This window comes from Buttiauxella sp. (assembly GCF_035271705.1).
In the GTDB taxonomy this organism is placed as follows: Bacteria; Pseudomonadota; Gammaproteobacteria; order Enterobacterales; family Enterobacteriaceae; genus Buttiauxella.
The window spans coordinates 1-57671 of sequence record NZ_DATERI010000053.1; the positions used below are offsets into that span (position 1 = coordinate 1).

Here is a 57671-nt window from a genome sequence, read left to right on the forward strand (position 1 = left end):
CCCTGATGCTTGCCTCACTTGGCCCAGTGGTGATTGCCGCCGTCTGTGCCTTGCTGATGACACACTTGTTAAACGACGAACAAACGCTGCTCTATACCGTCCGCGCACTCAACGCCCCGCAACTGGTTCAATATATTCTGATGGCGTCACTCGGGCTGGTTGCGGGTCTTACCGGGCCGTTGTTTCTCTGGTTAATGGCGCAAAGCAGTAAATTGTTCCAGCGTTTGCAGTTAACCCCGCCATTGCAGCTCGCGTTAGGTGGGTTACTGGTTGGGCTACTTTCGCTTATCACGCCGCTGGTTTGGGGAAATGGGTACAGCGTGGTGCAGTCGTTTCTTTCACAACCGCCCGCACTGTTATTCGTGGCTGGCATTCTGGTTTATAAATTGGCAGCAGTGCTGGCAAGCAGCGGCTCTGGCGCACCTGGTGGCGTATTTACCCCGACCCTGTTTGTGGGTGCCGCATTGGGAATGCTAGTCGGACAATGGTTCGGAGTATGGGCATGGAGCGGGGATAACGTGGCGATTTTGCTGGCATTAACCGGAATGGCAACGCTGTTAGCGGCCACCACACATGCACCGATAATGTCGACGCTGATGGTTTGTGAAATGACGGGGGAGTTTACATTGCTCCCCGGCTTACTGGTTTCTTGCGTGATGGCTTCCGCACTTTCGCGCTGGTTACGCCCGCAGACCGTCTACCGACAGAGCGCCGCAAAGGCGGGATAAATCAATGTAGTTTGCCAGTTCACGCTGTTCGGCACGCGGCAGATAAGGCAACTCGCCCACCAGCGGTGCAGGCAGTTTCTTACTTAATACATCAATGATTTCAGCGTAGTGCGCAAGCCCTGGATTAATACGATTCGCTACCCAGCCAATGAGTGGTAAGCCATCATTCGCAATAGCCTGAGCCGTCAGCAAGGCGTGATTAATACACCCTTCCTGAATGCCCACCACCATCAACACGGGCAATTGCTCCTGAACGACCCATTCCGATAACGGGCGTAAATCATTCATCAGGCTCCGCCAGCCGCCCGTTCCCTCAACCACAACGTGATCAACTTGCCTGGCTAAATTTTGCAGCCCGTCAGACAGCAGCGAATAGTTGATTTGGCTATTGTGGCTAACGCTGCTTTCTTCTGCGCTCAACGCGATAGGATTAATGGCTTCATAAGGCAGTTCAAGTGTGGAAACACTTTGCAGAACTAACGCATCTTTGTTGCGCAGGCCCTCTGGCGTCTCTTTACTGCCTTTGGCTACCGGCTTATAGCCGACAACACTTTTGCCACTGGCTGCAAGAGCCTGCAACAAGGCACGAGAAACTACAGTCTTCCCGACTGAGGTATCAGTACCTGTTATAAAGAAACGCGTAAGCATGACTAACTCCCAAGGCAATGCGTCAAATATCCGTCTTTCGTTATGCTGTAAGACGGATATTAGTGATTAGAAATTGAATAATTCAGGAGAGAAAGTCTAAAAGAATAGTCATTCGGTCAGATTGAGATAGCGCAATTTTTAGTGGATCAGCCTATAACATTACCCTTGCAGCAGGCGAATCAATAAAGAGCCGTTATACATTGCGTCTTTTACCAGTGCCGCACCGGCCATGGTTCCACGGTGATTATATTGCGTACTTTCGACAATCATGTGTTCGCTATACGCCGGTAACGACTGCTGACGAATACAATCAGTGATCGCCGGATGCAGTATTTCTGCGGCCCGGTTGAGTGGAGAACCAATCAGGATTTTTTGTGGATGGAACAAGTTGACCATAATCGCAAGGATTCTGCCGACATTAATGCCTACCCCAAGAATGATATCTTTCGCTAATAGGTCGCCGTTAAGTGCTGCATCACACAGCGATTCGACGGTCAGCGGCTGTTCATGCAGCATTGAACCCATCGACTGGCTCATGCGCAACTGAGCCAATTCCAGCACGCTGTCGATGCTGGCTATCGTTTCAAGGCAACCGTTATTGCCGCAATAGCAGCGCTTGCCGAATGGGTCGACCTGGGTATGACCAATTTCGACCAGGCTGCTGCTACCCGCATGGAGCAGGCGTCCATCGGTAATGACACCGGCACCGACGTTATTATCAATCACCACTTGAATCACATCACGCGCCCCTTTTGAGGCACCAAACAGCCCTTCTGACATCGTCCACGCGCTGATGTCGTGTTGAACATACACCGGCACACCGGTGTAGTTTTCGAGGACCTCGCCCAGAGGCATATCACAGACATCATAAAACGGCATCCGATGGACGATGCCGCGCTTGGTGTCGATAATCCCCGGCATGGTGATAGCAATCGCGGTAAGACGTTCAAGTTTTTGTTGATGACGAATGAAGAACTGGTCGATTTGCACGATGATCCGCTCAATGAGCGGCTGCACATCGTCAACACCGAGCGAAACGGTATCTTCCACAATCAGTTTGCTACTTAAATCATGCAGCCCGAGCGAAATTTCCCCACGGCTGATTCGCACAGACAAATAGTGCCATGCTTCAGTTTCCAGCATCAGACCCACAGCAGGACGCCCCCGGCTACCAGGATCCTGAATTTCAGTTTCCTGCACCAGATGGGCTTCAATCATTTCACGAACAATTTTCGTGATGCTGGCAGGAGCCAGTTGCGCCAGGCGAGAAAGATCGATTCGCGACACCGGTCCATTGGTATCAATCAGACGATAAACAACGCCCGCATTGGTTTGCTTAATCTGATCAATATGGCCCGGTTGGCTATCAGCAACCACTTGCGACTCCCTTTATTTTCGCGCTTCGAAATAAACTTTTGGCTATGGTTAAACACTTCAACCAACGGAGTCAAATATTTACGTAGGGATGTGATTTACCGCACATATTAAAGCACTTTAATCGTCTTTTAGTGCCGTTATTGACTCCGTTAGCAATGCTGAGATCCGCAGTGCCGCAGCGGACAACTCGTGATGTTTGGGCCAAACCAACCACATTTCTGATTGCGCTTCAGCCTCTTCGAGGGGCAACCAAACCACTTCTGACAATCGAACACGTTTAAACGATGCTGGAAGAATCGAAACGCCTAACCCCGCAGACACCAGACCGATAATCGTCATCGCTTCACCGACCTCCTGGGTGATAAACGGTGTAATTGCGTGACGTTGTAACAAACCAAGAATATCGTCGTACAGCCCGGTTCCGACGTGCGGGTCAAAAAAGACAAACGGTTCGTTGGCCAATTGTTGCAGGGAAATCACCGGGCATTGGGCTAACGGGTGGTCGCGGTGCACCATCGCCAACAGCGGTTCCCTTAACACCAGCTTCCAGTCCAGGGTGTCCGGAAGCCGCGTATTTCGCATCAACCCCAATTCAAGTTCGCCGTCGTTGAGCGGTGCAATTTGCGCGCGGGTGTTAATTTCCCGCATCTGCAGGTGCACATCAGGATAACTGCGGCGAAATGTCGACAGGCTGTCAGATACTGTTTTGATAAACGGTGCAGATGAGGTGAATCCAATACGTAATTCGCCCGTTTCCCCTTGATGCAGCCTGGCAGCCCGCCCAGCAGCCACCTCAACCTGGCTTAAAATCTGCCGCGCATCCTGTAAGAACTGGCTCCCGGCTGCGGTAAGGTTCACGCTACGGTTGGTTCTTGCCAGTAAACGTGCGCCAATTTGTTGTTCCAGGATTTGAATCTGCTGGCTAAGCGGTGGCTGTGAGATGCGCAGACGTGCAGCTGCACGGCCAAAATGCAGTTCTTCAGCAACCGCAACGAAGTAACGCAGGTGGCGCAATTCAATATTCATACTTTAAACATATCAATTGAGATTATTAATATATTAGACAGAACATTGCCAATTTTCTACTCTGAAAACAAGACTTCAAAAGCGCATTAAGGACCCATTTTGAGCCGTACAACCCTCGTCGACACCGCTCCGGCCAAAGATGTTGACGACAGACGTTCATCCCAGTCGGCCACTTATATCAAACGGGGTTCGCCCCAGTTTATGCGCGTCACCCTGGCGCTATTTTCTGCAGGACTCGCCACCTTTGCCCTGCTTTATTGTGTGCAACCGATCTTGCCCGTGCTGTCGCATGAATTTGGCGTGTCACCCGCCAGTAGTAGTATTTCCCTCTCAGTTTCTACCGTCATGCTCGCCCTTGGGTTGCTGTTTACTGGGCCACTTTCTGACGCCATTGGCCGCAAACCTGTGATGGTGACCGCGCTGTTGCTCGCCTCAAGTTGCACGCTTATCTCCACGATGATGACCAGTTGGCACGGTATATTAGTGATGCGAGCCTTGATAGGGTTATCCCTAAGCGGCGTCGCCGCCGTAGGCATGACGTATCTGAGCGAAGAGATGCATCCAAGTGTTGTGGCCTTTTCAATGGGGTTGTATATCAGTGGCAACTCGATTGGCGGCATGAGTGGCCGTCTGTTAAGCGGGGTTCTGACCGATTTCTTTAACTGGCGTATTGCCGTTGCCGCCATCGGTTGTTTTGCTCTGGCCTCAGCCTTAATGTTCTGGAAAATATTGCCTGAATCGCGACACTTCCGCCCTTCTTCGCTGCGCCCTAAAACGCTGTTTATTAACTTCCGTTTGCACTGGCGCGACCCGGGTTTACCGCTATTGTTCGCTCAGGGCTTTTTATTGATGGGCGCATTTGTCACCCTGTTTAATTACATTGGTTATCGCTTGATGCAAGGGCCGTGGTACTTGAGCCAGGCAGTGGTAGGCTTGCTGTCAGTGGCGTACTTAACCGGTACCTGGAGCTCACCTAAAGCTGGAGCGATGACCGCAAAATTTGGCCGTGGCCCTGTGATTATCGTATCCACAGCGGTGATGCTGTTCGGTTTGGTGTTAACCGTGTTCTCACCGCTGGCGATTATTTTCATCGGGATGCTGCTTTTTTCTGCCGGATTCTTCGCCGCGCACTCGGTCGCCAGTGGTTGGATTGGTCCACGTGCGAAACGCGCTAAAGGACAGGCCTCATCATTATATTTATTTAGCTATTACCTGGGTTCAAGCCTCGCCGGTACGCTTGGTGGCATTTTCTGGCACCAATTTGGATGGACCGGTGTCGCGAGTTTTATTGGCTCTCTTTTGGTCATCTCATTGTGGGTGGGCACACGTTTGCATCATCGTGCACATTAACCCCATTACGGCCTCGTTTTCGGGATGTCTTTTTGCTATTTTTGCTTATGTAAATCATCCCTTATGAGGCTCTATGGAAAAGCGAAATTATAATCACCTCACACGCACCTTCCAGCGTCTTTCCCGTTTTGCACATCTCTCGGCCATCGCTGGCTGGGATATGTTTACCAATATGCCGCCTAACGGCAGCACAGCGCGCGGCGAGGCTCTGGCTGAACTGAGCGTTTTGCAACACAAAATCCTGACCGATAAGAAAATCGCTACGTTGTTACAGGCGGCGGTTCAGGAAGACCTTACCGAGGTTGAACGTGCCAACCTTCGTGAAATGACCCGCCAATATCAAGAAGCTATTTTGCTGCCAGCCTCACTGGTAGAAGAAAAATCGCTGGTTGGGACGCGCTGCGAACATGGCTGGCGGACACAACGTCCCGCTAATGACTGGCAAGGGTTCGCCACTAATTTGAAAGAAGTGGTCCGCGTTAGCCGCGAAGAGGCACAACTTCGCGCCGAGGCAAAAGGAAAATCCTGCTATGACGCACTGTTAGATATTTACGAACCGGGCATGACCAGCGCCAAACTCGATGGGCTATTCGGGGATTTACGCAGTTGGTTGCCTGATTTATTGCAAAAGGTGGTCGACAAACAGGCAAAAGAATCTGTTATCACTCCGTCTGGCCCATTCGCAACTCTTGACCAACGCGAGTTGGGCCTGGACACGATGAAATTGCTGGGCTTTGACTTTAACGGCGGCCGACTGGATGTTAGTGCTCACCCATTCTGCGGCGGTGTACCAGAAGATGTGCGCATTACCACGCGCTACGATGAGTCCGATTTGGTCAGCGCGCTATTTGGCGTTATCCACGAAACCGGTCACGCACGCTATGAACAAAACTTGCCGCGTGAATGGCTTGGCCAACCCGTTGCTTTAGCACGTTCTACGGCTATCCACGAATCACAGAGCCTGTTCTTTGAGATGCAATTGGGTCGCAGCAAGGAGTTCCTGAAACTGTTGTTGCCAATGGTGACTGCACGTTTTGGCAAGCAACCTGCGTTTGAAACGGCGAACTTTATTGCCGTGAACCAACGTGTTGAACGTGGATTTATTCGCGTCGAGGCCGATGAAGTCAGCTATCCGGCCCACGTCGTTTTACGCTACGAAATTGAGCGGGCGCTCATTGATGGCGATATCGAAGTTGAGGACATTCCTGCACTCTGGGATGAGAAAATGCGGCACTGGCTGGGGCTGTCTACCAAAGACAACTTCCGCAATGGCTGTATGCAAGATATTCACTGGACAGATGGCGCGTTTGGTTACTTCCCATCGTACACGCTGGGTGCGATGTATGCCGCACAACTGTTCAATGCCGCCAAACTCGCTTTGCCGCAGCTTGAAGCAGACATTGCAGAAGGTGATTTCAGCGCGCTATTTGACTGGTTGCGTCAGAATATCTGGCAGCACGGCAGCCAATTCACCACCTCAGAACTGATTACCAATGCCACCGGTGAAGACCTTAACCCGATGTATTTCCGCAAACATTTAGAAGCACGCTATTTGTAATAACCGTACAAGCGCGTGAGCCCCAGGAGCATAGATAACTATGTGACTGGGGCGAGACCCACGATGGGCCGAATAGTCGTGAGCCGCCAATCATCAACAACCTGAAGTATGGCGGGTGCTTTGTACAAACCGTTACACGCCGAAACCAATCACTCACTGAAGCCCTTGATCCACAAGTTTATAGTTCATCTCAACGGCCCCGCTGGGGTTCAAACATAAACACATTCGAGGATGTAGAGATGAATAAAGTATTAGCTCTGGTTGTTGTTGCGACAATGGGTCTGTCCTCTGCCGCTTTCGCTGCTGAAACAACGGCAACGCCAGCACCGGTTGCAACTTCGGCGGCTAAAGCGCCAGCTGCAAAAACCACTCATCATAAAAAACACAAAACAGCAGCCACCGAGCAAAAAGCGCAAGCCGCTAAAAAACACCAGAAAAAACCTGTAGCAAAAACTGAAGCTGCAAAACCAACCACTCAACCAGCTGCATAAGAATTTACCCGGTCCGCCTGTTGAAGAATGACGGGCTTATCGGTAACACCGTTCACTTAAGCCAATGAATGAGGGGAAACACTGGGATTTGGTTCCCGGAGGGACGCCAAACCCGGTGGTCGCCCCGGATATCTCGGTCTTAAACTCACGGTGTCATGAATGAGGGGAAACACCGGGATTGGGTTCCCGGAGGGACGCCAAACGCGGTGGTCGCCCTGAATATCTCGTTCTTAAACTCACGCTGTCATGAATGACGGGAAACACTGGAATTGCGTTCCCGGAGGGATGCCAAACCCGGTGGTCACCCCGGATATCTCGTTCTTAAACTCACGGTGTTAGGCTTATCGGGGCAATCCCCAAAGCATAGCCACACTAAAAACACCCGGTTCGCCGGGTGTTTACTTCCGGAGTCTGGATGATGTTGCGACGCTATAGTTTTGAAATCATCCTTACCCTGCTCATTCTTTGCGGTCTTATTACGCTAAGCTTCTGGCTGTAATGACTTTTTACTCCCACTTTCTGTGCGACCCGTCTATAGTTAATCCATTCGCTGGGTTTATATAAAAAAAATTAATCGCCCCATCAGAGAGTGATATGCGTAAAAAAGTTGTGTTGTTATTAGGAGTGTTGTGTCTTATACCGGCCCTTTCCCACGCTGATGACGAGAGCGCTGCTGACATCAAAAGGCTGTTCTTTGGTCAGGATGATCGCACACGTGTGAGTGATCCTGCTCGTTCTCCGTGGGATGCGATAGGCCAGCTCGAAACGGCCAGTGGTAATTTGTGTACTGCGACATTAATTTCACCTCACCTGGCGCTGACCGCCGGACATTGTTTGCTGCAACCGCCGCACGGAACTCCTGATAAAGCCATTGCTTTGCGATTCATTTCGCGTAAAGGCTCGTGGCGTTATGAGATTCATGACATTGAAGGACGAGTGGAATCTTCGCTCGGTCATCGACTCAAACCTGATGGTGAGGGTTGGATTGTCCCACCGAATGCGGCTCCCCATGATTTTGGGCTGATTGTGTTACACAATCCACCATCGGGTATCACCCCGTTGCCGCTATTTGAAGGCGACCGCGATGCACTCACCGAAGCGCTCAAAATCCAGGACCGAAAAGTCACACAGTCGGGTTATTCAGAAGATAATCTTGACTCCCTCTATACCCATAATGATTGCCTGATAACCGGCTGGGCGCAGAAAACGGTGCTTTCCCACCAGTGCGATACCTTACCAGGGGACAGCGGTTCACCCTTAATGCTGAAAACAGACAATGGCTGGCAAATCATTGCCGTGCAAAGTTCAGCACCTGCTGCCAAAGACCGCTATCGGGCCGATAATCGCGCGATTTCTATTACCGGTTTTCGTGAACAATTACAGCAACTCGCCAATCAATAATTTCACCGCCCGATATTCACTCCGGGCGGTATTTCTTTTACGCCAGTTTGATTAGCACCATACCTATCAGCAATAAAACCAATCCTACCCAGCCTTTGCGATTGAGTCGTTGACCAAATAAGATCCAACCCGCCGCCACCGTTGCGATGATGCCAAACCCACCCCATAGCGCGTAAGCCACTGACAATTCGATACCTTTTACTGCCTGTGAAAGTGCGCTGAAGGCCGCCAATACGGCACAGAGTGATAACACGCCATAACCAAAACGTCGGAAACCATCAGAGTGTTTCAGGAAAATGTTGGCAACGATTTCCAATACCATTGCCGCCAATAACCACGCGGCGTGAACCCATTCAAATGACGGCATGTTTGCTGTCCTTTGAGGGTTTCAGAGCACTTTCTTTCTTCGTGGAAGTACCTGATTTAATCAGCACGATGCCGACCACGAGTGTGGTGAGTCCAATTATTTTCAGCAGTGAGACTGACTCATCAAACAGCAGAACACTGAATAAGGTAATGAATAAAATGCCGATACCTTCCCACATCGCGTAGGCCACACCGAGGGCGATTTTTTTAACCGAAAATGATAATAAAATATACGACAAGGTAATCATTAACAGCATGAAAATATAACCCATATTGTCATCACTGACGCTGGACCATTTCATTGATAGGGTGCCGGTAATTTCCGCAATAATCGCAAATGCCAATAAAATCCAATAGAACATGATTCCTCTCCTGACAGAGAAAATAGTCGTACCAAAGTCTTAAAAGACTGAGTAAATAAAAATGTGACTATTTTTTCCCCAAATAATTTGAGTTCCAGCAATGCAACAAGCCCGTAAATCCCCCTGGACAGAGTGAACTATGTGATTGGGGCGAGCGGGTGCGCTTAACGCTGCTGGGGCACGAAATATAACGGGAAGAAGATCTAAAGCGCGTTGCGCCAGTGTTGTTCACCGGAAAGGGAAAAAGCAGAAGAGAAAGAGGGTGCTTGTTGGATTTCTAACGTTTTGAACAGCTTGTTCGTCAGCATAATGTCCATAGTTTTCACAACGTATCCGCGTTGTTGCTTCTCATCAGTTGCGGATAGTAAATTGTCCTCAGTAGTCAAATATGCTGAATTTGTACCATATCGCAGAATGTACTTGCCTCCCCTTTGCAATTCTTTACGAAGGTTCGCGAAAAAATAACGGTTTATTACTCCGTTGCACCCCCGTATTATACGATTAATTAAGGAACGAATTATTGTTAGTGAGACCCTCAATAGTGTCAAAACCCATTATTACGTTAGGTGGATTAAAAATCGTCATCATGATGGGGATGTTAGTCATCATCCTCGTGGGAATAAAAGTGGCGGCGGATATCATCATTCCGTTTATTCTGGCGCTGTTTATTGCCATTGTTCTCAACCCGATGATACGGCGCCTGGAACGCATTCATGTCCCGCGGGTGCTGGCGATTACCATGGTTATTTCGGTGATTATCCTCCTCGTTGTGCTGCTGCTTGCTTATCTTGGCACCACGCTTAATGAGCTGACACGCACCGTGCCGCAATATCGTGAGTCGTTTATTTTTCCACTCCAACTGCTTGAGCCGTGGCTGAAACGAGCCGGGATCACCGTGTCGATAGATGAACTGTTCAAGTACATCGATCCCAATGCGGCAATGACGATAGCGAAAAGACTGATCACTCAGCTTTCCAACGCCATGTCCTCAATCTTTTTACTGCTGCTGACCGTGGTATTCATGCTGATTGAAGTGCCGCAATTACCGATAAAACTTCAGCAAATGATGTCTCGTCCCGAGGAAGGCATGGGTGAGATTCAGCGAGCATTGGACAGTGTTAGCCATTATCTGGTGCTGAAAACCGCAATAAGTCTGGTCACCGGCCTGGTGGTCTGGATTATGTTAGTCATGTTGGATGTGCGCTTTGCTTTCGTCTGGGCGCTGCTGGCCTTCTCGCTCAATTACATTCCCAATATCGGTTCAGTACTGGCGGCTATTCCCCCGGTCGCGCAAGTGCTGGTGTTCAGTGGACTGTATGAGGCATTACTGGTGGTTGCCGGGTATCTGGCCGTCAACCTGGTATTTGGCAATATCATCGAGCCACGCATGATGGGCAGAGGTTTAGGGTTATCCACTCTGGTGGTGTTCTTGTCGTTGATATTCTGGGGGTGGCTATTGGGGCCTGTGGGTATGCTGTTATCGGTTCCCCTGACAATTGCCGTGAAAATCGCACTTGAACAATACGAAGGTGGCAAGAGTATCGCCGTGCTGCTCAGTGATGTGACAGAAAGATAGTCAGTCAGAGCCGTTCGACTTGGGATGAGCGGCTCTGGCAGCTAATTACAGGGTATAACCCGGTTTTTTGGCGAGAGTATCAAGCACCGGAGCGATCTCTTTATCGTAGACATCCTCTTTCCAGCGGTCTTTCTGGATAGGGGTTAACGCGACAGACAGTGATTCATCCGTTGAGTTGAAATGCTTCTTGAGTACGGCACAAATATCGGCGGCCAGCGCTTCTTTTTGCTCGTCAGTCAGGTCACGCGGAAAGTGTTTTACAGTGATATGTGGCACAGCGATTCTCCCCTTAATTGGAAACAATATACTTACGTTAAGCGCCTGTGCCTTGCAACTGTTACGGCAGACTAATCGCCGTAAATGATCGATAATGCCCAATACACTCAGGATTTAAGCGCCACAAGGAAACCCGCCGTGAAAACCAAATCGATGACGCTTTACGATGTGGCGAAACATGCCAATGTTTCCTATCAAACGGTATCGCGTGTGATTAATCAGGCGGAACACGTTTCTGACAAAACCCGGCGTAAAGTCGAGGCGGCAATGCAGTCGCTCAATTACGTTCCAAATCGTGTTGCACAGCAACTGGCAGGGAAACTCAGCCAGAACATTGGCTTGGTGACCAGTAATTTGTCGCTGCATGCGCCATCACAAATCGCCGCAGCCATTAAGTCCCAGGCCAGCAAACTTCACTTTAATGTGATGATATCGATGATTGAACAGCCTGATGGGGACGCCTGTAAAAGTGCGGTCAATAACTTGCTTTCACAGCGGGTTGAAGGCTTGATAGTCAACATCCCCCTGGAGGATGAGCAGGTGCGAGCCATCACTGAGATGTGTGGCAACGTCCCTGCGTTATTCCTGGATGTGTCACCGGATTTGGATATAGACAGTATTACTTTTGATGCGACAACCGGCACGCATCTGGCGATTGAGCATCTGGTGAAGCAAGGCCACCAGCATATTGCTTTACTGAATGGACCGCAGACTTCTGTTTCTGCCCGCTTGCGTCTTGAAGGTTGGCAACAGGCGCTGGCACAACATCAGCTGATTGCTGCGGCGCAAATGCAAGGTGACTGGAGTTCACAATCGGGTTATCTCCAGACGCTGGCGCTGCTCGGTCAGGGAGTCACATTCACCGCCCTGTTGGTCGCCAACGATCAAATGGCGCTAGGTGCTTTACGTGCGCTGAATGAATCGGGTTTATCCGTGCCAGGGCAAGTGTCGGTGATTGGCTATGATGACACCGAAGATAGCGCCTGTTTTATCCCACCGCTCACTACCATCAAACAAGATTTTAAAGCGCTAGGCAGTGCCAGTGTTGACCGACTGCTTGAAAAAATCCACTCGCCAAATCAGCCGATGCAAACCACGGTACTTCCGGTCACGTTAATCGAGCGTAAAACCACGGCAGAACCGGGTTCTTCGACCCCATCACCACAGCAACTTGCCGATGCGCTTGCGGTACTCGCCCGCCAGGTCGCGCGGCTGAAGTCATTTCTGTGAATTTCCTCACCTGAAACTGTTTTGCTGCTTTACATTGCTGCTCACAAAAATCATAGTAACCAGAATTGTGAGCGCATCGCAAAAATGTAAAGGAACATCCAATATGACCATTCAATCAGGTACTGTCGCCGCATCAGTGGCAGCAATTCTTGGCCGACGTGACTGGGAAAACCCAGCGGTCACGCAATTAAACCGCCTTGCGGCTCATCCCCCCTTTGCCAGTTGGCGTGATGAACAGTCAGCACGTGACGACGCCCCCTCAGAAAGTCTGACGAGTCTTAACGGTGACTGGCAGTTCAGCTATTTTACGCAACCTGAAAAGGTGCCCGAAGGCTGGCTGAATGCGGACTTACCTGATGCTCAAACTTTGCCTGTGCCATCAAACTGGCAAATGTATGGTTTTGATGCACCTATTTATACCAATGTCACCTATCCGATTCCGGTCACGCCGCCGTGCGTTCCTGAAGAAAACCCAACCGGTTGTTACTCGCTCACATTCAATCTCGACCCTTCGTGGCTCGAGAGCGGACAGACACGGATTATTTTTGATGGCGTGAACTCTGCCTTCCACCTGTGGTGCAACGGCCACTGGATTGGCTATGGGCAGGACAGCCGCCTGCCCTCTGAATTTGATCTCAGTAAGGTGCTCCGCGCCGGGCAAAACCGAATTGCGGTGATGGTGCTGCGTTGGTGTGACGGGAGCTATCTCGAAGACCAGGATATGTGGCGGATGAGCGGGATTTTCCGCGATGTGACACTACTGCATAAACCTGCGACGCAGTTGAGCGATGTGCGGATCGCAACACATCTGAATGAAGATTTTAGCCACGCCATTGTAGAAACGCAGGTGGTGGTAAAAGGTGAAATCGACAGCGCAGTGCAAGTCTGCATGCAATTGTGGCGCGGCGAACAGTGCATAGGGGAAAAGCAACAACCCCTCGGCAGTGAGATTATTGATGAACGTGGTGCATATACTGACCGCACTACGCTCAAAATACCCGTCGCCAACCCGTTGCTGTGGAGCGCTGAAGAACCGCATCTTTATCGCGCAGTGGTGATTTTGCGCGATAACCAGGGCGCGACAATAGAAGCCGAGGCCTATGACGTCGGCTTTCGTAAAGTCGAAATTCATCAAGGATTGTTGAAGTTAAATGGCAAACCCTTGCTGATCCGTGGCACCAACCGCCATGAGCATCATCCGGTCAATGGCCAGGTCATGGACGCTGAAACCATGCGCCAGGACATCTTGCTCATGAAGCAGCACAACTTTAATGCAGTGCGCTGCTCGCATTATCCAAATCATCCATTGTGGTATCGCCTGTGCGACCGCTACGGCTTATATGTGGTGGATGAAGCGAATATTGAAACTCATGGCATGGTGCCGATGAATCGCCTGAGTGACGACCCCGTCTGGCTGCCCGCGATGACAGAACGCGTGACACGCATGGTGCAACGCGATATCAACCATCCCTCGATTATCATCTGGTCGCTGGGTAACGAGTCCGGCCATGGTGCGAACCATGACGCCCTCTATCGCTGGATAAAATCAGTCGACCCTTCGCGCCCAGTGCAATATGAAGGCGGCGGTGCCAACAGTGCCGCCACCGATATTATTTGCCCGATGTATGCACGCGTCGACCAGGATCAGCCCTTCCCGGCGGTACCAAAATGGTCAATTAAAAAGTGGATCGGCATGCCGGATGAAACGCGCCCGCTGATTCTTTGTGAATACGCCCACGCCATGGGTAACAGCTTTGGCGGCTTCCATAAATATTGGCAGGCGTTCCGTCAGTATCCTCGTTTGCAAGGCGGCTTTGTCTGGGATTGGGTGGATCAATCGCTCATCAAACATGACGAGAATGGCGAACCGTATTCAGCGTATGGCGGTGATTTTGGTGACAAACCAAACGATCGTCAGTTCTGTATGAATGGTCTGGTGTTTGCTGACCGCACGCCACATCCGGCGTTGTATGAAGCCCAGCAAGCGCAACAGTTCTTCCAGTTCGAACTGCATCGCGAAACCCCATTGCGCCTTGAGATTACCAGCGAATACTTGTTCCGTCGCAGTGATAACGAGCGCCTGATTTGGCAAGTTTCGCAAGCGGGAACACGGCTTGCCGAGGGTGAAGCACGGTTAGATATTGCCCCGCAGGGTAAGCAGGTTATCGTCCTCGATTCGCTCCCAACCATGACTGAAAATGGCGATGTGTGGTTGACCGTAAAAGTGCAGCAAATTAACGCCACGCAATGGTCTGAGGCCGGGCATATTTGCGCCTGGGACCAGTGGCAACTTGCGGGCGTACTTCACACGACAGTGCCACCCGTTAGCGGCGAGGCACCTAAGCTTGAAATCAGCCAGAGTCATTTTGATATCCACCATGGCAGTCATCATTGGCAATTCAATCGTGAAACAGGATTACTCAGCCAGTGGTGGAATGCGCAACAAGCCACACTGTTACAGCCGCTTCAGGATCAGTTCACCCGTGCTCCATTAGATAACGACATCGGTGTCAGTGAGGTCACGCGGATTGATCCCAACGCCTGGGTCGAACGTTGGAAAGCGGCGGGCATGTACCAACTCGAATCACAGTTGGATTATTGCGAGGCTGAGGCTCTGGCAAATGAAGTGCAGTTACGTACAGTGCACAGCTGGCAGCACCAGGGCAAAACGCTGTTCATCAGCCGTAAACTCTGGCGGATTGATTGCCAGGGCGCACTCCACGTGAGTGTGGATGTTGACGTCGCTTTTGGCACACCACCACCGGCGCGTATCGGGCTTACCTGCCAGTTGACCCAGGTCGATGCGCAAGTGAGCTGGCTGGGGTTAGGGCCACACGAAAACTATCCTGACCGCCAGCAATCTGCCCTGTTTGATTACTGGCAGCGTCCACTGGAGGATTTGTATACCCCGTATGTTTTCCCGACGGAGAACGGACTGCGTTGCGAGACCCAAAGTCTGGAATACGGCGACAATCATTGGCAGGGGAAATTCCACTTCAACATCAGTCGCTTTAGCCAACAACTGTTACGTGAGACCTCCCATCGCCATTTGCTCGTTGCACAACCAGGCACGTGGTTGAATATTGATGGTTTCCATATGGGCGTAGGTGGCGACGACTCCTGGAGTCCCAGCGTATCGCCGGAATACTTACTCGATAAACAGCATTACCACTATGAAGTGACCTGGCAGCGCAGCTAAGGTTACCCGCGATGGTCGGCCTCGGTGCCGTCCATCGTTTTTTCCCTCCTCGCCAAACATTCACATTCCCTTATTTTTTAATAAAAAGAGATTAGCGTCCGTTAACATTTATGGATAGGATCTAGCGCCCTTTTGCCATGACGCTGAATGTATAAAAAGCCAGGCACTGCGGTGGGTATCTTTTTAATAAGGAAACAGGGATCACAATGCAAACACGACAAAAAACGGAAGCGGAAAATCACGCGGCCAAACGGCGCTGGCTAAATTCACACGATGCCGGTTATCACAAAGCCATGGGCAACCGCCAGGTACAGATGATTGCCATCGGCGGCGCCATTGGTACCGGCCTCTTTTTAGGCGCGGGTGCGCGTCTACAAATGGCAGGCCCCGCATTAGCACTGGTGTATCTGGTGTGTGGGATCTTTTCATTCTTCATTTTACGTGCACTGGGTGAACTGGTGCTGCACCGCCCTTCAAGCGGCAGTTTTGTCTCTTACGCCCGTGAGTTTCTCGGCGAAAAAGCGTCTTATGTTGCAGGCTGGATGTACTTCGTCAACTGGGCGATGACCGGCATCGTCGATATCACCGCCGTCGCGTTGTATATGCACTACTGGGGCGCATTCGGTGATGTGCCGCAATGGGTCTTTGCTCTTTGCGCACTTGGGATTGTCGGCACCATGAACATGATCGGCGTGAAATGGTTCGCCGAAATGGAATTCTGGTTCGCATTAATCAAAGTCCTCGCGATCGTGGTCTTTTTGGTGGTCGGCACGATATTCCTCGGCAGCGGTAAAATGCTTGATGGCAACACGACGGGCTTCCACTTAATCACCGATAACGGCGGGTTATTCCCACATGGTTTACTACCCGCCTTAGTGCTTGTGCAGGGCGTGGTCTTTGCCTTTGCGTCGATTGAACTGGTGGGGACGGCGGCGGGCGAATGTAAAGACCCGCACACCATGGTGCCGAAAGCCATTAACAGCGTTATCTGGCGTATCGGTCTGTTTTACGTCGGCTCAGTGGTTTTACTGGTGCTGTTGTTGCCGTGGAATGCCTATCAAGCGGGGCAAAGCCCGTTTGTGACTTTCTTCTCAAAACTCGGCGTGCCTTACATCGGCGACATCATGAACATGGTGGTATTGAGTGCTGCGCTTTCCAGCCTCAACTCCGGCCTCTATTCCACCGGGCGCATTCTGCGTTCGATGTCGATGGGCGGTTCTGCGCCTAAATTCATGTCGAAGATGAGCAAGCAACAAGTCCCTTACGCCGGGATTATGGTCACGCTTGGTGTGTATGTGATTGGGGTGCTGTTGAATTATCTGGTGCCTTCGCAAGTGTTTGAAATCGTACTCAACGTGGCGTCGCTGGGGATTATCTCTTCCTGGGCGTTTATCGTGGTGTGCCAGATGCGTTTACGCAAAGCGATTAAAGAAGGTAAAGCGGCAGATGTCAGCTTTAAATTACCCGGTGCGCCGTTCACTTCATGGCTGACGCTGCTATTTCTGTTTAGCGTGTTGGTGCTGATGAGTCTCGATTACCCGAACGGGACGTATACGATTGCCTCTATTCCGCTGATTGGTTTGGTGCTGGTACTGGGCTGGTTTGGTGCACGTAAACGTGTACGCGAAATTGAAAAGCAGATCCATCTTCATCACGAAGACTGCACAACAGTAACCGATGAGCTCTAAGCTCTAAGCTCTAAGCTCTAAACCATTTTGCTCTGAAAAAAGATAGCCACGCTCTGCGTGGTGGCTATCTTTTAACCCAACACCAACACTTCATGCCACAAATCTTCGTAGCATTAACGTTATGTGCCGTTAACACTTCTCAAACATTCATCACAAGTATTAACATATACACTGAATGTTCCAGATGGTTCGTCTGGAACGTAAATGCTCCCACCAGTGAATATGTCTGATGAAAATTGTGCAACATGGAAAGATCTCCCTTCCACTGATACTCGTCCCCGCCCTCTCGTCTCTTGCCCTTCCCGCACTTGCCGCAGAAGACACCATGGTCGTCACCGCAACACAAGGCACGATTTCCGAGTTGGATACGCCAGCGGCGGTGAGTGTCGTTAATGGCGACGATATGCGCCAAGCCGCACCACGGGTTAATCTTTCAGAAAGCCTGAGCAGCGTACCAGGTCTGCAAGTCCAGAACCGCCAGAACTATGCGCAAGATTTACAGCTGTCGATTCGTGGATTTGGATCGCGCTCAACTTATGGTGTGCGCGGGGTACGCATGTATGTAGACGGTATTCCCGCCACTATGCCCGACGGGCAAGGCCAAACCTCGAATATCGATTTAAACAGCGTTGAAAATATTGAGATTTTACGCGGCCCTTTCTCTGCGTTATACGGTAACGCCTCGGGCGGCGTGGTGAATGTCACCACCACCACGGGCACACAGCCACCGACCTTTGAAGCCAGCAGTTATTACGGCAGTTTTGGTAGCTGGCGCAACAGCATAAAAGCCACTGGCGCTACGGGTGACGGCACCCAGGCGGGTGATGTCGATTACGCCGTTTCTGCTTCACGCTTTACCACTCACGGTTATCGTGACCATAGCAGCGCACAAAAAAATCTGGGTAACGCCAAACTGGGCGTGCGCCTTAATGAAGTCAGTAAATTAACGCTGCTGCTCAATAGTGTCGATATTGATGCCAACGATCCGGGCGGTTTAACCGAACAGGAATGGCATGACAACCCCACTCAGGCACCGCGTGCTGAGCAGTACAATACGCGCAAGACAACCAAACAGACTCAGGCTGGGCTGCGTTATGACCGGCAGCTTTCCGCTCATGATGATCTCAGTATCATGGCTTATGCGGGTGTGCGAGAAACCACGCAATATCAGTCTATTCCCGTCGCTCCGCAGTTAAAACCGACGCATCCCGGTGGCGTTATCGCGCTCACCCGCCACTATCAAGGGATAGATTCGCGTTGGACGCACCGTGGCAATCTGCTGTCTGTTCCGGTGACCTTTACCACCGGGATTGACTACGAAACCCTGTCTGAAAACCGCAAAGGTTATGAGAACTTTGTGGTGGAAAACGGCACCACGGTTTTGGGTGAGAAAGGCGATTTGCGTCGTAACGAACGTAATCTGATGTGGAACGTTGACCCGTATCTGCAAACTGCCTGGCAGCTCACCGACAAACTGAGTCTGGATGCTGGCGTACGCTTTAGCTCGGTTTACTTCGACTCCAATGATGAATACATCACTGCCCTGAATGGAGACGACAGCGGCGATGCGAGTTATCACAAATGGCTGCCGGCCGCTGCGCTGAAATATGCAATAACCGATGCGTGGAATGTCTACACTTCGGCGGGCCGCGGCTTTGAAACGCCTACCATCAACGAGCTCTCATATCGTGATAACGGCCAGTCCGGTCTGAATTTTGGCTTAAAACCTGCCACCAGCGATACCGTGGAAGTCGGTAGCAAAACCCGTATCGGTAACAGCTTGCTGACGGCCGCATTGTTCCAGACCGACACCGACGATGAGATTGTTTCCGACCAAAGTCGTGGTGGGCGTACGACTTATAAAAATGCCGGTGAAACACGACGTCGTGGCATGGAGCTTTCCGCCGATAGCCAGCTGGGTTATGACTGGCGTATCAAAATGGCGTGGACTTATCTGGATGCGACATATCGCAGCAACGCCTGTGGTGATGACCATTGCGAGGGAAATCGCATTCCAGGTATTGCACGTAATATGGGGTATGCGGCACTGGAATACGCCCCCCCTGTAGGTTTCTATGCGGGTGCCGACATACGATATTTGAGTGATATTCAAGCCAATGACGAGAATACTGCCCAGGCGCCAGCTTATACCGTAGCCTCACTCAATAGCGGTTACAAAGTGCGTGTCCAGGAACGCTGGCTGTTGGATGTTTGGGGGCGCGTCGATAACTTATTCGACCGAGAATATGTCGGTTCAGTCATCGTCAACGAAGGTAATGGCCGCTACTTCGAACCCGCACCAGGGCGCAATTATGGCGTGGGTGTGAATTTGAGTTACGCCTTCCAGTAAGCTGCACTTATGAACAAAAAACGGAACCATTAGGTTCCGTTTTCATTGGGCGATATTGGAGTCTGATTACTCCATCGTTGTGCCGCCGTTAAGTCTGAACACCACGTTAACAATCAAACCCTGCCCTGGCTTACCGCTTTCATAGCGCCATTTTTTCATTGCCATTTTCACTTCACGCTCAAACATGTTGGCAGGTTGTGCGGAGAGGATACTCACGTTACTCACACTACCATCTGGACCAACATCAAACTTCACTCGCACTTTACCTTCAATGCGTAACGCATGTGCACGCGAAGGATACTGAGGCGAATTACGGCTAAGCGCACGCGGGCCTGTCACCACTGGAGCGGTCGACGTCACAGGTGCCGTCTTAGCAACCGGTGCCGGACGCGCAGGTGCCGTGTTGGTTACCGGAGCGGTCGGGCGCGGTTCAACCGGTTTTGCTTCACGCTTAGGCTGCTCGACCTTTTTCACCGGCTTCGGTTTTGGCTTGGGCTTCGGTTCTGGTTTATGAATAACAACCGGTGCCTCTTTCGGCGGCTCTGGAATCGGTTCTGGCTCAGGCTCTGCTATCGGTTCAGGAGGAGGTTGCACAACTTCAGGTTGTGGGGGTTCCAACTCAGCGGGTGCCACCATCGTGACACTGATAGGCTGTGCGGGCGCTGGTAACTCAATAACCTGATGTACCGAGGTATAGAGCAACCCCGCAACAACAGCACCATGAAGCACAACCGAAAGTGCGGTCGGCCATGGAAAGCGACGAGGTAAATCAAGGGTCATTGACGTCATAATGGCTTATGTCTCTTAAACGGACGTCAATTTTAAATGCAAATAGCAATCATATTCAACAACGCATCGAATAAAGTGGCGTATTTTACGGGTGGCTGGCTGAAATTCCCCCATTCGTGAACGCGATTTAACATCTTGTTTATCTTTCAATTGCAGTCTTAGCTTCATTCACTTACCGTATTTTACAACCCTCATATCAATAAGGAGTGCTCACGTGCTGTATGTCATTTATGCGGAAGATAATGCCGACTCTCTCGAAAAGCGGCTAGCTGTACGCCCTGCCCACCTGGCACGACTACAACTTTTACGCGATGAAGGTCGCCTGTTAACCGCAGGGCCAATGCCTGCTGTTGATAGCAATGAACCGGGTGCAGCAGGTTTTACCGGTTCAACGGTGATTGCGGAATTTACCTCACTTGAAGATGCTCAAGCTTGGGCTGAGGCCGATCCTTATATCGCCGCAGGCGTTTATAAGCAGGTAGCGATCAAACCCTACAAGAAGGTCTTCTAATTTATTATTCAATAAAAATCAATTAGTTGAAATTGAATATTGATTATTGATATCCATAAAGGGCACAGATAAATACACATGGTATTTTGAAGTGCCTTTTTTATATCCAGTGTGTCCGAACGCAAATCAAAACAGTCAATTTTTCATGTTTTAGTATTAACAAAATGAGAATCATCCCATCATTTTTGACTTTATTGTTACGTTATTACACCTAAACTTTATGAGGGTGATTGCTTTTAATCACTCATAAGCCTGGAGGATGTAATGATGAAAAATTTACTTTATTTTTCAGTAGCTGCGGTCCTGATAGCCCTTCCGATAACGACTCTGGCTGTTGATTCTCTCGTCGATGGAACCTCTTACAGTCAAGAGCTCGGCACCATCACAGCAAAGGGAACCTCTATTGAAGAAGTGGAAAACTCCCTTAAATCGGAAGCACTATTCAACGGTGCAGAAGCCTATACGATAACCACTGAAAGTAACGATGACGGGCAGGTGTACGGAGAAGCAACCCTCTACAAATAACGTTTGATCACAAGGCAAAATGTATCATCTAAAAAGTTAACGGCTCCCTCAGATGGAGCCGCTTTGCCCAGATAGAACGAATATTCGGGAGCAGAATCGTCTGATCCCGGTCCCTCACTATTACCACCGGACGTTATTATGGACTTGCACACCCTCAAGACATTCCTGCTCTGGTGTCTGGCCATTAACTATCTCATTCTGCTGGGGTGGTTTGCCGCTTTTGTGTTTGCCCACAGCTGGATGTATCGGTTACACAGTCAATGGTTCCGCATCTCAGAAGAGCGCTTTGATGCCATCCATTACATCGGGATCAGCGTCTATAAAATCGGAGTCTTATTGTTCAATCTGGTGCCATATTTGGCGCTGCTTATTGTTACGGGTATGACTTAGAGGCTCGCATTTTCAATGCTCAGATTGCTCATAAAATCCTCTCTCATCTGCTAAGGACATTGAGATGCTTTTTTTACGTTCCTCAATTTCAATGACAGTGATAACCTCACGTCAACTTTCAGCGCTGTATTTGAAATTATCAGGAAATTTTGATGGGTCTTTTTGATGAGTCTTATGAGCAACATAAGCAATCAGTGGGTAATCAGGAAGCCCGCTGGAATAGCTGGCTTGCCAGTCATCCTTTGGTGATTGTTGCCGTTGCCGTAGTCACGGTGCTCATTATTTTACTGGCCATGCACTTCTCGTAATTCCCGTTACCCGCCCTGCTTGCAGATACCTATTCGAATTGTCCTTGCGCCGAAGACTAAAACGCCCCAAACAATCTGACTTTAGTGCGACGAAATGACTGGGCACCGCAAGCGGTGCCCATATTTTACGACACCCATTGATCGTGAATGGCAAACAACAAGGAATTTCGTTGGCGGTTTACCTGGCACTTTCTGATGGCGTGAATGCGCATGTTGCGGCGTGACTGACCTTCCAGCCAACGCGATCTGCGTCGTTGTGTCTGACGAAGCATACGCCACCGTCCGACCTCAGTTCTACTACGCCTCATTTTTACGACTCGGGTTGTATTTAAGACGCAACATTATAGAGCGTTCTGCCCTACAGACCAGCCGTTTTACGCTGATACGCGTCATACTTTAGGATGTTGGTACGTTGGCTGGTGTTCAGCAACTCAAAATATTTTGGGTATAGTTTTGTTTTAGTGTCAACCAATGGCTGTTGTGCGTAAACTCAAAAGCATACGGTTTCTAAAGGATTTTTGAACTATGACAACCTTCTATACAGTCTTTAGTTGGCTGATAATTTTAGGTTACTGGCTCTTAATAGCCGGCGTGACGCTGCGAATTTTGATGAAGCGTCGTGCAGTTCCATCAGCCATGGCATGGCTTCTTATCATTTATATTCTTCCGCTGGTCGGGATAATCGCCTATCTCTCATTTGGCGAATTGCATCTGGGTAAACGCCGCGCAGAACGTGCGCGCGCCATGTGGCCTTCCACTGCCAAGTGGCTAAATGACCTTAAAAGCTGTAAACATATTTTTGCCGAAGAAAACAGTGAAGTCGCCACTTCGCTATTCCAACTGTGCGAACGTCGCCAGGGGATTGGTGGCGTTAAAGGCAATCAACTCCAGTTACTCACGACGTGTGATGAAACGATGCATTCGTTGATTCGTGATATTCAACTGGCCCGTCATAATATCGAGATGGTGTTTTACATCTGGCAACCAGGTGGTTTAGCTGATCAAGTCGCGGAATCACTGATGGCCGCCGCGCGCCGGGGTATCCATTGCCGCTTATTGTTGGACTCTGCGGGAAGCGTCGCATTCTTCCGCAGCCCATGGGCAAACATGATGCGTAACGCGGGCGTGGAAGTGGTCGAAGCACTGAAGGTCAATCTTATGCGTGTGTTCCTGCGCCGGATGGATCTACGCCAGCATCGTAAAATGGTGATGATTGATAACTACATCGCTTACACCGGCAGCATGAACCTGGTTGATCCTCGCTTCTTTAAGCAAGATGCAGGCGTCGGGCAATGGGTCGATGTCATGGCGCGTATGGAAGGCCCGGTCGCCACCGCGATGGGGATTGTGTATTCCTGTGACTGGGAGATAGAAACCGGTAAGCGTATTTTACCCCCCGCCCCAGACGCGAATATTATGCCTTTTGAAGAAGCCAGTGGGCACACCATTCACACCATTGCTTCAGGCCCTGGCTTCCCTGAGGACTTAATTCATCAGGCACTTTTGACGTCGGTTTATGCGGCGCGCGAATACTTGATTATGACGACCCCTTACTTTGTGCCAAGTGACGATTTGCTCCATGCAATTTGCACCGCAGCACAACGTGGCGTTGACGTGAGTATTATCGTTCCGCATAAAAATGACTCGCTTCTGGTGGGCTGGGCAAGCCGCGCCTTCTTTACTGAGCTGCTGGCTGCTGGGGTAAAAATTTACCAGTTCGAAGGTGGTCTGCTGCATACCAAGAGTGTGCTGGTTGATGGGCAATTAAGTTTAGTCGGTACCGTGAATCTGGATATGCGCAGCTTGTGGCTTAATTTTGAGATAACGTTGGTTATTGATGACTCCGGTTTTGCCAGCGACCTTGCTGCGGTACAGGACGATTACATCTCACGCTCACGCTTGCTAGACCAGCGTTTGTGGGTAAAGCGTCCATTGTGGCAGCGCGTGGTAGAGCGACTGTTTTACTTCTTTAGCCCATTGCTGTAAAACGTGGCGCAACAGCACTCGATAAGTGGAAATAGACATGGAAATGGATCTGAACAATCGCCTGACAGAAGATGAAACTCTCGAGCAGGCTTACGATATTTTTCTCGAGTTGGCGGTCGATAACCTCGATCCGGCAGACGTGATTTTGTTTAACCTGCAATTTGAAGAGCGTGGCGGTGCCGAGCTTTTTGACCCAGCCGAAGACTGGCAGGAACATGTAGATTTCGACCTAAACCCAGACTTTTTTGCCGAAGTAGTGATTGGCCTTGCCGATACCGACGGTGGGGAAATCAACGACATCTTTGCACGTGTGCTGTTATGCCGTGAAAAAGACCATAAACTTTGCCATATTCTGTGGCGCGAGTAAGTCTTTAGTAGGGAGGATTAGCGTGAGCGACATCCCTCTTGCAAACAAAAAGGGCTGGCATTATGCCAGCCCTCCGAGTTTATAAAGGGTCTACTTTAAGGCAGGAAACAGCATGCTTAAAGCTGCCCTCCAGTACCGGGCGCGTTTTCGCACATTCCGGCCCAGCAATGGGGCAACGGGTACGGAAAACACAGCCTGATGGCGGGTTTATTGGCGATGGCAACTCCCCTTCAAGAAGTTGTATCGTTTTGTTTCTTTCCAAATCCGGGTCAGGGATCGGCACCGCAGACATCAATGCTTTGGTATAAGGATGCAGCGGATTATGGTACACCTCATCGTAGGTGCCCAGTTCAACTGCATGCCCCAGATACATCACCAACACGCGGTCTGAAATGTGTTTTACCACGGCCAGATCGTGGGCGATGAAGATCAGCGACAACCCCATTTCACGTTGCAGTTTTTGCAGCAGGTTGACCACCTGCGCCTGAATCGACACGTCCAGTGCAGAAACCGGTTCGTCACAGATAATCAGTTTTGGCTCAAGGATCAGTGCACGAGCAATCCCGATACGTTGACACTGGCCACCTGAAAACTCATGCGGGTAACGGTTGATGAGGTTTGGCAGCAAGCCCACTTTCATCATCATCGCTTTCACACGGTCACGAACTTCCTGGCGCGGCATTTTAGGGTGATAAGTGCGCAGCGGTTCAGCAATAATATCGCCAATGTTCATACGCGGGTTCAGTGACGCCAGCGGATCCTGGAAAATCATCTGGATGTCGCTACGCACAGTGCGCCACTCGTCCTGATTCATCCCCAGTAGATCTTTACCCAGCCACGCCACACGCCCTTCGGTTGCTTTGACCAGGCCGATAATGGCGCGGGCAAATGTCGATTTTCCGCAACCCGACTCCCCGACCACACCCAGCGTTTCGCCTTCGTATAGACGCAACGTCACACCATCAACGGCTTTCAGCGTTTTAGAGGGCTGCCAGAACCACTGTTTACCGTCTTTGATATCAAAGTGCACTTTGAGGTCGGCAATTTCCAGCAGGACTTTTTTATCTTGTGTCTCGGCGTTCATACCAACTCCTCCACTGGCTTAAAGCACGCGCGTAAGCGGCCTTCACCAAATTGCTCAAGCGGTGGAGCCGTGTTGCAAATTTCCATCGCATGCGGGCAACGCGGCTGGAAAGGACAGCCTTTCGGCAGGCGCAGCAGGTTCGGTGGATTGCCAGGAATGGTCAGCAACGCTTCGCCTTCAGCATCAAGACGTGGCACCGCATTAAGCAGGCCGATGGAGTAAGGGTGAACCGGGTTATAGAACACGTCACGCGCCTGGCCATATTCCATGGTACGACCCGCATACATCACCAGCACTTTGTCACAGATCCCGGCAACAACACCCAGATCGTGGGTGATCATGATAATTGCGGTATTGAACTCACGTTTGAGCTCATTAAGCAGCGTCATGATTTGCGCCTGAACGGTGACGTCCAGTGCCGTGGTCGGTTCATCAGCAATCAGCAGTTTTGGACGGCATAACAGCGCCATCGCTATCATGACACGCTGACGCATACCACCGGAAAACTCATGTGGGAACATACGCATACGCTTGCGGGCTTCAGGCATTTTCACGGCATCAAGCATGCGAACGGATTCTTCAAATGCCTCTGCTTTACCCAATTTTTTGTGCAGCATCAGCACCTCCATCAACTGCTCACCGACGCGCATATACGGGTTCAGCGAGGTCATTGGATCCTGGAAAATCATCGAAATCTGCTCCGCACGCAGGCGGTTGAGTTGGTTCTCAGGCAGATTCAGGATCTCTTTACCGTTGAATTTAGCAGAGCCGCCGATACGGCCATTCGCCGCCAGCAAACCCATTAAAGCAAAAGCCGTTTGCGATTTACCGGAACCGGACTCACCGACGATACCCAGTGTTTCACCGGCACGCAGGCTGAAGTTCAGATCGTTAACCGCTGTAACATCACCGTCTGGTGTACCAAAGGTGACGCGCAGATCTTTTACGTCTAACAACGTAGAAGACTGGCTCAGTGGAGTCACCACCGCAGAATTTTCAATTGTGCTCATCGCGGCACTCCTTAACGATCTTTCGGGTCGAGGGCATCACGCAAGCCATCGCCGATAAAGTTGAAACAAAACAGGGTGATGACGAGGAAGCCTGCCGGGAACATCAGCAGCCACGGTGAAACTTCCATTGAGTTCGCACCATCACTCAGCAACGCGCCCCAGCTACTTAACGGCTCTTGTGTACCCAAACCCAAGAAGCTCAAGAAGGATTCGAACAGGATCATGCTCGGCACCAGCAGCGAGGCGTAAACCACGACCACACCCAGCACGTTTGGCACGATGTGACGCACGACAATATTCACCGTTGAAACACCCCCCACCTGGGCGGCTTCAATGAACTCTTTACGCTTCAGACTCAGGGTTTGACCACGAACGATACGCGCCATATCCAGCCAGGAAACCATCCCGATTGCCACAAAGATAAGCAGGATGTTTTGCCCAAAGAAGGTCACCAATAAAATAACGAAGAACATGAATGGGAAGGAGTTGAGGATTTCCAGCAGACGCATCATTACCGAGTCGGTTTTACCGCCCAGATAACCCGCGAGTGAGCCGTATAACGTCCCAACAACCACAGCAACCAATGCCGCAGCCACACCGACCATCAGAGAAATACGCCCGCCGATTGCAACGCGAACTAATAGGTCGCGGCCAGAGGAGTCTGTCCCAAAGTAGTGCCCGGAGGCCATATCTGGAGTGGCCGACATCATTTCCCAGTCGGTATCAAAATAACTAAACTGCGACAACATCGGCGCAAAAGTCACGAATAGTGCAATGAATGCCAGAACAATCAGGCTGGCAACCGCAGCACGGTTATGCATAAAACGGCGACGCGCATCTTGCCAAAGGCTACGGCCTTCTACTTCCAGTTGTTCACTGAAGTTTTCCAGCGCCTCGCTGTTTTTCTTACTCAACATCATGGCGAACTCCAGTGTCAGTAACGGATTTTCGGATCGATAACGGCGTACAGCACGTCAACAATCGCGTTAAAGAGAATAGTCAGCGCGCCTACCAGAATGGTGAGGCTCAGAACCAGAGAATAGTCACGGTTCAACGCTCCGTTTACGAACAACTGGCCAATACCCGGTAATCCGTAAATGGTTTCAATAACCATTGAACCTGTAATGATACCGACAAAGGCCGGGCCCAAATAGGACAACACGGGTAACAGAGCCGGTTTCAATGCATGACGCAAAATAATGCGACGCATTGGCAACCCTTTAGCACGAGCTGTACGAATGAAGTTTGAGTGCAGCACTTCAATCATGGAGCCACGAGTGATACGCGCGATACTCGCAATATAAGCTAAAGAGAGCGCAACCATTGGCAGGATCATGTATTGAATCGCCCCACCATTCCAGCCGCCACCAGGCAACCATTTAAGCGTGATTGCAAATATCAGAACCAGTAACGGGGCAACCACGAAACTGGGTATCACGACCCCGGTCATGGCGATCCCCATTACTGCGTAATCCCATTTGGTATTTTGATTCAGTGCAGCGATGACTCCGGCGAGCACGCCTAAAACCACGGCAAAGATAAATGCAGCTGCGCCTAACTTTGCAGAGACAGGGAAGCTTGAAGCCACCAGATCGTTAACTGAATAATCTTTATATTTAAATGACGGGCCAAAATCACCGTGAGCCAGTTGCTTCAGATAACTGAAGTACTGGGTCGTTATCGGATCGTTTAAATGGTATTTAGCTTCAATGTTCGCCATAACTTCTGGCGGAAGTGCGCGTTCGCTGGTGAATGGACTCCCCGGAGCAAGACGCATCATGAAGAATGAAATGGTTATAAGAATAAAGAGTGTCGGAATTGCTTCCAGACAACGACGCAGAATAAATTTCAACATTGCCCGTACCTTCTGGCTGTGCCTTTAGAGTGCGATAAAATAAGACACGATGGGGCAAAAATTAGCCGAAATAACTCACATTGAAGACAGGCAACACGCTCATGAATCCCCAGCAACATAGCCAAACTATGTGGCTGGGGTGAATGAGCGTAGTTAACGCATCTGCGGCGTGAAGTATGAAGGGTAAAGCTTGCCCCACAAATTGCCATTAATGTTTGATGATATACATATCTTTGGTGTAGATATTGTCCATTGGGTCTTTGCCGGTATAACCGCCAACCCATGGTTTCACCAGACGAGCATTCACGTAGTAATAAACCGGAACGATAGCAGAGTCTTTGCCCAGCTGTTGTTCGGCTTTATCGTACGCAGCACTGCGCTGTGCATCATCGGTCGCTTTCAGCGATTCAGCCATAATGGCGTCAAAGGCTGGGCTCTTATAATGCGCGGTGTTCATTGAACTGCCAGACAGCATGGTGTTCAGGAAGGACGTTGGTTCGTTATAGTCTGCACACCAGCCAGCACGCGCCACATCATAGGTACCCTGGTGACGGGTATCGAGGAAGGTTTTCCATTCCTGATTCACTAACTTCACTTTCACGCCGAGGTTTTTCTGCCAGATAGAGGCAGCAGCGATAGCCAGTTTTTTGTGCAGATCAGAGGTGTTGTACAGCAGGTCAAAGGTCAATGGTTTATCTTTGGAATAACCTGCTTCGGCCAGCAGTTTCTTAGCTTCTTCGTTACGTTTTTCCTGAGTCCATGTGAACCACTCAGGTTTAGTCAGTTTGGCACCGTCAGCGTAAGGAGGCGTGTAGCCATAAGCCGGCAGATCACCCTGTGCTTTTACTTTGTTGACGATAATGTCGCGATCCAGACCCAGTTTCAGAGCGGTACGGACACGCGCGTCGTTAAACGGAGCTTTCTGGTTGTTGAGTTCGTAGTAATAAGTACACAGATACGGGTCAACATGAACTTCAGCTGGAATTTCTTTTTTCAGCTTCTGGAACAATTCGATCGGCAGGTTGTTATACGTCATGTCGATTTCGCCGCTGCGGTAGCGGTTTACATCGGTGACTTCAGAAGAGATTGGCAGATAGGTAATCTGATCAATGACAGATTTCGCATTATCCCAATAATGGGTATTACGCTCCATCACGATACGTTCGTTAACAACCCAGTCTTTCAGTTTGTATGCGCCGTTAGAAACGAGGTTCGCAGGCTGGGTCCACTTCTCACCAAACTTCTCAATGGCGGTTTTATTCACCGGGGACATCGCCGGGTTAACCAGCAGTTTGTAGAAGTAAGGAACAGGCTCGCTCAGAGTGACTTCCAGGGTATGGTCGTCAATGGCTTTTACGCCCAGTTCGCTTGGTTTCTTTTTGCCGTCGATGATTTCATCAACGTTTACGATATGGCCGTATTGCGGATAGCTTGCGTATGGGGAGGCGGTATTTGGATCAACCAGACGCTGCCAGCTATAAACGAAATCTTGTGCCGTCACCGGCTCGCCGTTAGACCATTTCGCATCTTTACGAAGATGGAAGGTCCACACTTTAAAGTCTTTATTATCCCAGGATTCTGCAACACCCGGAATGGGGTGACCATCTTTTGGAGCGGTAATCAGCAGACCTTCGAACAGGTCACGGCTAACGTTTGCCTCAGGAACACCTTCAATTTTGTTTGGGTCCAGTGACTGTGGTTCAGCACCGTTATTTCGAATCAACGTTTGCTTTTCAGACAGTTGAACACCTGCAGGAACGTCGGCCGCCATGGCCACATTGCCTACAATTAGCGCGGTTAAAATACTTACTGCTACCAGACTTTTTTTTGTGATGATGGACATTGTGTTGATACTCCACTCATTATAATTACCGACCCGAAGGCCAGCCTCTTCCCCTCTGGGGTTCCTTAACAGCACAAGAGCGTTATGCGACTGCCAGGTTTTTTTGTGTTGCTTGCTATCACCGACTTTATTGGAAGGTACTCTGTATGGCACCCTTCTCCGTCGATTATTAATCAACCTACCCTGTCTGAGGTTGATTTTGATGAGTCATCTGTAAATGAAACACTTTTCAGATAATTGTGTTGCCCGGAAAGTATCAAAAGCACTTAATTCCCGCCAATACAATTTGCAAATTTGTTAACCATTTCTCTTTTATCTCTCCAGAGCGAGACCTGTGAAGGGACTTCAAAAGCACGTTAAATCTAGTTAACGCTCTAAAAAACAAAAGAAAAATAGTATGAACATGGTGAGTTACCTTGCAACATAAGCAAACAAACCTGTCATTCACGAAAAATTAACAAATGACTGTTTTTTAGCACATTCATCTACAAGTCAGCCTTAATAACTAATATCATCTCAATAAAGCCGCATCAAGTATCATTGTGTAGTGTGAGTTAAATAACGGATTGATTGTGAGTTTTATGTACAGAAGATAAAAGCACAGCTCGCTAATACACGGTTTCCAAAGCATTTCCTTATGAAGAATTTTCTTATGGAAACAACAGAAATGTTTATACTTCAAGCAAGTTGGTAGAAAGTTAACAAAAAAAAGCAGAATAGTTATTCTGCTTTTACATATGTTAGTTTCAGCAGAACTAACTTAATAAGCCTGGGAAAATAGCTTTCAGGCCATTCACAATAAATTCAATGCCCAAAGCCATCAGAAGCAGCCCCATTATACGGGTAATAACGTTAATACCGGTTTGCCCAAGCAGACGCACTAAGTACGGTGCCAGGCGGAAGACGAGCCAGCAGCAAAAAGCAAAGATCGCGATGGCAACCGTAAAACCGATTAAATAATTCCAACTATGGTAGCGCGTGCCCCAGACGATAGTCGAACTGATAGCACCAGGGCCGGCCATTAATGGAAGAGCCAACGGGACGACACCCACGCTTTCGCGGATAGCACTCTCTGATTTTTCTTGTTTGTTCTGTTTATCTTCCCCCAGTTTACCGCTGATCATCGACATCGCGATGGTCACCACCAGGATTCCGCCAGCAATACGGAAGGAATCGATTGATATCCCGAATACCTGCAAAATCCCGTCGCCAAGGAACAACGAAGTCCACAAAATAATCGCAACCGAAAGGTTGGCCGTTAAATTGGTTTTATTCCTCGCTAACGCCGTTTGGTAGCTGGTCATGCTGATAAACACGGGAATGATCCCAACCGGGTTTACCAGCGCGAATAATCCAATAAAGAACTTAAAATAGGTTGGCAAATCAAATAAGGATTGAGCCACTAAAAACTCCGCAAATGAACGTAGCAAAGGCCGCGGTAATGTAATGGAAAACTACTGCTGGTGCCATGCTCTTTCGCAGCATAGATAACTACTTTTGTCAGTAATTGCCATATTAAACAATAATGTTACTCACTTGTTGAAAGTATGCTAGTTTGTTTTTGCTTTGCTGTGACAAATATTTTAAAGACTTTTCAATAACCTAAATCCGTCATGCTGAATGGAGTCAGCCTTGAGATAATGTGATTCAAGTCACAAAAAACCTACTTAAAAGTGAGTACTCTTGGATACATCTGAAGAGCGTATAATTCAGACCATGAATAGGTTTTTTCGATAAGGCTCTTTTAGTAAATCAGCAAGATGTTTTGGGAAGTTTTTGGATAGTCGTGGCCCTCTTCTTACGCAAGCTGTTGCCCGCTGACTATACTGTCGTCTCGAGCAGCTTATTTACTAAAAGAGTTTAACATTATCAGGAGAGCATTATGGCTGTAACTAATATCGCTGAACTTAACGCACTTGTAGAGCGCGTCAAGAAAGCCCAGCGTGAATATGCCAACTTTACTCAAGAGCAAGTTGATAAAATCTTCCGCGCCGCCGCCCTGGCTGCCGCTGATGCTCGAATCCCCCTCGCGAAACTAGCCGTTGCCGAATCTGGCATGGGTATCATTGAAGATAAAGTGATCAAAAACCACTTTGCTTCTGAGTATATCTACAACGCCTATAAAGATGAGAAAACCTGTGGTGTTCTGGATGAAGACCATACCTTCGGTACTATCACTATCGCTGAGCCAATCGGTATCATCTGCGGTATCGTGCCGACGACTAACCCAACATCTACTGCGATCTTTAAGTCTCTGATATGCCTTAAGACGCGTAACGCGATTATCTTCTCTCCACATCCACGTGCAAAAGACGCGACTAACAAAGCCGCAGACATCGTTCTGCAAGCTGCTATCGCTGCTGGTGCACCTAAAGATCTGATTGGTTGGATTGACCAGCCATCTGTAGAACTGTCTAACGCCCTGATGCACCACCCAGATATCAACATGATTCTGGCAACAGGTGGTCCAGGTATGGTTAAAGCAGCATACAGCTCCGGTAAACCAGCAATCGGCGTAGGCGCAGGTAACACCCCAGTTGTTGTTGACGAAACGGCTGACATCAAACGTGTTGTTGCTTCTATCCTGATGTCCAAAACCTTCGATAACGGCGTGATCTGTGCTTCCGAGCAGTCAGTCATCGTTGTTGACTCTGCATACAATGCAGTGCGCGAGCGTTTTGCATCCCACGGCGGCTACATGCTGCAGGGTAAAGAGTTGAAAGCTGTTCAGGACATCATCCTGAAAAATGGCGCACTTAACGCCGCTATCGTGGGTCAGCCAGCAACCAAAATTGCTGAACTGGCAGGCTTCACAGTACCGGCTGACACCAAAATTCTGATTGGTGAAGTGACCGTTGTTGACGAGTCTGAGCCATTTGCTCACGAAAAACTGTCTCCAACTCTGGCTATGTACCGTGCTAAGAGCTTTGAAGATGCTGTCTCTAAAGCTGAGAAACTGGTTGAGATGGGCGGTATCGGTCATACCTCTTGTCTGTACACTGACCAGGACAACCAGCCAGAGCGCGTTAAGCACTTCGGCGACAAGATGAAAACTGCACGTATCCTGATCAACACCCCTGCTTCTCAGGGTGGTATCGGTGACCTGTACAACTTCAAACTCGCGCCATCCCTGACTCTGGGTTGCGGTTCATGGGGTGGTAACTCCATCTCTGAGAACGTGGGTCCTAAGCACCTGATCAACAAGAAAACCGTTGCTAAGCGAGCTGAGAACATGTTGTGGCATAAACTTCCGAAATCTATCTACTTCCGCCGTGGCTCTTTGCCAATCGCGCTGGACGAAGTGATTACTGATGGTCACAAACGTGCGATGATCGTTACCGACCGTTTCCTGTTCAACAACGGCTATGCAGACCAGATCACTTCTGTTCTGAAAGCAGCGGGTGTTGAAACAGAAGTCTTCTTCGAAGTAGAAGCTGATCCAACTCTGTCCGTAGTACGTAAAGGTGCAGAACTGGCGAACTCCTTCAAACCAGACGTGATCATCGCGCTGGGCGGCGGTTCCCCAATGGATGCTGCGAAAATCATGTGGGTAATGTACGAGCACCCAGAAACTCATTTCGAAGAACTGGCACTGCGCTTCATGGACATCCGTAAGCGTATCTACAAGTTCCCGAAAATGGGCGTAAAAGCGAAAATGATCGCGGTTACCACCACTTCCGGTACGGGTTCAGAAGTGACTCCGTTTGCCGTTGTAACTGATGATGCAACTGGCCAGAAATACCCACTGGCTGACTACGCTCTGACTCCAGACATGGCGATTGTTGATGCCAACCTGGTGATGGATATGCCTAAGTCCCTGTGTGCATTCGGTGGTCTGGATGCCGTGACTCACTCACTGGAAGCTTACGTTTCCGTACTGGCGAGCGAGTTCTCTGACGGCCAGGCTCTGCAAGCACTGAAACTGCTGAAAGAAAACCTGCCTGCGTCTTACCATGAAGGTTCTAAAAACCCTATTGCTCGTGAGCGTGTACACAACGCTGCGACCATCGCGGGTATCGCGTTTGCGAACGCCTTCCTGGGTGTGTGTCACTCAATGGCTCACAAACTGGGTTCACAGTTCCACATTCCTCACGGTCTGGCGAACGCCCTGTTGATCTCCAACGTTATCCGCTATAACGCGAATGACAACCCAACCAAGCAGACTGCTTTCAGCCAGTATGACCGCCCACAAGCGCGTCGTCGTTATGCTGAAATCGCAGATCACTTGGGTCTGAGCGCACCGGGCGACCGTACTGCTGCTAAGATCGAGAAACTGCTGGCATGGCTGGAAAGCATCAAGGCTGAACTGGGTATTCCTAAGTCCATCCGCGAAGCAGGCGTTCAGGAAGCTGACTTCCTGGCTCATGTTGATAAACTGTCCGAAGATGCGTTCGATGACCAGTGTACCGGTGCTAACCCACGTTACCCGCTGATCTCTGAACTGAAACAGATTCTGATGGATACCTTCTACGGTCGTGATTACGTAGAAGAAGGTAGCCTGCCAGCATCGACTGCAAAAGAAGCTGCTCCAGCAGCTAAAGCTGACAAGAAAGCGAAGAAAACCGCTTAATTGCAAAGCTTAATAAAAAACCCGCTTCGGCGGGTTTTTTTATGTCTTTATTTCAAATAATCGCAGCACAACACCTTTCACGGAGATAAGAGGTCAGGACGCCCCTTACCCTCTCTTTTATTTTTTATACGCTCTGAATGCCTTGTAGAGAGCCTTTTTGTAGCGCTTCCTTGTAATGCTTGCGACAAACCGACACGTAACGTTCATTGCCCCCAATAACCACTTGTTCACCCTGATTATAAGGACGCCCTTCCTGGTCCAGTCGCAGCACCATGCTGGCTTTGCGTCCACAGAAACAGATAGTCTTTAATTCCACCAGTTTATCTGACCACGCCAATAAATATTGGCTCCCACCAAATAATTCCCCCTGAAAATCAGTACGTAATCCATAACACAGGACGGGAATATCTAATTCATCCACGACGTCTGATAGCGCCAATACTTGGTCACGCGTCAAAAATTGGCATTCGTCCACCAGAACACAATGCACCGCATCACGCTGATGTTCGTCGCGTATTTCATTGAATAACTGGGTAGCATCATTGTAAAGCTTGGCCGGCGATGATAACCCAATACGCGAACTCACCTTTCCAGAGCCGAACCGGTTATCAATTTCTGCGGTATACACCAGAGTGCGCATTCCGCGCTCTTGATAGTTGTAAGAAGATTGCAGTAATGCCGTGGATTTACCCGCATTCATCGCGGAATAGTAAAAGTAGAGTTGTGCCATTGGTCAGCTAACCTGAGTTAAAATGTAAATATTATTAACACGGATTATATCATAAGCCGTTACCGAGTTGCCGTTACCCAACCTTCCTCAGAAAAATTTCTCTATTGTTCGTCTGATATATAAGTCGTTGTGTGAAAATGGCTGTAAGGCATCAGGTGTTTGACGTTCATCACATTGAGTTAACTTACGGAGTTTTCAGTGTTTTTCATTACTATGGTGTGGAACTCATTGAATCCCTAATAATAATTAACCATTAAGAATATCTACCGTAACAGGCAATAATACCAAAGGTTGATATTTCACCGTTAATGCTGTGGAACCTCAATTTAGTGCCTCATCAAACCCTGTTTCTATCAGGGTTGTTGTAGAAAAAGTGAGTTATCCCAGTTTTGTTTAACCGCCATAAAGGACAAAATTTAAGTTAATGCACTTTAATAAATCGACAAAATATTATGGAATTTTGAATTCCTTACATTAACGCCTATTGCAGAACTTAATTTAAGCCTCTATTATTACCCCATCAAGCCAACCATCAATATAAGATTGAGATTACTAAAATGAGCGAAGCACTTAAAATTCTTAACAACATCCGTACCCTTCGTGCACAAGCTAGAGAATGTACTCTGGAAACGCTGGAAGAAATGCTGGAAAAATTAGAAGTTGTTGTTACCGAACGTCGCGAAGAAGATAATGCTGCTGCTGCAGAAATTGAAGAACGCACTCGTAAACTGCAACAATACCGTGAAATGCTGATTGCTGACGGCATTGATCCTAATGAATTACTGAATAGCATGGCTGCTGTTAAATCTGCAGGCAAAGCAAAACGCGCTGCACGCCCAGCTAAATATCAGTACATCGACGAAAACGGCGAAAGCAAAACCTGGACTGGCCAGGGCCGTACTCCAGCTGTAATCAAAAAAGCAATGGAAGAACAAGGTAAGAAACTGGAAGACTTCCTGATTGCCTAATTTTGGCTTTTAGTGCTGCTTATTAAATCCCGCTTCGGCGGGATTTTTATTTTGCGTGCTATTGGGCTATTGCGCGACGTAGTTTTAAATCCGGTCAATAAACAGTCGCCACAAAAAAAGGAAGCCTGGCTTCCCTTTTTCATTTTACGGCCCCATCTGGACTTTGGGTTTCAACTGACTTTATAAAATGCCTTATACCAGTCTACAAAACGCTGTACACCATCCTGTACTGACGTCTGTGGCTTAAAGCCGATAACGTCATACAACGCTTGTGTATCCGCGCTGGTTTCAAGTACGTCACCTGGTTGCATAGGAAGCATGTTTTTCTGCGCCACTTTCCCCAGTGAGGTTTCCAGCGCCGTAATATAGTCCATCAGTGTCACAGGATTGCTATTACCGATGTTATAAACACGGTAAGGCGCTGAACTGGTCGCAGGCGTCCCTTCTTCTACTGTCCATTGTGCATCAGCTTGTGGAATGACATCCTGTAAACGCACAATCGCTTCGGCTATATCATCGATATACGTAAAATCACGGCGCATTTGCCCGTGATTGTAGACATCAATACTCTTCCCTTCGACAATCGCACGGGTAAATTTAAATAACGCCATATCCGGGCGACCCCATGGGCCATAAACGGTAAAGAAACGCAAACCAGTCGTTGGGAGTCCATATAAGTGCGAGTAAGTATGCGACATCAACTCGTTAGCTTTTTTAGTTGCCGCATATAAAGAAATTGGGTGGTCGACGCTGTCATCCGTTGAGAACGGAAGTTTACGATTCAGGCCATATACTGAGCTTGAGGACGCATATAACAGATGCCCAACTTTATTATGTCGGCAACCTTCAAGCACATTTAAATGCCCAACCAAGTTTGAATCCGCATACGCCAAAGGATTATCGATTGAATAACGAACACCTGCTTGTGCAGCAAGATGAATCACACGGTCGAATTTCTCTGTGGCGAATAATTGCGCCATACCATTACGATCGGCGAGGTCAATTTGTTCGAAACGGAATGAAGCGTGAGGAGCAAGGAGATCAAGACGTGCTTGTTTGAGATTGACGTCATAATAGTCGTTCAGATTATCGATACCGATAACCTGGTGACCGGCATTGAGCAGACGTTCGCTAACATGGAAGCCAATAAAACCTGCACTGCCAGTAACCAAATATTTCATATAACCCTCATTTATACCCTTCATACTTCAAGCTGCATCTATGGTGGCTGTATAAGCCCACCACGATGCAACCTGAAATATTTAGGATATCTTACGCAATATTGATGGACGCTCCGCGGCCAATTGCATAATAAACAAAGCCGCGTTTGCTTAGTCTCTCAGGATCATACAGGTTACGGCCATCAAAGATAACCGGTTGTTTTAATGATTTCTTAATGGCATCGAAATCAGGGGCACGGAAACTTTGCCACTCAGTACAAATAACCAGAGCATCCGCATCTTGTAATGCAGCCTCTTTCGTACCCATCAATTTCAAATCAGAACGATGTCCGTAAATGCGCTGGGTTTCATCCATTGCTTCTGGGTCATACGCCTGCACCTGAGCACCGCGTTCCCAAAGCGCTTCCATTAGGACGCGGCTTGAGGCTTCACGCATATCGTCAGTATTGGGTTTGAAAGAAAGCCCCCACAGCGCGAAGGTTTTGCCTTTCAGGTCTTCACCAAAATGACGAGAAATAAACTCAGGGAGTTTTAACTTCTGGTCGTGGTTTACCTCTTCTACCGCTTGCAGAATACGCGGCGTGTAGCCAATCTGCTGAGCAGTACGAATCAGTGCCTGGACATCTTTAGGGAAGCAAGAGCCACCATAACCGCAGCCAGGATAGATAAAGCTGTAACCGATGCGTGAGTCAGAACCGATACCCATACGCACTTTCTCGATATCCGCACCCAAGCGTTCTGCCAGGTTTGAGATTTCGTTCATAAAGCTAATTTTAGTCGCCAACATGCAGTTCGCGGCGTACTTAGTCAACTCAGCGCTACGGATGTCCATCAGAATCATACGGTCGTGATTGCGGTTGAACGGTTCGTACAGTTCGCGCAGCAAATCAACCGCGTCTTCATTATCAGTACCGATAACGATACGCTCAGGGCGCATGCAGTCAGAAACTGCGGCCCCTTCCTTCAGGAATTCAGGGTTGGATACCACATCGAATGAAATATCCACGCCACGGGCTTTGAGCGTTTCTTCCATCACGCTGCGCACTTTATCTGCTGTTCCGACTGGAACAGTAGATTTATCGAGCACAACTTTATGGGACGTCATGTGCTGCGCGATGGTACGTGCCACAGCGGTGACATATTTCAGGTCAGCAGAACCATCTTCATCAGGCGGTGTACCTACAGCAATGAATTGCATTTCACCATGATGAACGCCCATTTCAGCATCGGTGCTGAACTGTAAACGACCTTCTTCAAAATTTTTCTTAACCAGCGGCGTTAAGCCGGGTTCAAAAATCGGGATCACGCCGTTTTTCAGATTTTCGACTTTCTTCGCATCGACATCTATGCACACAACTTCGTGACCAACTTCTGCAAGCACTGCGGCTTGCACAAGTCCAACATAGCCGATACCAAATACAGTAACTTTCATCTTTCTATCCTGCGTTGAAATGAATTACTTTTTCGCGCCAACGGTCTCTTCTAACCAGGCTTTAAAATCTGGCCCAAGAGTGTTGTGACGGATGCCGTATTCCACAAACGCCTGCATGTAGCCGAGTTTGTTACCGCAGTCATGGCTCACGCCTTTCATGTGGTAGGCTTCAACCGTCTGTTTTTCCATCAGCATTGCGATAGAGTCAGTCAGTTGAATTTCATCGCCCGCACCCGGAGGTGTTTTGGACAGCAGCGGCCAGATATCTGCGGTCAGGACATAACGCCCCACAACGGCAAGGTTGGATGGCGCAACGTTCGCTTTAGGTTTCTCAACGATGCCAACCATTGGCACGCTGTCGCCTTCATTCAATTCAATGCCTTTGCAGTCAACAACACCGTAAGCGGTCACATCGTCTACTGGCTCAACCATGATTTGACTGTGGCCTGTAGTATTGAAACGTTCGATCATCTCCGCCAGGTTGTCCTGGGAAAGATCTGACTCGAATTCATCGAGGATGACATCTGGCAGGATGACCGCAAACGGCTCATCGCCAACAACTGGGTGAGCGCACAGCACAGCGTGACCGAGGCCTTTTGCCAGACCCTGACGAACTTGCATAATCGTTACGTGCGGAGGGCAAATAGCCTGAACTTCTTCCAGCAACTGGCGCTTAACGCGTTTTTCCAGCATCGCTTCCAATTCAAAACTGGTATCGAAATGGTTTTCGATGGAGTTTTTCGAAGAGTGAGTGACCAACACAATTTCAGTAATACCTGCGGCGATACATTCGTTGACCACATACTGAATTAAAGGTTTATCAACCAAAGGCAGCATCTCTTTAGGAATAGCCTTGGTAGCCGGTAACATACGCGTGCCTAATCCCGCAACTGGGATTACTGCTTTTCTTACTTTAGAATTAATGGCAGCCATTGAAACATCTCCTGGACTGTTCAAGTTTTCACTTGCACGTCAATTAAAAAACGCCTCGAGTATATCAGCTTAAAAATGACATCTGCGGCTGTTTACCCGTTGCGTTGGTAATTTAAGATAAATACGAATGAGTTAAGTGTGATATTAACACTCACCATAGCAGGGGAGAAAAACTAAATGTTTTCAGTCGTCCAGATGCTCATTCCGCAGACAACATTAGACGCAATCGCCCACCCGCACCCCAAACCTGGCACTGCCAGGATTCGCAGCGCTGGCTGATTTGGTTGAGATAAGTATTGCCCAAAGTCCCCAGTGGCACACCATTGCTGACCTGGATTTGATGCACGCCCGTATTTAAGGTGGCATTGAGACCCGCCGAGACCAAAATGAGATTTTTGAGTTCGCTATGATAATAGCCAACCATCAATGGGAATTGGCCGGTCAAATTTGCCTGACGTAATAACTGGTTAACTTGTTTGAGTAAATTGCCCAATTCGGGTAAGCGCTGACGCTGCTGGGAAAGATGCTCCTGCAATAGACCATTAAATAACGCGCGTAATAACAACGCCGCTAACACTCCATTATCCCCAGCGCGGGTAACATCAAGGCAGTAAAAGGCCAGATCGTTTTCTGAAAGTGGTGCAATATCCAACACCAGTCCAGGCTGATTGAGGGTTATCAGTTGGCGATAATTAACGCGGCAGTGTGACATCACTTGTTGCACAGGGGGTTGCAGTTCTTGCAGTAATTTGGAGGCCGCCTGCGGATCGCTAACCAGGGCGTCCCAATCCTGGAATAATCGTTCTTCTTCTTCGACACGCGAGTTGAACATGTTGGGATACAGGCAGGCGAACACCGTTTCACGCAGGCGATTGAGATCGTTAATCGGTTTGAGCATGACATCCTGCACACCAAAGCGCAGTGCTTTGGCGATATCTGACATATTTTCGGTGGCGGAAATGACTAAAATCGGTGTTTTAACACCTTCATTACGCAAATGCTCCACCAGTTTCAGCCCGTTCATGCGCGGCATAGCCAGATCGCAAATCAGTAAATCGGGTGAAAAATGGGTCATTTTTTCTATTGCATCCACGCCATCTGTCGCCACCGCAATATTCGCCCCTAAAGAGGCAAGATAACTCTCCAGCAAAGAGCGAAAAACGGGCTCGTCCTCAACAATGAGAATCTTTTTTCCAACGAGTGGCTGTGTCATGTTCGCTCCCCTGACTGGCAATAATTAGATAGTGGCATGGTATGGCTTTGACCGCCTGTCAGAAGCGCCAGAAGTAATGAAAATAAGAAAATTCATGCGTGGGTTCGAACCAAGGGCAGCAATTCATCCATCTTTTTCTCAACCGCCAGGCTCCCGGCGCTGATCGCCTCAGCAGCGCGATGGAAATCCAGAGTTGATATCTGCGGGCAAAAGGGTTGCAGCAAAATATCTGGCGGATCACCCGCCATACGGTTGCGCTTTAAACGGTTTTCCAACACCTGAATCGACGTGGTCATGATTTCCATGGCTGTGGGTGTCGTCGTGGCACGGCGTGGGGTTATTTTACCGAGCTGTTCGCGCAAACGGCCACGCCAGGTATCAGGTTGCACCAGGTTTTCTGCCAACGGGGTTGTCATATTAACGGAGAGTAAATCTTGCTGCATCAGATGCGCGTCATGTTGCAGATCGACGGCAATCACGATATCGGCACCTAATGCGCGGGTCAGCGAAACCGGCACAGGATTAACCACCGCACCATCCACAAGCCAATAGCCGTTGTATCCCACAGGTGACAGCAAACCTGGCATGCTACAAGAGGCGCGAACCGCCTGATGCAGATCTCCATCCGTGAACCACAACTCGCGCCCAGTGCTTAAATTGGTCGCAACTGAACCAAAACGTAGCGCACAGTCTTCAATGTTTTCTTCGGTGATTATCTTGCGAACGCTATTGAACACTCTTTCGCCACGGAGCAAACCGCCGCGACGCCAGGAAAGATCCATCAGTCGCAGTACATCCCAATAGCCGAACGAGCGTACCCATCGTTCCATCATAGGTAAGCGATTACTGGCATAAGCGGCACCGACCAGCGCCCCTACGGAGCAACCTGCGACAATATCAATCTGAATGCCTGCTCGTTTTAACGCATTAATGACACCAATATGCGCCCATCCCTTTGCTGCTCCCGACCCTAATGCCAGGCCGATCTTTACCTGTCTCATTTCGCCTCGTTCTTTCTTCCCCAGTTTATACCCATCATCCTTTAAGCTTCAGGAGTGTTGGCTGCAACTCGAATGCCAATGGGTATTTCACCTCGTGACGAAGTCGCCACTGCTCAGTTAACATAGCTACACTGCGTATTTACGCCGACTCTTTTTTTGTAACCAAGGAGATGCTGTGTCGCAACTTTGCCCTTGTGGTAGCGGTCTGGAGTATAGCTTATGTTGCCAACCTTACCTACGCGCAGACACGCTCGCGCCAACCCCATCACAGCTTATGCGTTCGCGTTATACCGCTTATGTGATGCAGGACGCAGATTATCTGGTAGCAAGCTGGTATCCACAGACCCGCAGCCCGTCACTGAGAAGCGATATTCCCGCAGGTTTTGCGACCACACAATGGTTAGGTCTGACGGTATATGCAACGGCTGCCGGACGTGATGAGAACGAAGGTTTCGTCAGTTTTGTCGCACGTTTTGAAGAGCAAGGCGTGGAAAGTGCCATTATTGAACGCTCTCGTTTTTTAAAGGAAAACGGTCAGTGGTACTATGTTGATGGCACACGCCCGCAGTTTGGCCGTAATGACCCCTGCCCTTGCGGCTCCGGAAAAAAATTCAAAAAGTGTTGTGGGCGATAACGCTCCATGGCACAAATGATTTAAAAATACATATCTTACCCAAGCGACTTCAAGTTGCAGGTAGGCGGCAATCGAGTAAATCCCAATGAGCTGACTCAAGTCAGTGATTCGGGTGAACGAGAACAGACAACAACCCTGCGTCTTGAAGGGCGACGGGGACACAACAGGACTCACCTTGCGATGCAAGCACTACAACGAAAAGTACTACGCACCATCTGCCCTGACGCAAAAGGGTTAATCGCCAAGATCACCAATATTTGTTACAAGCACGAACTGAACATTGTTCAGAACAATGAATTTGTTGACCATCGCACCGGTCGCTTCTTTATGCGTACCGAACTTGAAGGTATTTTCAATGACAACACTCTGCTGGCGGATTTAGACAGTGCATTACCCGAAGGTTCGGTACGTGAATTAACACCTGCTGGCCGTCGTCGTATCGTGATTCTGGTGACAAAAGAAGCGCACTGCCTGGGTGACCTGTTAATGAAAGCCAACTACGGCGGCCTGGATGTCGACATTGCCGCGGTTATCGGCAATCACGAGACGCTGCGCACGCTGGTTGAACGTTTTGATATTCCGTTTGAGCTGGTGAGCCACGAAGGGCTGACTCGTGAAGATCACGATAAGCAGATGGCTGACGCGATTGCCGCGCATAAACCGGATTTCGTGGTACTGGCGAAATATATGCGCGTGTTAACACCAGAATTCGTTTCACGCTTCCCGAACCAGATTATCAATATCCACCATTCGTTCTTGCCAGCATTTATCGGTGCGCGTCCTTATCACCAGGCGTATGAACGAGGCGTGAAGATTATCGGTGCCACAGCGCACTATGTGAATGACAATCTGGATGAAGGTCCAATCATCATGCAGGATGTGATTCACGTTGATCACACCTATACCGCCGAAGATATGATGCGTGCCGGACGTGATGTTGAGAAAAACGTTCTCAGCCGTGCGCTCTACCAGGTTCTGGCGCAACGTGTATTTGTTTACGGTAATCGCACTATCATTCTGTAGCGTTATAACCCGCCAACGAAAATGCGGCTTAAAGTATGACGGGTATGGCGAATTGTTTAGCTTTACAACGTAACGTGTAAAAAAACGGCAAACGATTCATTTTCTTACAGTGAGTGCTTTACAGCGGCGCTTCATTTGATATGATGCGCCCCGCTTCCTGACAAAGGATGCGAGCAAGAAAGCCAATATATGAAATACCCCTGGCGGGGTTCCCGAGCGGCCAAAGGGAGCAGACTGTAAATCTGCCGTCATCGACTTCGAAGGTTCGAATCCTTCCCCCGCCACCATCTCTTAGTCGTAAATCCCAAACTAATCCAAACCGCACAATCTTTCATATTCCCATTGGGGAAGAATTCTTTACGTTTCGTTTGCCACATTTTGGTCAATATCGTTGCACCCCAACAAAAGCGCAAAAAAATACCCGGCCGAAGCCAGGTATCTTTCATTTCACTCATTCCACACTCAGCGACGAGCGCGAACAATCTGATATTTACGCGTCAAATACTCAACTGGCGCGCTCCAGACATGAACCAGCCGGGTGAATGGGAACAGCAGGAACAGCGTCATCCCCAGCACTAAATGCACGCGGAAGACAAACGCTACACCATCCAAATTCGCCGAGGCGCCGCCCTGGAACGTCACGACCGTTTGCGCCCAACCCACCAGCTTCATCATCTCGCTGCCATCCATATGTTGAGCCGAGAAGGGAATGGTCAGTAGACCCAACGCGCACTGAATCATCAACAGGCTGAGGATCAGAATATCCGCCGTGGTTGATGTTGCACGAATACGTGGGTTGAACAGACGGCGCTTGAGCAGTAACAGCCCCCCCACCAGCGTCATCACACCACACGCGCCACCGGCAATCATCGCCATTTTCTGCTTCACATCAATGGGCAAGAATGACTCGTACATCCAGTGTGGCGTCAGCATGCCGAGGAGGTGCCCCGCGAAAATACCCAAAATCCCGAAATGGAACAGGTTCGACGCGAGATTCATCCCTTTGCGGTCCAGCATCTGGCTGGATCCCGCTTTCCAGCTGTACTGGCCGTAGTCGTAACGCAACCAACTGCCCAGCAGAAAAACGGTACCGCAGATATACGGATAGATGTCATAGAAGAACACATTGAGAAATTGCATGATTACTGTCCTCCGATATTCAGATACTGCGGAGCGACAGCCCCGGCAAAACGGCGCTGATGGCTGCTGATTTCAGACTCTCCACACCCTGCGTCTGCAACAAATTTCACCTGTTCTTCTTCCCAAACGGCGTCCAGAGCCTGTGGTGTGTCATCACGCGCTTCATCAGCAATTTGTTGGCTAACGCTTTCAACCACCACATCGCTTTGCGAAATACCCAACAGCACATCAAACAACACGGCATAGTCGCTTTCACGCTGTTTTAGACGTGCCGCCAGTAGCGCCAGAATCGGCGCAACATCCTGCAAACCACCACGTGCTTCGGCCTCGGTTCGCTGGGATAAATACTCCAGATACAGCGGCAGATGGTCTGGCAGCTCGCGGCTGTCGATTTCCATACCTGCTTGCTGATACTGGTTCATCAGATTGACCATCGCCTGCCCACGGTCGCGAGATTCGCCGTGAACATGTTCAAACAACAGCAGCGATGTCGCACGCCCTCGGTCAAACAGTTGACTGTAACTGGCCTGAGTATCCAACAAATCGCCGCTGCATAAGCGAGTGATGAAATGAGTAAGCTGGGTAGCCTGTTGCACTTCAAGTACATTACCGTCAACTAACGCATCGCGGAGTTCTTGTTGATGCTGCCACAAAGCCGCATCCGGATACTCAAGCAAACGGGAAATAACCAGTAGTTCAATCATGGTTTTAACTCCGTTTTGCTCGACACATCAATCGCGTCGATACGTTTGCTATTGAACAGGTTGAATTTGCTGTCAGAACCGTGGCAACCATCACCAAAGCTGAAGCCACAACCATTACGTTCAGGGAAAGCCTCTGCCGCCAGTTCTCGATGGCTGGATGGCACCACGAAACGGTCTTCGTAGTTTGCAATCGCCAGATAACGATACATTTCCTGCGCCTGGGCTTCGGTCAGACCGACTTCTTCCAGCGCACGAGTATCATTAATCCCTTCCACGGTTTCAGCACGTTTGTAATGGCGCATCGCCATCATGCGTTTCAGCGCACGCAGAACCGGAGCGGTGTCCCCTGCGGTCAACAGATTCGCCAGGTATTCCACCGGAATACGCAAGCTTTCTACGTCAGGCAGAATGCCAGTGTGCGGCAATTCGCCCGCGTCGGCCGCAGATTGAATGGGCGACAACGGCGGCACATACCAAACCATCGGTAGCGTGCGGTATTCAGGATGCAAAGGCAGAGCCAGCTTCCAGTCCACCGCCATTTTGTAGACCGGTGACTGTTGTGCCGCGTCGATAACGCTCTGCGGAATACCCTGCTCCAGTGCCTTTTCGATAACCGCTGGGTCGTTCGGGTCGAGGAAAATACTCAACTGACGTTCGTAGAGGTCTTTTTCGTTTTCGGTGCTTGCCGCCTGCTCGATAGCATCTGCGTCATACAACAACACGCCGAGATAACGGATACGACCGACACAAGTTTCAGAACAGACCGTTGGCATCCCCGCTTCGATACGTGGATAGCAGAAAATGCACTTCTCGGATTTACCCGACTTCCAGTTGAAGTAGATTTTCTTGTACGGACAGCCAGTGATGCACATACGCCAGCCACGGCACTTGTCCTGGTCAATCAGGACAATGCCGTCTTCTTCACGCTTATAGATAGCGCCACTCGGGCAAGTTGCCGCACAAGCCGGGTTCAAACAGTGTTCGCACAGACGCGGCAAATACATCATGAAGGTGTTTTCGAACTGGCCATACATCGCTTTTTGCATGTTGGCGAAGTTCTGATCTTTGGCGCGTTTTTCGAATTCGCCGCCAAGAATCTCTTCCCAGTTAGGGCCGGCTTCGATTTTATTCATTCTCTGGCCGGTAATCAGCGAGCGCGGACGCGCAATCGGCTGATGTTTACCTTCCGGCGCGTTATGCAGATGCTGGTAATCAAAATCAAATGGCTCGTAATAATCATCGATACCCGGCAGGTGCGGGTTGGCGAAGATTTTCCCCAGCAACATGGCGCGGTTACCCATGCGTGGCTGCAATTTGCCATTGATTTTACGGATCCAACCGCCCTTCCATTTTTCCTGGTTTTCCCAGTCGTTCGGGTAGCCAATCCCCGGTTTGGTTTCCACGTTATTAAACCACGCGTACTCCATCCCTTCGCGGCTGGTCCAGACGTTTTTACAGGTCACAGAACAGGTATGACAGCCGATGCATTTATCAAGATTCAGCACCATGCCGACTTGTGAACGAATTTTCATTTTACGCTCTCCTGTTTCTGGTCATTGCCTTCACCGTCTAACCAGTTAATGTCTTTCATCTTACGCACCACCACGAACTCATCGCGGTTTGAGCCGACGGTGCCGTAATAGTTAAAGCCATATGCCAGTTGCGCATAGCCGCCAATCATATGGGTCGGTTTCGGACTGATACGGGTCACCGAGTTGTGAATACCCCCACGTTGCCCCGTGATTTCAGAACCCGGCAGGTTCACGATGCGTTCCTGAGCGTGGTACATCATGGTCATGCCTTCCGGCACACGCTGGCTCACCACCGCACGCGCCGTCAGCGCCCCGTTTTTATTGAACACTTCAATCCAGTCGTTATCTTCGATGCCCAGATCTTTAGCGTCGATTTCACTCATCCACACAATCGGGCCACCGCGAGAAAGCGTCAGCATCAACAAGTTGTCGCTGTAGGTTGAGTGAATGCCCCATTTCTGGTGCGGCGTCAGGAAGTTCAACGCTTTCTCTGGGTTACCGTTGGACTTCTTGTTCATCACCCCTTTCACCGAACGGGTGTCAATGGGTGGGCGGTACACCAGCAAGCTTTCGCCAAAATCGCGCATCCACTGGTGATCCTGATACAGCTGTTGGCGGCCAGAAAGTGTCCGCCACGGGATCAGCTCGTGAACGTTGGTATAACCGGCGTTGTAAGAGACGTGTTCATCTTCAAGGCCTGACCAGGTCGGGCTGGAGATGATTTTGCGTGGCTGCGCCTGAATATCACGGAAGCGGATTTTTTCATCTTCTTTATTGAGCGCAAGGTGCGAGTGGTCACGACCGGTAAATTCACTCAATGCCGCCCAGGCTTTCACTGCCACCTGGCCGTTAGTTTCAGGGGCAAAGGTCAGGATCACCTCAGCCGCATCAATGGCGGTATCGATCTTCGGTAAGCCTTTAGCCGGGCCGTCTGCCTTGGTGTAATTGAGTTTACGCAGCAAATCCACTTCAGTTTGCGTGTTCCAGGAGATACCTTTCCCACCGTTGCCGATTTTTTCCATCAGCGGGCCAACGGATGTGAAACGCTCGTACGTCGCAGGATAGTCACGTTCAACGGTCACCAGGTGTGGCGCGGTTTTACCCGGAATCAGGTCACATTCACCTTTTTTCCAGTCCATCACACCGAACGGCTGCGCCAGTTCTGCAGCTGAGTCGTGCTGGATTGGCAACGTCACCACATCGGTTTCTTTACCTAAATGGCCGACGCACACTTCAGAGAATTTCTTGGCGATAGCTTTATATATTTCCCAATCGCTTTTCGAATCCCAGGCAGGGTCAACCGCGGCAGAAAGCGGATGAATAAACGGATGCATATCCGAGGTATTCATATCGTCTTTCTCATACCAGGTGGCGGTCGGCAACACGATGTCCGAATACAGACAGGTGCTCGACAGACGGAAGTCCAGCGTCACCACCAGATCCAATTTACCGTCAAGACCGTTGTCTACCCACTCGACCTCTTCTGGCATCACGCCACCTTCTTTGCCCAAATCTTTGCCCTGAATACCGTTTTCAGTACCCAGCAGATATTTGAGCATGTACTCGTGACCCTTACCGGAAGAACCCAGCAGATTTGAACGCCAGACAAACAGGTTGCGCGGATGGTTATTGCCTGCATCTGGCTGCTCTGCTGCAAAGCGTATCTCACCACTTTTCAACTGCTGTACGGTGAAATCAGCCGGGCTCATGCCCGCTTCTTTCGCCTGTTTTGCAATGTGCAGCGGGTTGGTGTTGAGCTGTGGAGCAGACGGCAACCAACCCATGCGCTCGGCACGCACGTTGAAGTCAATCAAATGGCCGCTGTAGCGAGATTTGTCCGCCAGTGGGGAAAGCAGTTCCTCGGCGGTCAGCGACTCATAACGCCATTGGCTTGAGTGGTTATAGAAGAACGAGGTGCTGTTCATATGGCGTGGTGGACGCTGCCAGTCCAGCGCGAACGCCAGTGGGGTCCAGCCCGTTTGTGGGCGCAGTTTTTCCTGGCCCACATAGTGAGCCCAGCCGCCGCCGCTCTGCCCGACACAACCACAGAACACCAGCATGTTAATCAGGCCACGGTAGTTCATGTCCATGTGGAACCAGTGGTTCATACCGGCACCGACGATGATCATTGAGCGACCATGGGTTTTGTCGGCATTGTCGGCAAATTCACGCGCAATACGGATGATGTTCTGACGGGAAACGCCGGTGATTTGCTCAGCCCACGCCGGGGTATACGCTTTCACATCGTCATAGTTCGATGCACAGTTAGCGTCGTCCAGGCCACGTTCGAGGCCGTAGTTCGCCAGAGTCAAATCATAAACGGTGGTCACTAACGCGCGGGTTCCATCCGCCAGTTGGATACGTTTCACCGGCAGTTTGTGCATCAGCACATTGTCGAGTTTAACGTTGTTGAAGTGCTCGGTGCTTTCGCCGCCAAAGTACGGGAAACCCACATCAGCCACTTCATCGTGGCTGCCCAGCAAGCTCAGACGCAGCTCGGCTTCTTCACCGCTGGTGCCATCACGCTGTTCAAGGTTCCACTTGCCCTTCTCGCCCCAGCGATAACCGATGGAGCCGTTAGGTGCCAGCAGTTCGCCGCTCTGGTTATCCAGAGCCACCGTTTTCCACTGCGGATTATTTTCCTGACCGAGACCATCCACCAGGTCTGAAGCACGCAGCATACGGCCCGCAGCGTAGAAACCATCACGCTCCTCTAACATCACCAGCATCGGCATGTCGGTGTAACGACGTACATAATCGGTGAAATATTGGCTTGGGTTATCGAGGTGGAATTCACGCAACATGACATGGCCCATCGCCAGTGCCATTGCCGCATCGGTGCCTTGCTTAGGTGCCAGCCACTGGTCGCACAGTTTGGCGATTTCTGCATAGTCCGGCGTGACGGCAACTGTTTTGGTGCCTTTGTAGCGCACTTCGGTAAAGAAGTGATCATCTGGCGTACGGGTTTGCGGGACGTTAGAACCCCAGGCAATGATGTAGCTGGAGTTGTACCAGTCGGCAGATTCCGGTACGTCAGTTTGCTCGCCCCAGGTCATTGGGGAGGCCGGTGGTAAATCGCAGTACCAGTCGTAGAAACTCAGACAAGCACCACCAATCAGAGAGAGGTAACGCGCCCCTGCGGCATAAGAGACCATCGACATGGCAGGAATTGGCGAGAATCCGGCAATACGGTCAGGGCCGAAGGTTTTCGCGGTATAGACGTTCGCCGCAGCAATCAGCTCGTTGACTTCCTGCCAGCTTGAACGGACAAAACCACCACGACCACGGGCTTGTTTATAGCTTTTTGCTTTTTCCGCGACATTGATAATTGAAGCCCAGGCGTCGACCGGGTCAGCATGGAGGGTTTTGGCTTCGCGCCACAGCTTGATTAGACGCTTGCGCATCAAAGGATATTTCAGGCGGTTAGCGCTGTAGAGATACCAGGAGTAACTCGCACCACGTGGGCAGCCGCGCGGCTCGTGGTTTGGCATATCAGGGCGAGTTCGCGGGTAATCGGTTTGCTGAGTTTCCCAGGTCACCAGGCCGCTTTTAACATAGATCTTCCAGCTACAGGAACCCGTGCAGTTTACCCCATGAGTGGAGCGAACCACTTTGTCGTGCTGCCAACGCATTCGATAACCTTCTTCCCAATCACGATTGGTATCGAGCAGTTGGCCATGTCCATCGGCAAAAGTTTCGCCCTTCTGTTTGAAGTAACGAAACCGGTCAAGAAATTTGCTCATCGGGATTCTCCTGATGTGGAGCCTGGAGGCTCTATCTTATGATGACGACATTGCTCACTATGAGGTCACGGTAACCTGCTCAAATGAAGGGACAATTGATGCTGATCAATTTAGACAGGGGGGATTTTATCGGGGAAAAGTTGATATACCACCAAAGTGGCAATAACGAAATGCATCGTAATTTATTGAAATTGTTTAATTTATCATCTTAATAACAGAAACCCGGGGGTGTTTATTTGCGAGGCTGGGTATTAAGGGGTAACTCTGGAATTGTGACACCGACGAAATTACAATGGGGCTGACCTTGTGCAGGAAAACCCCATGCAGAATGGCACGACTATCAGGCAGCCGCTAACGGCTCTAATTGACGTGAAGCACGAATGTTTTTCATCAACAGACCGGAAATAACGATCCCCGCGCAAGCAAATATCGCCATCAAACCAAACACAATTTGGTAGCCGATAAGACCCGCGTTGTGATCCAGAATGTAGCCATACAGGCTATAGCAGAACATGGCTGGTGCATAACCAATAAAACTACCTAACGCCATCGCTGCACCCGTATTCTTCTCGTTGATACCCGCTTCGCCGATAGGCGCAAAGAACACGGCGCGTTGGGTAAAGATCACCGCACCAAACATTAAGGTACACGCCATACCTAAATATACAGGCATATGTTCGTGTGGCAATAAAATAAGGCCAACCAATGCGATAGCACTAATAATAAATGTGTAGAACAAATATTTACTTGGGGATTTTAAAACTTTATCTGCAATTAACCCACCAATCGGACCACCCACCATTTTCAAGCAATACTGGTTAATAATCCCGTAGGCGCCCACCAATGCAATTGGCAGTGCATAGATATTTCTTAAGAATGGAATAAAGAATGTTAAGCCACAATACACTGCATACACACAAAATACGCTGAAGGCAATTAGCCATACTGTTTTATTTTTTAATACCTCACCCAGACCTGGTTTATCTTCTTTTTTCCCGGCAAGCTCTTGCTTCGCCACTTGTTCTTCCGGGCTTTCTTTGAGCACAAACATAATGACAACACCGACAACAATCGCAATGCCAGAGTAGAATAGAATCGCCGCTTTAAAACCAAAGTAGTCGCTACCAAACCAGGTGAACACAGCCAGGGCACTGAAGGCAATAATGGTATCAACGACGCCACGTCCTGTTTCAAAGAAGCCAAACAAGCGCCCTTGCTGGGTATTGTCACCGAGTAAACTCACTGACTTCAACAGCACCGGCCAGTTCAGCATGTCACAGGTGACACCGAACAACGCCCAGACGAACAGTATCCCCCAATAGCCCGGCATGGTAGACAAGTACAGGCCCAGCAGACCGGTGGCTATCAGTGAAAACGACATGGTAAAGCGACGTGGCAACTTGTCAGAAAAATAGATCGATAAGAAGAAACCTATTGTCGTGACAATCGAGTTGACCGACATTGCATTACCAATTTCACCATTTGTCAGATGAAAATACTCTTGCATCGGAACATAAAATGCATCTTTCAAAGAAGGCAGTTTATATATCGTCCCGCCACACAGAACCAATAAGCTAAATATAGTCCATCTTTTTTTAGTTAGCATAAATCACCCTACCCCTGCATAAGCGGCATCAATTGTTATTTGAAAGTACAGTTATCCCACGCGCGGTAAGACAACTGAATTTAAACGATTCGGATTATTTATTTCTGTAAAACAGCAACAGCATCTTTATTAAGGACCGCAAGAATATTACGCACATGACGTATTTGATTCATGGCATCATCGATCTCTTTATTAAGCCTTTCATCAAGCCCAGAGGTTGGCAATGGGGTCTCACTCATCTCACGCAATGGAATCCACGGGTTGCTGTCTTCATTGGTAAAACGAAATGCTGGGGCGTAGTAGTCCACTTCCTCTTCCAGACCGAACGCTGTGACTTGAGCTTTATCCTCACCCAAACAAATTAATTGCAGCAGCAACTCTTTAAACGGTAATTCGCCTTGCCCGGAAATACACGCGGTATGTCCACGCCCCTCGCCTTCGTAATTGATTAATGCATCTTTGATATGCACCTGGGTGATTTCTTTTCCCATCACCGCCAAAGCCTCAAGTGGTTCTTCATTGGCATTAATCATGTTGGCAAAATCAAACAGCAGAGAAAGCTGCGGGAAGTCAGCTTGCTTCACCAACTGCACCAGTTCGTGGCTTTGCAAATCTTCGTGTTGCTCAAGGGTAAATGTCAGGCCACTGTGTTGGTATTGCGCTTTAATATATTGAATATCTTGAGCAATGATTTCCATCACCTCAGAAAGTGTCCCTTCATAGCGTGGATAAAATCGCACCGAAGTGGCACCCGATTTCAACGCAATATTCACCGCTTCATCAATGGTTCGTGCATCCGACGCACTGGTTTCGATATGTACATCCAACCCTAACTGGCGCGCTTTCGCCGCAAAACGGTCGAAGCGCTCATCGCTTGCATGCCTTAACGATTGGCTTTCACCATCCACAACATGAATTTTCACCCCTTTGAGTTGCTGTTGGCTGGCAATATCCAGTAAATCTTCCGGGAGGATCTTCTCCATACGCATATTTAAATGAAATGCATAGGCATGCAGATAAAGCGGTAAGCTCGCGACGCGCTCGACAATTTTTGTAGCCTGGATGCTATCCATGGTAACTCCTATAAATCGATATAAAACTCTACAGATTCAAAACGCCAATATTCGATATCAACCTGAATAACGTGGCCGGTTTCGTCGGCACGGTATTTTTCAACCCGGATAGATGGCGTACCCGGAGTGCCGCCCATGCCTTTGCATGCGCCCGCAGAAAGCCGTGTTGGTTTAAATGCCAGATGCTGCGTGTGCGAGCTTTTGCCAAAGTCTTCTTGCCAGACTTCAACAAATGAACGGTCACCTAATTTGTCGATAAAACCGGGTGCAGACTTCGCGTTGATAAAGGTTTCGTGATAGAAAACTTTATGGTTATCAAGCGCTCCCCAGCCACAGATTTTGTAGATGTCATCTCCGTCCTTCACATTTAACTGTGACAGGATGTCTGGTTCAGCAGTGCAAACACGCTCTTTTTCCAGAAAGCCCCAGGACGGCAAACGCCCCTGTTCCAGAGCCGCCTGTTTAAAACTGGTGGAAGTATTCGGCGTGTATTTGAAACACGGCAATGCAACGAACCAGCCGCGGCGATCTTTACGAAAGATCTTTTCTTCCCCTTCGAGAAACAACAGCGCCTGGCGCAGCGTCATGCGCTTAATGCCCAGTAACTCTTCCAGCTCGCGCTCTGAGGGTAATTTACTGCCCGGCTGGACAACGCCTTTACTCAGCCAGTCGTTGAGCATCTCTTTTGCTGCTTCCACCGTGGAATGGTTTTTCATGCTTTAATCCATTTGGTTTAAACCAGATTTGCCATCACGGTACTCTTAGCCAGAGAATGTGACAATGGTAGCGGTGGGAGTCGTTATTCTAATTGTGAGGTTTATCGCAGAATAAAGCGGGATCGAGGGTAACACCGTTAGTTTTAGAACGAGATATCCGGGGCGACCACCGGGTTTGGCGTCCCTCCGGGAACCCAATCCCGGTGCTTCCCCTCATTCATGGGCTTAAGTGAACGGTGTTAGGATCAAGCAGGGATTTCAGGCAAAAAAAGCGCGACCGAAGTCGCGCAGGGATAACCAAAATGGTCAATCGGTCATACTTCAAGTAGCTGATGCGTTGGCTACGTTTGCTCACCCGAAGGGGTGAGGCACATGGATGGGCCGAGTCATCATTTACTACAGTAAGCTCATCGGGGCTCGCTCTCTCGCCGCGTTACTCGGCAGAGCCTCGCCCCTTTGGGGCCAGCGCAAGCGCTGTTCAAAAAGCTGAAGCCTTTTGTCGCGCAATGCGAATTATTTAGGGTACAGAATATTATTTCGATGATTTACGGCCATAAACGACCCAGGTAATCACCACACAAACGATGTAAAACACCAGGAATACTTTCATCGCCCCCGCTGGAGAGCCGGTCAAAGCAAGGGATGTACCAAACGCTTTAGGGATAAAGAACCCGCCTACTGCACCAATCGCGGAGATAAAACCCAGTGCTGCGGCAGTATCCGTCGCCGCTTCGCGCAACGCCCGTTCTTCCGTTCCACCTTGTGCTTTCACGCGGTCCATCGTCAACTTACGGAAGATAACGGAGATCATCTGGAAGGTAGAACCACTCCCCAATCCCGCCGTCAGGAACAGCATCAGGAACACACCGAAGAAGGCGATGAAGTTCCCGCCCACACCGTTGTTTGGCAGTGTGGTAAACAGCAGAGCACTGAATATCGCCATAAATACGAAGTTAATCAGTGACACTTTAATCCCACCAAAGCGGTCGGAAATTGCTCCACCCGCAGAACGAGCCAACGCGCCAAACAGCGGGCCGAAGAAGGCGAAGTGCAGGATGTTAACGTCCGGGAACTGGGTTTTTGCCAGCATCGCAAAACCGGCGGAAAAACCGATAAACGAACCGAAAGTCGCCAGATACAGCACGCCCATAATCCACAGGTGCGCACGTTTCAGAACCGGTAATTGCGATTTCAAAGAGGCTTTCGAGGTGGCCAGGTCGTTCATACCAAACCAGGCAGCAATAGTGAAGACAGCCAGCAACGGCACCCACACCCACGCGGCGTTTTCCAGGAACAGCATCGTGCCATCTGCCTGCTCAACGCCGGTTCCGCCGAATACCGCAAACATGGAAAGCGAAATCACCAGCGGTGCAACAAGCTGCATCACGCTCACACCAAGGTTACCCAACCCGCCGTTGATCCCCAGCGCGCCACCCTGTTTTGCTTTCGGGAAGAAGAAGCTGATATTCGCCATGCTGGAGGCAAAGTTTGCCCCTGCAAAACCACACAGCAGCGCAATCATGATGAACACGCTAAACGGCGTGGCAGGATTCTGCACCGCAAACCCTAACCAGACACAAGGGATAATCAAAATCCCGGTGCTGAACGCCGTCCAACGGCGACCACCGAATACTGGCACCATAAAGGAATAGGGCACGCGCAATAAAGCACCGGAAACCGACGGTAGCGCGGTCAGCATAAACAGTTGGTCAGTCGTGAAGTTGAAACCGACTTTATTCAGGTTGACCGCCACTGCACTGAACAGCATCCACACGCAGAATGCTAACAGTAAACAAGGGACAGAAATCCATAAGTTGCGGCTGGCGATGCCATGGCCCTTACTTTGCCAAAATGCGGGTTCTTCTGGTCGCCATTCGGTAATCAGCGAGCCCGTTTTCTGGGTATTGGCGCGAGACTCAGACATAAACACCTCAATAAAAGTGAGAGTAATATTCACCACATTAAGCGCTTATCGGCATTGAAAATTGATGTAAATCAAGGGATAACTCAACTGAATTGCGGTCATAAAACCACCATCATTCTTTATGGGTAAGGATAAATAATGAAAATAGTGTGGTTTTTCACATGGCTGAACGCAGGTGTTTGTCACCTTACCCCGCAGCATGCTACCTGTGGCTATTTGTGAGTAATCCTTAAGGGGTATGGGTATACTCCAGGGGATGTCTGAGAATAGCCGCACATTCTGCCCTGCCTCTGGAGCTCACCTTTTCATGCTAAAACGCCTGCTGTCTCCACTCACCTTGTTTAACCAACTGGCATTGATTGTGCTGTTGTTGGCGCTGCTCGGGGTGGCGGGAATGAGTCTTGCAAGTTGGCTGGCACAAGGTATTCAGGGAAACGCGCACGCAATCAATAAAGCCGGGTCGATGCGCATGCAAAGCTATCGTCTGCTGGCCGCCATTCCGCTGACTGAAAATAGTAGCGTCCTGCTCGATGAGATGGAAAAAACCACCTGGAGCGATGATTTAAAAAAAGCGGTAGAACAGGATGGGCAGCAAGATAAATTAGCCGCACTGCAACATTACTGGCGTGAACAGTTAGAACCCGCTCTGCGCCGCGCCAAAAATGCCGAGCAGGTCAAACCACACGTCGCGGATTTCGTCGGGCGCATTGACCAACTGGTGACCAGCTTTGATCACACCACCGAACTGCGCTTGCAGCGGATTATCCAGTTGCAAATGGGTATGGCAGCGTTGATGGGTTTGCTGATTATTTTCACCGTCATCTGGTTACGCAAACACTTGCTGCGCCCGTGGCAAAAGCTGCTAATCATGGCGCAAGCGATTGGACAACGTGACTTCACCCATCGCTTGAATGTGCGGGGCCGCAATGAGATGGCGACGCTGGGCATCGCATTTAACAGTATGTCGGCGGAACTGGCAGAAAGTTACGCAAGACTTGAACAGCGCGTGCAGGAGAAAACCGCCGGGCTTGAGCAAAAAAATCAGATGCTGTCATTTCTTTATCAGGCTAATCGCCGCTTGCACTCGCAGGCTTCGCTGTGCCAGCGCTTGTCTCCGGTATTGAGCGAATTACAACATTTGACGCCGCTGCGTAATCTCGAATTGCGGGTCTATGAGTATGAAGACGAAGAGAATTACGAAGAATATACCTACCAGCCAGACAGCAGTTGTGATGCCAGCGGCTGCAATCTTTG

The 57671-nt window shown here is 49.6% G+C and carries 50 protein-coding genes and 1 tRNA gene (1 of these 51 running past the window's edge); 22 read left to right on the top strand and 29 right to left on the bottom strand.

What is annotated here, in order from left to right; all coding sequences use genetic code 11:
• On the top strand, window positions 1-728 hold a 728-nt coding region (locus VJY99_RS04115), incomplete at its 5' end, for a chloride channel protein (protein WP_324116573.1).
• Here the strand turns inward: VJY99_RS04115 and bioD are convergent.
• The 3 genes from bioD to VJY99_RS04130 all read right to left on the bottom strand — a co-directional run bounded on the left by bioD (window position 681) and on the right by VJY99_RS04130 (window position 3779).
• Entirely contained in the window at window positions 681-1376 is a 696-nt protein-coding gene (bioD, locus tag VJY99_RS04120; protein ID WP_324116575.1) for a dethiobiotin synthase, read from the bottom strand. The genes VJY99_RS04115 and bioD overlap by 48 nt on opposite strands.
• Before the next feature lie 159 nt (window positions 1377-1535).
• Window positions 1536-2753 (bottom strand): sugar metabolism global transcriptional regulator Mlc, encoded by a 1218-nt coding sequence (gene mlc / locus VJY99_RS04125; protein WP_324116577.1) that lies wholly within the window; start codon window positions 2751-2753, stop codon window positions 1536-1538.
• A gap of 117 nt (window positions 2754-2870) precedes the next feature.
• On the bottom strand, window positions 2871-3779 hold the full coding sequence (locus tag VJY99_RS04130) for a LysR family transcriptional regulator (RefSeq protein ID WP_324116579.1): 909 nt from the start codon (window positions 3777-3779) through the stop codon (window positions 2871-2873).
• Between the two features lie 99 nt (window positions 3780-3878).
• Between VJY99_RS04130 and VJY99_RS04135 the strand changes: the two genes are divergently transcribed.
• The 4 genes from VJY99_RS04135 to VJY99_RS04150 all read left to right on the top strand — a co-directional run bounded on the left by VJY99_RS04135 (window position 3879) and on the right by VJY99_RS04150 (window position 8579).
• Window positions 3879-5129 carry an MFS transporter gene (locus VJY99_RS04135; RefSeq protein WP_324116581.1) on the top strand — a complete coding sequence of 417 codons (1251 nt, stop codon included), beginning with the start codon at window positions 3879-3881 and terminating at the stop codon, window positions 5127-5129.
• A gap of 73 nt (window positions 5130-5202) precedes the next feature.
• Entirely contained in the window at window positions 5203-6687 is a 1485-nt protein-coding gene (locus VJY99_RS04140) for a carboxypeptidase M32 (RefSeq protein WP_324116583.1), read from the top strand.
• A gap of 239 nt (window positions 6688-6926) precedes the next feature.
• A complete protein-coding gene (asr, locus tag VJY99_RS04145; protein ID WP_324116585.1) occupies window positions 6927-7178 on the top strand; it encodes an acid resistance repetitive basic protein Asr in 252 nt (83 codons plus the stop codon).
• Window positions 7179-7772: 594 nt separating this feature from the next.
• Complete coding sequence (locus VJY99_RS04150; RefSeq protein WP_324116587.1) at window positions 7773-8579, top strand: serine protease; 807 nt, start codon at window positions 7773-7775, stop codon at window positions 8577-8579.
• A 37-nt stretch (window positions 8580-8616) separates the two neighbouring features.
• On the opposite strand, the gene mdtI is transcribed toward VJY99_RS04150, so the two are convergent.
• The 3 genes from mdtI to VJY99_RS04165 form a co-directional block, all read right to left on the bottom strand.
• Window positions 8617-8946, bottom strand: a complete 330-nt coding sequence (mdtI, locus tag VJY99_RS04155) for a multidrug/spermidine efflux SMR transporter subunit MdtI (protein ID WP_324116589.1) — start codon at window positions 8944-8946, stop codon at window positions 8617-8619.
• Complete coding sequence (mdtJ, locus tag VJY99_RS04160; RefSeq protein ID WP_414641570.1) at window positions 8933-9307, bottom strand: multidrug/spermidine efflux SMR transporter subunit MdtJ; 375 nt, start codon at window positions 9305-9307, stop codon at window positions 8933-8935. Before mdtJ ends, mdtI begins: the two co-directional genes overlap by 14 nt.
• A 203-nt stretch (window positions 9308-9510) precedes the next feature.
• The gene (locus tag VJY99_RS04165; protein ID WP_324116591.1) at window positions 9511-9633 is read right to left on the bottom strand and encodes a hypothetical protein; all 123 of its coding nucleotides are present in this window, start codon (window positions 9631-9633) and stop codon (window positions 9511-9513) included.
• Window positions 9634-9848: 215 nt separating this feature from the next.
• Between VJY99_RS04165 and VJY99_RS04170 the strand changes: the two genes are divergently transcribed.
• Complete coding sequence (locus VJY99_RS04170) at window positions 9849-10883, top strand: AI-2E family transporter (RefSeq protein WP_324116592.1); 1035 nt, start codon at window positions 9849-9851, stop codon at window positions 10881-10883.
• A gap of 45 nt (window positions 10884-10928) precedes the next feature.
• Here the strand turns inward: VJY99_RS04170 and pptA are convergent, their stop codons facing one another.
• A complete protein-coding gene (gene pptA, locus VJY99_RS04175) occupies window positions 10929-11159 on the bottom strand; it encodes a tautomerase PptA (RefSeq protein WP_324116594.1) in 231 nt (76 codons plus the stop codon).
• Window positions 11160-11297: 138 nt separating this feature from the next.
• Here pptA and VJY99_RS04180 point away from each other — a divergent pair, with 138 nt between their 5' ends.
• The 4 genes from VJY99_RS04180 to pqqU all read left to right on the top strand — a co-directional run bounded on the left by VJY99_RS04180 (window position 11298) and on the right by pqqU (window position 19626).
• Window positions 11298-12389, top strand: coding sequence for a LacI family DNA-binding transcriptional regulator (locus tag VJY99_RS04180; protein ID WP_324116595.1), 1092 nt, complete (start codon window positions 11298-11300; stop codon window positions 12387-12389).
• 103 nt (window positions 12390-12492) lie between these two features.
• Window positions 12493-15588, top strand: coding sequence for a beta-galactosidase (locus VJY99_RS04185; RefSeq protein WP_324116597.1), 3096 nt, complete (start codon window positions 12493-12495; stop codon window positions 15586-15588).
• A gap of 206 nt (window positions 15589-15794) precedes the next feature.
• Window positions 15795-17276: an L-asparagine permease gene (ansP, locus tag VJY99_RS04190; RefSeq protein WP_324116600.1), complete on the top strand. Its 1482-nt coding sequence runs from the start codon at window positions 15795-15797 to the stop codon at window positions 17274-17276.
• Between the two features lie 229 nt (window positions 17277-17505).
• Window positions 17506-19626 carry a TonB-dependent receptor PqqU gene (gene pqqU / locus VJY99_RS04195; RefSeq protein WP_324116602.1) on the top strand — a complete coding sequence of 707 codons (2121 nt, stop codon included), beginning with the start codon at window positions 17506-17508 and terminating at the stop codon, window positions 19624-19626.
• A gap of 66 nt (window positions 19627-19692) precedes the next feature.
• Here the strand turns inward: pqqU and tonB are convergent, their stop codons facing one another.
• Window positions 19693-20406 carry a TonB system transport protein TonB gene (gene tonB, locus VJY99_RS04200; RefSeq protein ID WP_324116720.1) on the bottom strand — a complete coding sequence of 238 codons (714 nt, stop codon included), beginning with the start codon at window positions 20404-20406 and terminating at the stop codon, window positions 19693-19695.
• Window positions 20407-20629: 223 nt separating this feature from the next.
• Between tonB and VJY99_RS04205 the strand changes: the two genes are divergently transcribed.
• The 4 genes from VJY99_RS04205 (at window position 20630) to VJY99_RS04220 (ending at window position 22149) form a co-directional block, all read left to right on the top strand.
• Window positions 20630-20926 carry a YciI family protein gene (locus VJY99_RS04205; RefSeq protein WP_324116604.1) on the top strand — a complete coding sequence of 99 codons (297 nt, stop codon included), beginning with the start codon at window positions 20630-20632 and terminating at the stop codon, window positions 20924-20926.
• A 264-nt stretch (window positions 20927-21190) separates the two neighbouring features.
• Complete coding sequence (locus VJY99_RS04210) at window positions 21191-21451, top strand: YdgH/BhsA/McbA-like domain containing protein (protein WP_324116606.1); 261 nt, start codon at window positions 21191-21193, stop codon at window positions 21449-21451.
• A gap of 138 nt (window positions 21452-21589) precedes the next feature.
• Window positions 21590-21841: a DUF6868 family protein gene (locus VJY99_RS04215; protein ID WP_324116608.1), complete on the top strand. Its 252-nt coding sequence runs from the start codon at window positions 21590-21592 to the stop codon at window positions 21839-21841.
• 152 nt (window positions 21842-21993) lie between these two features.
• The gene (locus VJY99_RS04220) at window positions 21994-22149 is read left to right on the top strand and encodes a hypothetical protein (RefSeq protein ID WP_324116610.1); all 156 of its coding nucleotides are present in this window, start codon (window positions 21994-21996) and stop codon (window positions 22147-22149) included.
• A 125-nt stretch (window positions 22150-22274) separates the two neighbouring features.
• Here VJY99_RS04220 and VJY99_RS04225 read toward each other — a convergent pair whose 3' ends face one another.
• The gene (locus VJY99_RS04225) at window positions 22275-22457 is read right to left on the bottom strand and encodes a YciY family protein (protein ID WP_324116611.1); all 183 of its coding nucleotides are present in this window, start codon (window positions 22455-22457) and stop codon (window positions 22275-22277) included.
• A 217-nt stretch (window positions 22458-22674) separates the two neighbouring features.
• Between VJY99_RS04225 and cls the strand changes: the two genes are divergently transcribed.
• Together cls and VJY99_RS04235 are read left to right on the top strand one after the other, a co-directional pair.
• Window positions 22675-24135, top strand: a complete 1461-nt coding sequence (gene cls / locus VJY99_RS04230; protein WP_324116613.1) for a cardiolipin synthase — start codon at window positions 22675-22677, stop codon at window positions 24133-24135.
• Between the two features lie 37 nt (window positions 24136-24172).
• On the top strand, window positions 24173-24502 hold the full coding sequence (locus VJY99_RS04235; protein WP_034455830.1) for an HI1450 family dsDNA-mimic protein: 330 nt from the start codon (window positions 24173-24175) through the stop codon (window positions 24500-24502).
• A gap of 79 nt (window positions 24503-24581) precedes the next feature.
• Here the strand turns inward: VJY99_RS04235 and oppF are convergent, their stop codons facing one another.
• From oppF to VJY99_RS04265, 6 genes are all read right to left on the bottom strand, one after another.
• Window positions 24582-25586 carry a murein tripeptide/oligopeptide ABC transporter ATP binding protein OppF gene (gene oppF / locus VJY99_RS04240; RefSeq protein ID WP_324116618.1) on the bottom strand — a complete coding sequence of 335 codons (1005 nt, stop codon included), beginning with the start codon at window positions 25584-25586 and terminating at the stop codon, window positions 24582-24584.
• Window positions 25583-26596 carry an ABC transporter ATP-binding protein gene (locus VJY99_RS04245; protein ID WP_324116620.1) on the bottom strand — a complete coding sequence of 338 codons (1014 nt, stop codon included), beginning with the start codon at window positions 26594-26596 and terminating at the stop codon, window positions 25583-25585. Before VJY99_RS04245 ends, oppF begins: the two co-directional genes overlap by 4 nt.
• An 11-nt stretch (window positions 26597-26607) precedes the next feature.
• Window positions 26608-27516 carry an oligopeptide ABC transporter permease OppC gene (oppC, locus tag VJY99_RS04250; RefSeq protein WP_324116622.1) on the bottom strand — a complete coding sequence of 303 codons (909 nt, stop codon included), beginning with the start codon at window positions 27514-27516 and terminating at the stop codon, window positions 26608-26610.
• 14 nt (window positions 27517-27530) lie between these two features.
• Entirely contained in the window at window positions 27531-28451 is a 921-nt protein-coding gene (gene oppB / locus VJY99_RS04255; RefSeq protein ID WP_324116624.1) for an oligopeptide ABC transporter permease OppB, read from the bottom strand.
• A 208-nt stretch (window positions 28452-28659) separates the two neighbouring features.
• Window positions 28660-30294: an oligopeptide ABC transporter substrate-binding protein OppA gene (gene oppA, locus VJY99_RS04260; protein WP_324116626.1), complete on the bottom strand. Its 1635-nt coding sequence runs from the start codon at window positions 30292-30294 to the stop codon at window positions 28660-28662.
• A gap of 755 nt (window positions 30295-31049) precedes the next feature.
• Window positions 31050-31697, bottom strand: coding sequence for a YchE family NAAT transporter (locus VJY99_RS04265; RefSeq protein ID WP_324116628.1), 648 nt, complete (start codon window positions 31695-31697; stop codon window positions 31050-31052).
• Between the two features lie 479 nt (window positions 31698-32176).
• On the opposite strand from VJY99_RS04265, the gene adhE reads away from it, so the two are divergent.
• A complete protein-coding gene (adhE, locus tag VJY99_RS04270) occupies window positions 32177-34864 on the top strand; it encodes a bifunctional acetaldehyde-CoA/alcohol dehydrogenase (protein ID WP_324116630.1) in 2688 nt (895 codons plus the stop codon).
• A 124-nt stretch (window positions 34865-34988) separates the two neighbouring features.
• Here the strand turns inward: adhE and tdk are convergent, their stop codons facing one another.
• Window positions 34989-35594, bottom strand: a complete 606-nt coding sequence (gene tdk / locus VJY99_RS04275) for a thymidine kinase (protein ID WP_324116632.1) — start codon at window positions 35592-35594, stop codon at window positions 34989-34991.
• Between the two features lie 557 nt (window positions 35595-36151).
• On the opposite strand from tdk, the gene hns reads away from it, so the two are divergent.
• On the top strand, window positions 36152-36562 hold the full coding sequence (gene hns, locus VJY99_RS04280) for a histone-like nucleoid-structuring protein H-NS (RefSeq protein WP_139883074.1): 411 nt from the start codon (window positions 36152-36154) through the stop codon (window positions 36560-36562).
• A gap of 170 nt (window positions 36563-36732) precedes the next feature.
• Here the strand turns inward: hns and VJY99_RS04285 are convergent, their stop codons facing one another.
• The 5 genes from VJY99_RS04285 to rssA all read right to left on the bottom strand — a co-directional run bounded on the left by VJY99_RS04285 (window position 36733) and on the right by rssA (window position 42322).
• Window positions 36733-37743: an NAD-dependent epimerase gene (locus tag VJY99_RS04285; protein ID WP_324116637.1), complete on the bottom strand. Its 1011-nt coding sequence runs from the start codon at window positions 37741-37743 to the stop codon at window positions 36733-36735.
• Window positions 37744-37834: 91 nt separating this feature from the next.
• On the bottom strand, window positions 37835-39175 hold the full coding sequence (locus tag VJY99_RS04290; RefSeq protein ID WP_324116639.1) for a UDP-glucose/GDP-mannose dehydrogenase family protein: 1341 nt from the start codon (window positions 39173-39175) through the stop codon (window positions 37835-37837).
• 24 nt (window positions 39176-39199) lie between these two features.
• Window positions 39200-40108: a UTP--glucose-1-phosphate uridylyltransferase GalU gene (gene galU, locus VJY99_RS04295; protein WP_324116641.1), complete on the bottom strand. Its 909-nt coding sequence runs from the start codon at window positions 40106-40108 to the stop codon at window positions 39200-39202.
• A 199-nt stretch (window positions 40109-40307) separates the two neighbouring features.
• Window positions 40308-41321, bottom strand: a complete 1014-nt coding sequence (gene rssB / locus VJY99_RS04300) for a two-component system response regulator RssB (RefSeq protein WP_324116643.1) — start codon at window positions 41319-41321, stop codon at window positions 40308-40310.
• Between the two features lie 92 nt (window positions 41322-41413).
• Complete coding sequence (rssA, locus tag VJY99_RS04305) at window positions 41414-42322, bottom strand: patatin-like phospholipase RssA (protein ID WP_324116644.1); 909 nt, start codon at window positions 42320-42322, stop codon at window positions 41414-41416.
• A gap of 175 nt (window positions 42323-42497) precedes the next feature.
• Here rssA and VJY99_RS04310 point away from each other — a divergent pair, with 175 nt between their 5' ends.
• The 3 genes from VJY99_RS04310 (at window position 42498) to VJY99_RS04320 (ending at window position 44266) form a co-directional block, all read left to right on the top strand.
• A complete protein-coding gene (locus VJY99_RS04310; RefSeq protein WP_324116646.1) occupies window positions 42498-42956 on the top strand; it encodes a YchJ family protein in 459 nt (152 codons plus the stop codon).
• A 180-nt stretch (window positions 42957-43136) separates the two neighbouring features.
• Complete coding sequence (purU, locus tag VJY99_RS04315) at window positions 43137-43979, top strand: formyltetrahydrofolate deformylase (RefSeq protein ID WP_324116648.1); 843 nt, start codon at window positions 43137-43139, stop codon at window positions 43977-43979.
• A 202-nt stretch (window positions 43980-44181) separates the two neighbouring features.
• Window positions 44182-44266: transfer RNA gene (locus VJY99_RS04320), tRNA-Tyr, on the top strand.
• Between the two features lie 175 nt (window positions 44267-44441).
• Here the strand turns inward: VJY99_RS04320 and narI are convergent.
• From narI to narU, 8 genes are all read right to left on the bottom strand, one after another.
• Entirely contained in the window at window positions 44442-45119 is a 678-nt protein-coding gene (gene narI / locus VJY99_RS04325; protein WP_324116651.1) for a respiratory nitrate reductase subunit gamma, read from the bottom strand.
• A gap of 2 nt (window positions 45120-45121) precedes the next feature.
• A complete protein-coding gene (gene narJ / locus VJY99_RS04330) occupies window positions 45122-45823 on the bottom strand; it encodes a nitrate reductase molybdenum cofactor assembly chaperone (RefSeq protein ID WP_324116653.1) in 702 nt (233 codons plus the stop codon).
• Window positions 45820-47355, bottom strand: coding sequence for a nitrate reductase subunit beta (narH, locus tag VJY99_RS04335; RefSeq protein WP_324116655.1), 1536 nt, complete (start codon window positions 47353-47355; stop codon window positions 45820-45822). The genes narJ and narH overlap by 4 nt, the downstream gene beginning before the upstream one ends.
• Window positions 47352-51098 carry a nitrate reductase subunit alpha gene (locus VJY99_RS04340; RefSeq protein WP_324116657.1) on the bottom strand — a complete coding sequence of 1249 codons (3747 nt, stop codon included), beginning with the start codon at window positions 51096-51098 and terminating at the stop codon, window positions 47352-47354. The genes narH and VJY99_RS04340 overlap by 4 nt, the downstream gene beginning before the upstream one ends.
• Window positions 51099-51438: 340 nt before the next feature.
• The gene (locus VJY99_RS04345) at window positions 51439-52704 is read right to left on the bottom strand and encodes an MFS transporter (RefSeq protein ID WP_324116659.1); all 1266 of its coding nucleotides are present in this window, start codon (window positions 52702-52704) and stop codon (window positions 51439-51441) included.
• A gap of 98 nt (window positions 52705-52802) precedes the next feature.
• A complete protein-coding gene (locus tag VJY99_RS04350; protein WP_324116661.1) occupies window positions 52803-53777 on the bottom strand; it encodes a sugar phosphate isomerase/epimerase family protein in 975 nt (324 codons plus the stop codon).
• Window positions 53778-53785: 8 nt separating this feature from the next.
• Complete coding sequence (locus VJY99_RS04355; protein ID WP_324116662.1) at window positions 53786-54493, bottom strand: GntR family transcriptional regulator; 708 nt, start codon at window positions 54491-54493, stop codon at window positions 53786-53788.
• A gap of 532 nt (window positions 54494-55025) precedes the next feature.
• The gene (narU, locus tag VJY99_RS04360; RefSeq protein WP_324116664.1) at window positions 55026-56417 is read right to left on the bottom strand and encodes a nitrate/nitrite transporter NarU; all 1392 of its coding nucleotides are present in this window, start codon (window positions 56415-56417) and stop codon (window positions 55026-55028) included.
• 307 nt (window positions 56418-56724) lie between these two features.
• Here narU and narX point away from each other — a divergent pair, with 307 nt between their 5' ends.
• On the top strand, window positions 56725-57671 hold the 5' portion of the coding sequence (gene narX / locus VJY99_RS04365; protein ID WP_324116666.1) for a nitrate/nitrite two-component system sensor histidine kinase NarX. 838 nt of this gene lie beyond the right edge of the window; the window shows 947 of its 1785 coding nt (coding positions 1-947); the start codon lies at window positions 56725-56727; its stop codon lies off the right edge, out of view.

What these genes read in the sequence shown, in the direction of transcription:
- bioD (WP_324116575.1), bottom strand. Translation starts at nt 1,376, where the DNA reads ATGCTTACGCGTTTCTTTATAACAGGTACTGATACCTCAGTCGGGAAG.
- VJY99_RS04130 (WP_324116579.1), bottom strand. Translation starts at nt 3,779, where the DNA reads ATGAATATTGAATTGCGCCACCTGCGTTACTTCGTTGCGGTTGCTGAA.
- VJY99_RS04140 (WP_324116583.1), top strand. Translation starts at nt 5,203, where the DNA reads ATGGAAAAGCGAAATTATAATCACCTCACACGCACCTTCCAGCGTCTT.
- asr (WP_324116585.1), top strand. Translation starts at nt 6,927, where the DNA reads ATGAATAAAGTATTAGCTCTGGTTGTTGTTGCGACAATGGGTCTGTCC.
- VJY99_RS04150 (WP_324116587.1), top strand. Translation starts at nt 7,773, where the DNA reads ATGCGTAAAAAAGTTGTGTTGTTATTAGGAGTGTTGTGTCTTATACCG.
- mdtI (WP_324116589.1), bottom strand. Translation starts at nt 8,946, where the DNA reads ATGCCGTCATTTGAATGGGTTCACGCCGCGTGGTTATTGGCGGCAATG.
- mdtJ (WP_414641570.1), bottom strand. Translation starts at nt 9,307, where the DNA reads ATGTTCTATTGGATTTTATTGGCATTTGCGATTATTGCGGAAATTACC.
- VJY99_RS04185 (WP_324116597.1), top strand. Translation starts at nt 12,493, where the DNA reads ATGACCATTCAATCAGGTACTGTCGCCGCATCAGTGGCAGCAATTCTT.
- ansP (WP_324116600.1), top strand. Translation starts at nt 15,795, where the DNA reads ATGCAAACACGACAAAAAACGGAAGCGGAAAATCACGCGGCCAAACGG.
- pqqU (WP_324116602.1), top strand. Translation starts at nt 17,506, where the DNA reads ATGAAAATTGTGCAACATGGAAAGATCTCCCTTCCACTGATACTCGTC.
- tonB (WP_324116720.1), bottom strand. Translation starts at nt 20,406, where the DNA reads ATGACCCTTGATTTACCTCGTCGCTTTCCATGGCCGACCGCACTTTCG.
- VJY99_RS04210 (WP_324116606.1), top strand. Translation starts at nt 21,191, where the DNA reads ATGATGAAAAATTTACTTTATTTTTCAGTAGCTGCGGTCCTGATAGCC.
- VJY99_RS04215 (WP_324116608.1), top strand. Translation starts at nt 21,590, where the DNA reads ATGGACTTGCACACCCTCAAGACATTCCTGCTCTGGTGTCTGGCCATT.
- VJY99_RS04220 (WP_324116610.1), top strand. Translation starts at nt 21,994, where the DNA reads ATGGGTCTTTTTGATGAGTCTTATGAGCAACATAAGCAATCAGTGGGT.
- VJY99_RS04225 (WP_324116611.1), bottom strand. Translation starts at nt 22,457, where the DNA reads ATGAGGCGTAGTAGAACTGAGGTCGGACGGTGGCGTATGCTTCGTCAG.
- cls (WP_324116613.1), top strand. Translation starts at nt 22,675, where the DNA reads ATGACAACCTTCTATACAGTCTTTAGTTGGCTGATAATTTTAGGTTAC.
- VJY99_RS04235 (WP_034455830.1), top strand. Translation starts at nt 24,173, where the DNA reads ATGGAAATGGATCTGAACAATCGCCTGACAGAAGATGAAACTCTCGAG.
- oppF (WP_324116618.1), bottom strand. Translation starts at nt 25,586, where the DNA reads ATGAACGCCGAGACACAAGATAAAAAAGTCCTGCTGGAAATTGCCGAC.
- VJY99_RS04245 (WP_324116620.1), bottom strand. Translation starts at nt 26,596, where the DNA reads ATGAGCACAATTGAAAATTCTGCGGTGGTGACTCCACTGAGCCAGTCT.
- oppC (WP_324116622.1), bottom strand. Translation starts at nt 27,516, where the DNA reads ATGATGTTGAGTAAGAAAAACAGCGAGGCGCTGGAAAACTTCAGTGAA.
- oppB (WP_324116624.1), bottom strand. Translation starts at nt 28,451, where the DNA reads ATGTTGAAATTTATTCTGCGTCGTTGTCTGGAAGCAATTCCGACACTC.
- oppA (WP_324116626.1), bottom strand. Translation starts at nt 30,294, where the DNA reads ATGTCCATCATCACAAAAAAAAGTCTGGTAGCAGTAAGTATTTTAACC.
- adhE (WP_324116630.1), top strand. Translation starts at nt 32,177, where the DNA reads ATGGCTGTAACTAATATCGCTGAACTTAACGCACTTGTAGAGCGCGTC.
- tdk (WP_324116632.1), bottom strand. Translation starts at nt 35,594, where the DNA reads ATGGCACAACTCTACTTTTACTATTCCGCGATGAATGCGGGTAAATCC.
- hns (WP_139883074.1), top strand. Translation starts at nt 36,152, where the DNA reads ATGAGCGAAGCACTTAAAATTCTTAACAACATCCGTACCCTTCGTGCA.
- VJY99_RS04285 (WP_324116637.1), bottom strand. Translation starts at nt 37,743, where the DNA reads ATGAAATATTTGGTTACTGGCAGTGCAGGTTTTATTGGCTTCCATGTT.
- VJY99_RS04290 (WP_324116639.1), bottom strand. Translation starts at nt 39,175, where the DNA reads ATGAAAGTTACTGTATTTGGTATCGGCTATGTTGGACTTGTGCAAGCC.
- galU (WP_324116641.1), bottom strand. Translation starts at nt 40,108, where the DNA reads ATGGCTGCCATTAATTCTAAAGTAAGAAAAGCAGTAATCCCAGTTGCG.
- rssB (WP_324116643.1), bottom strand. Translation starts at nt 41,321, where the DNA reads ATGACACAGCCACTCGTTGGAAAAAAGATTCTCATTGTTGAGGACGAG.
- rssA (WP_324116644.1), bottom strand. Translation starts at nt 42,322, where the DNA reads ATGAGACAGGTAAAGATCGGCCTGGCATTAGGGTCGGGAGCAGCAAAG.
- purU (WP_324116648.1), top strand. Translation starts at nt 43,137, where the DNA reads ATGCAAGCACTACAACGAAAAGTACTACGCACCATCTGCCCTGACGCA.
- narI (WP_324116651.1), bottom strand. Translation starts at nt 45,119, where the DNA reads ATGCAATTTCTCAATGTGTTCTTCTATGACATCTATCCGTATATCTGC.
- narJ (WP_324116653.1), bottom strand. Translation starts at nt 45,823, where the DNA reads ATGATTGAACTACTGGTTATTTCCCGTTTGCTTGAGTATCCGGATGCG.
- narH (WP_324116655.1), bottom strand. Translation starts at nt 47,355, where the DNA reads ATGAAAATTCGTTCACAAGTCGGCATGGTGCTGAATCTTGATAAATGC.
- VJY99_RS04340 (WP_324116657.1), bottom strand. Translation starts at nt 51,098, where the DNA reads ATGAGCAAATTTCTTGACCGGTTTCGTTACTTCAAACAGAAGGGCGAA.
- VJY99_RS04345 (WP_324116659.1), bottom strand. Translation starts at nt 52,704, where the DNA reads ATGCTAACTAAAAAAAGATGGACTATATTTAGCTTATTGGTTCTGTGT.
- VJY99_RS04350 (WP_324116661.1), bottom strand. Translation starts at nt 53,777, where the DNA reads ATGGATAGCATCCAGGCTACAAAAATTGTCGAGCGCGTCGCGAGCTTA.
- VJY99_RS04355 (WP_324116662.1), bottom strand. Translation starts at nt 54,493, where the DNA reads ATGAAAAACCATTCCACGGTGGAAGCAGCAAAAGAGATGCTCAACGAC.
- narU (WP_324116664.1), bottom strand. Translation starts at nt 56,417, where the DNA reads ATGTCTGAGTCTCGCGCCAATACCCAGAAAACGGGCTCGCTGATTACC.